Annotated in this window: 52 protein-coding genes, 1 tRNA gene and 2 pseudogenes (1 of these 55 cut by a window edge); 28 read left to right on the top strand and 27 right to left on the bottom strand. The window is 68.5% G+C overall.

Features of this window, described 5'->3' with window-relative positions; genetic code table 11:
• The 6 genes from MKL20_RS21420 to MKL20_RS21395 form a co-directional block, all read left to right on the top strand.
• Positions 1-219, top strand: partial view of a type II and III secretion system protein family protein gene (locus tag MKL20_RS21420; protein WP_244038363.1) — the 3' end only. Its footprint begins 1326 nt before the window's first position; 219 of the gene's 1545 nt are visible here — the last part of the coding sequence; its start codon lies beyond the left edge, outside the window; the stop codon is at positions 217-219.
• Positions 220-242: 23 nt separating this feature from the next.
• A complete protein-coding gene (locus MKL20_RS21415; RefSeq protein ID WP_244038362.1) occupies positions 243-986 on the top strand; it encodes a CpaD family pilus assembly protein in 744 nt (247 codons plus the stop codon).
• A gap of 68 nt (positions 987-1054) precedes the next feature.
• Positions 1055-2299, top strand: a complete 1245-nt coding sequence (locus MKL20_RS21410) for a CpaE family protein (protein WP_244038361.1) — start codon at positions 1055-1057, stop codon at positions 2297-2299.
• Between the two features lie 54 nt (positions 2300-2353).
• Positions 2354-3802: a CpaF family protein gene (locus MKL20_RS21405; protein WP_244038360.1), complete on the top strand. Its 1449-nt coding sequence runs from the start codon at positions 2354-2356 to the stop codon at positions 3800-3802.
• A 2-nt stretch (positions 3803-3804) separates the two neighbouring features.
• Positions 3805-4782, top strand: a complete 978-nt coding sequence (locus MKL20_RS21400) for a type II secretion system F family protein (RefSeq protein WP_244038359.1) — start codon at positions 3805-3807, stop codon at positions 4780-4782.
• Between the two features lie 26 nt (positions 4783-4808).
• Entirely contained in the window at positions 4809-5789 is a 981-nt protein-coding gene (locus MKL20_RS21395; RefSeq protein WP_244038358.1) for a type II secretion system F family protein, read from the top strand.
• A 27-nt stretch (positions 5790-5816) separates the two neighbouring features.
• Here MKL20_RS21395 and MKL20_RS21390 read toward each other — a convergent pair whose 3' ends face one another.
• The gene (locus tag MKL20_RS21390) at positions 5817-6050 is read right to left on the bottom strand and encodes a GcrA family cell cycle regulator (protein WP_147856381.1); all 234 of its coding nucleotides are present in this window, start codon (positions 6048-6050) and stop codon (positions 5817-5819) included.
• A 405-nt stretch (positions 6051-6455) separates the two neighbouring features.
• On the opposite strand from MKL20_RS21390, the gene sseA reads away from it, so the two are divergent.
• Positions 6456-7301: a 3-mercaptopyruvate sulfurtransferase gene (gene sseA / locus MKL20_RS21385; protein WP_244038357.1), complete on the top strand. Its 846-nt coding sequence runs from the start codon at positions 6456-6458 to the stop codon at positions 7299-7301.
• A gap of 114 nt (positions 7302-7415) precedes the next feature.
• Here the strand turns inward: sseA and MKL20_RS21380 are convergent, their stop codons facing one another.
• The 4 genes from MKL20_RS21380 to MKL20_RS21365 all read right to left on the bottom strand — a co-directional run bounded on the left by MKL20_RS21380 (position 7416) and on the right by MKL20_RS21365 (position 10625).
• Complete coding sequence (locus MKL20_RS21380) at positions 7416-8240, bottom strand: FTR1 family protein (protein WP_244038356.1); 825 nt, start codon at positions 8238-8240, stop codon at positions 7416-7418.
• 29 nt (positions 8241-8269) lie between these two features.
• Complete coding sequence (locus MKL20_RS21375; RefSeq protein WP_279594919.1) at positions 8270-9586, bottom strand: 4Fe-4S binding protein; 1317 nt, start codon at positions 9584-9586, stop codon at positions 8270-8272.
• Positions 9587-9698: 112 nt separating this feature from the next.
• Complete coding sequence (locus tag MKL20_RS21370) at positions 9699-10046, bottom strand: cupredoxin domain-containing protein (RefSeq protein WP_313902744.1); 348 nt, start codon at positions 10044-10046, stop codon at positions 9699-9701.
• A gap of 15 nt (positions 10047-10061) precedes the next feature.
• Entirely contained in the window at positions 10062-10625 is a 564-nt protein-coding gene (locus MKL20_RS21365) for an iron transporter (protein WP_409568179.1), read from the bottom strand.
• A gap of 412 nt (positions 10626-11037) precedes the next feature.
• On the opposite strand from MKL20_RS21365, the gene MKL20_RS21360 reads away from it, so the two are divergent.
• Positions 11038-13104 (top strand): carbohydrate porin, encoded by a 2067-nt coding sequence (locus MKL20_RS21360; RefSeq protein ID WP_244038352.1) that lies wholly within the window; start codon positions 11038-11040, stop codon positions 13102-13104.
• A gap of 106 nt (positions 13105-13210) precedes the next feature.
• Here the strand turns inward: MKL20_RS21360 and MKL20_RS21355 are convergent, their stop codons facing one another.
• Entirely contained in the window at positions 13211-13486 is a 276-nt protein-coding gene (locus MKL20_RS21355; protein ID WP_244038351.1) for a hypothetical protein, read from the bottom strand.
• Positions 13487-13605: 119 nt separating this feature from the next.
• Complete coding sequence (gene lipB, locus MKL20_RS21350) at positions 13606-14334, bottom strand: lipoyl(octanoyl) transferase LipB (RefSeq protein ID WP_244038350.1); 729 nt, start codon at positions 14332-14334, stop codon at positions 13606-13608.
• Between the two features lie 103 nt (positions 14335-14437).
• Here lipB and MKL20_RS21345 point away from each other — a divergent pair, with 103 nt between their 5' ends.
• Positions 14438-14743, top strand: a complete 306-nt coding sequence (locus tag MKL20_RS21345; RefSeq protein ID WP_244038349.1) for a FliM/FliN family flagellar motor switch protein — start codon at positions 14438-14440, stop codon at positions 14741-14743.
• Between the two features lie 4 nt (positions 14744-14747).
• On the opposite strand, the gene MKL20_RS21340 is transcribed toward MKL20_RS21345, so the two are convergent.
• Positions 14748-15527: a GDSL-type esterase/lipase family protein gene (locus MKL20_RS21340; protein WP_244038348.1), complete on the bottom strand. Its 780-nt coding sequence runs from the start codon at positions 15525-15527 to the stop codon at positions 14748-14750.
• Positions 15528-15609: 82 nt separating this feature from the next.
• Here MKL20_RS21340 and MKL20_RS21335 point away from each other — a divergent pair, with 82 nt between their 5' ends.
• Entirely contained in the window at positions 15610-16227 is a 618-nt protein-coding gene (locus MKL20_RS21335) for a TetR/AcrR family transcriptional regulator (protein ID WP_244038347.1), read from the top strand.
• Positions 16228-16411: 184 nt separating this feature from the next.
• Positions 16412-16496: transfer RNA gene (locus MKL20_RS21330), tRNA-Leu, on the top strand.
• A 120-nt stretch (positions 16497-16616) separates the two neighbouring features.
• Here MKL20_RS21330 and MKL20_RS21325 read toward each other — a convergent pair.
• The gene (locus MKL20_RS21325; protein ID WP_244038346.1) at positions 16617-16847 is read right to left on the bottom strand and encodes a DUF6429 family protein; all 231 of its coding nucleotides are present in this window, start codon (positions 16845-16847) and stop codon (positions 16617-16619) included.
• A 256-nt stretch (positions 16848-17103) separates the two neighbouring features.
• Here MKL20_RS21325 and MKL20_RS21320 point away from each other — a divergent pair, with 256 nt between their 5' ends.
• The 6 genes from MKL20_RS21320 (at position 17104) to MKL20_RS21295 (ending at position 22572) form a co-directional block, all read left to right on the top strand.
• Positions 17104-19050: an OPT family oligopeptide transporter gene (locus MKL20_RS21320; protein WP_244038345.1), complete on the top strand. Its 1947-nt coding sequence runs from the start codon at positions 17104-17106 to the stop codon at positions 19048-19050.
• 362 nt (positions 19051-19412) lie between these two features.
• A complete protein-coding gene (locus MKL20_RS21315) occupies positions 19413-20969 on the top strand; it encodes a DEAD/DEAH box helicase (protein ID WP_244038344.1) in 1557 nt (518 codons plus the stop codon).
• Between the two features lie 192 nt (positions 20970-21161).
• The gene (locus MKL20_RS21310; protein WP_244038343.1) at positions 21162-21347 is read left to right on the top strand and encodes a YegP family protein; all 186 of its coding nucleotides are present in this window, start codon (positions 21162-21164) and stop codon (positions 21345-21347) included.
• Between the two features lie 188 nt (positions 21348-21535).
• On the top strand, positions 21536-21805 hold the full coding sequence (locus MKL20_RS21305) for a hypothetical protein (protein ID WP_244038342.1): 270 nt from the start codon (positions 21536-21538) through the stop codon (positions 21803-21805).
• 148 nt (positions 21806-21953) lie between these two features.
• Positions 21954-22091 carry a hypothetical protein gene (locus tag MKL20_RS21300; RefSeq protein ID WP_243962110.1) on the top strand — a complete coding sequence of 46 codons (138 nt, stop codon included), beginning with the start codon at positions 21954-21956 and terminating at the stop codon, positions 22089-22091.
• 28 nt (positions 22092-22119) lie between these two features.
• Positions 22120-22572, top strand: a complete 453-nt coding sequence (locus tag MKL20_RS21295) for an acyl-CoA thioesterase (RefSeq protein ID WP_243962139.1) — start codon at positions 22120-22122, stop codon at positions 22570-22572.
• A 6-nt stretch (positions 22573-22578) separates the two neighbouring features.
• On the opposite strand, the gene MKL20_RS21290 is transcribed toward MKL20_RS21295, so the two are convergent.
• Entirely contained in the window at positions 22579-23115 is a 537-nt protein-coding gene (locus tag MKL20_RS21290) for a superoxide dismutase family protein (RefSeq protein WP_243962111.1), read from the bottom strand.
• 110 nt (positions 23116-23225) lie between these two features.
• Here MKL20_RS21290 and MKL20_RS21285 point away from each other — a divergent pair, with 110 nt between their 5' ends.
• The 5 genes from MKL20_RS21285 to MKL20_RS21265 all read left to right on the top strand — a co-directional run bounded on the left by MKL20_RS21285 (position 23226) and on the right by MKL20_RS21265 (position 28547).
• Positions 23226-24008: a TlyA family RNA methyltransferase gene (locus MKL20_RS21285; RefSeq protein ID WP_244038341.1), complete on the top strand. Its 783-nt coding sequence runs from the start codon at positions 23226-23228 to the stop codon at positions 24006-24008.
• A complete protein-coding gene (locus MKL20_RS21280; protein ID WP_244038340.1) occupies positions 24005-25243 on the top strand; it encodes a class I SAM-dependent RNA methyltransferase in 1239 nt (412 codons plus the stop codon). The genes MKL20_RS21285 and MKL20_RS21280 overlap by 4 nt, the downstream gene beginning before the upstream one ends.
• Before the next feature lie 81 nt (positions 25244-25324).
• Positions 25325-25597 carry a hypothetical protein gene (locus MKL20_RS21275; protein ID WP_244038339.1) on the top strand — a complete coding sequence of 91 codons (273 nt, stop codon included), beginning with the start codon at positions 25325-25327 and terminating at the stop codon, positions 25595-25597.
• Positions 25598-25761: 164 nt separating this feature from the next.
• Positions 25762-26766: a magnesium transporter CorA family protein gene (locus MKL20_RS21270; protein WP_243962115.1), complete on the top strand. Its 1005-nt coding sequence runs from the start codon at positions 25762-25764 to the stop codon at positions 26764-26766.
• A gap of 95 nt (positions 26767-26861) precedes the next feature.
• Positions 26862-28547 carry a methyl-accepting chemotaxis protein gene (locus MKL20_RS21265; RefSeq protein ID WP_244038338.1) on the top strand — a complete coding sequence of 562 codons (1686 nt, stop codon included), beginning with the start codon at positions 26862-26864 and terminating at the stop codon, positions 28545-28547.
• 275 nt (positions 28548-28822) lie between these two features.
• Here MKL20_RS21265 and MKL20_RS21260 read toward each other — a convergent pair whose 3' ends face one another.
• From MKL20_RS21260 to MKL20_RS21245, 4 genes are all read right to left on the bottom strand, one after another.
• The gene (locus MKL20_RS21260; RefSeq protein WP_244038337.1) at positions 28823-30511 is read right to left on the bottom strand and encodes a B12-binding domain-containing radical SAM protein; all 1689 of its coding nucleotides are present in this window, start codon (positions 30509-30511) and stop codon (positions 28823-28825) included.
• Positions 30512-30646: 135 nt separating this feature from the next.
• Positions 30647-31453, bottom strand: a complete 807-nt coding sequence (locus MKL20_RS21255; RefSeq protein WP_244038419.1) for an SDR family NAD(P)-dependent oxidoreductase — start codon at positions 31451-31453, stop codon at positions 30647-30649.
• A gap of 35 nt (positions 31454-31488) precedes the next feature.
• The gene (locus tag MKL20_RS21250; protein ID WP_244038336.1) at positions 31489-32256 is read right to left on the bottom strand and encodes an enoyl-CoA hydratase-related protein; all 768 of its coding nucleotides are present in this window, start codon (positions 32254-32256) and stop codon (positions 31489-31491) included.
• A 10-nt stretch (positions 32257-32266) separates the two neighbouring features.
• Complete coding sequence (locus MKL20_RS21245) at positions 32267-34006, bottom strand: acyl-CoA dehydrogenase (protein WP_244038335.1); 1740 nt, start codon at positions 34004-34006, stop codon at positions 32267-32269.
• A gap of 137 nt (positions 34007-34143) precedes the next feature.
• On the opposite strand from MKL20_RS21245, the gene MKL20_RS21240 reads away from it, so the two are divergent.
• The gene (locus MKL20_RS21240; protein ID WP_244038334.1) at positions 34144-35142 is read left to right on the top strand and encodes an L-threonylcarbamoyladenylate synthase; all 999 of its coding nucleotides are present in this window, start codon (positions 34144-34146) and stop codon (positions 35140-35142) included.
• Positions 35143-35283: 141 nt separating this feature from the next.
• Here MKL20_RS21240 and wrbA read toward each other — a convergent pair whose 3' ends face one another.
• Positions 35284-35880 carry an NAD(P)H:quinone oxidoreductase gene (wrbA, locus tag MKL20_RS21235; RefSeq protein ID WP_244038333.1) on the bottom strand — a complete coding sequence of 199 codons (597 nt, stop codon included), beginning with the start codon at positions 35878-35880 and terminating at the stop codon, positions 35284-35286.
• Positions 35881-35995: 115 nt separating this feature from the next.
• Here wrbA and MKL20_RS21230 point away from each other — a divergent pair, with 115 nt between their 5' ends.
• The gene (locus MKL20_RS21230; RefSeq protein WP_244038332.1) at positions 35996-36892 is read left to right on the top strand and encodes a LysR family transcriptional regulator; all 897 of its coding nucleotides are present in this window, start codon (positions 35996-35998) and stop codon (positions 36890-36892) included.
• A 7-nt stretch (positions 36893-36899) separates the two neighbouring features.
• On the opposite strand, the gene greA is transcribed toward MKL20_RS21230, so the two are convergent.
• Positions 36900-37376 (bottom strand): transcription elongation factor GreA, encoded by a 477-nt coding sequence (gene greA, locus MKL20_RS21225; RefSeq protein ID WP_244038418.1) that lies wholly within the window; start codon positions 37374-37376, stop codon positions 36900-36902.
• A 338-nt stretch (positions 37377-37714) separates the two neighbouring features.
• On the opposite strand from greA, the gene MKL20_RS21220 reads away from it, so the two are divergent.
• Both MKL20_RS21220 and MKL20_RS21215 read left to right on the top strand, forming a co-directional pair.
• Complete coding sequence (locus tag MKL20_RS21220; protein ID WP_244038331.1) at positions 37715-38377, top strand: class I SAM-dependent methyltransferase; 663 nt, start codon at positions 37715-37717, stop codon at positions 38375-38377.
• Positions 38378-38569: 192 nt separating this feature from the next.
• Positions 38570-39241, top strand: coding sequence for a hypothetical protein (locus MKL20_RS21215; RefSeq protein ID WP_244038330.1), 672 nt, complete (start codon positions 38570-38572; stop codon positions 39239-39241).
• A gap of 109 nt (positions 39242-39350) precedes the next feature.
• On the opposite strand, the pseudogene MKL20_RS21210 reads toward MKL20_RS21215, so the two are convergent.
• From MKL20_RS21210 to MKL20_RS21185, 6 genes and pseudogenes are all read right to left on the bottom strand, one after another.
• Positions 39351-39591: pseudogene (locus tag MKL20_RS21210) on the bottom strand (IS5/IS1182 family transposase); the annotation flags it as partial.
• Between the two features lie 52 nt (positions 39592-39643).
• On the bottom strand, positions 39644-40630 hold the full coding sequence (locus MKL20_RS21205; protein ID WP_244038329.1) for an MDR family oxidoreductase: 987 nt from the start codon (positions 40628-40630) through the stop codon (positions 39644-39646).
• 63 nt (positions 40631-40693) lie between these two features.
• Positions 40694-41299, bottom strand: coding sequence for a hypothetical protein (locus tag MKL20_RS21200; RefSeq protein WP_244038328.1), 606 nt, complete (start codon positions 41297-41299; stop codon positions 40694-40696).
• A gap of 731 nt (positions 41300-42030) precedes the next feature.
• Positions 42031-43131 (bottom strand): cell wall hydrolase, encoded by a 1101-nt coding sequence (locus MKL20_RS21195; RefSeq protein WP_244038417.1) that lies wholly within the window; start codon positions 43129-43131, stop codon positions 42031-42033.
• A gap of 227 nt (positions 43132-43358) precedes the next feature.
• Entirely contained in the window at positions 43359-44069 is a 711-nt protein-coding gene (locus MKL20_RS21190; protein ID WP_244038327.1) for an MOSC domain-containing protein, read from the bottom strand.
• Positions 44066-44764: a glutamine amidotransferase gene (locus MKL20_RS21185; protein WP_244038326.1), complete on the bottom strand. Its 699-nt coding sequence runs from the start codon at positions 44762-44764 to the stop codon at positions 44066-44068. The genes MKL20_RS21190 and MKL20_RS21185 overlap by 4 nt, the downstream gene beginning before the upstream one ends.
• A gap of 65 nt (positions 44765-44829) precedes the next feature.
• Here MKL20_RS21185 and MKL20_RS21180 point away from each other — a divergent pair, with 65 nt between their 5' ends.
• A complete protein-coding gene (locus MKL20_RS21180; protein ID WP_244038325.1) occupies positions 44830-45417 on the top strand; it encodes a helix-turn-helix domain-containing protein in 588 nt (195 codons plus the stop codon).
• A gap of 176 nt (positions 45418-45593) precedes the next feature.
• On the opposite strand, the gene rpoC is transcribed toward MKL20_RS21180, so the two are convergent.
• The 5 genes from rpoC to MKL20_RS21155 form a co-directional block, all read right to left on the bottom strand.
• Positions 45594-49802, bottom strand: a complete 4209-nt coding sequence (rpoC, locus tag MKL20_RS21175; protein WP_243962131.1) for a DNA-directed RNA polymerase subunit beta' — start codon at positions 49800-49802, stop codon at positions 45594-45596.
• A 172-nt stretch (positions 49803-49974) separates the two neighbouring features.
• Entirely contained in the window at positions 49975-54099 is a 4125-nt protein-coding gene (gene rpoB, locus MKL20_RS21170) for a DNA-directed RNA polymerase subunit beta (protein ID WP_243962132.1), read from the bottom strand.
• A 245-nt stretch (positions 54100-54344) separates the two neighbouring features.
• Positions 54345-54722: a 50S ribosomal protein L7/L12 gene (gene rplL, locus MKL20_RS21165; RefSeq protein ID WP_243962133.1), complete on the bottom strand. Its 378-nt coding sequence runs from the start codon at positions 54720-54722 to the stop codon at positions 54345-54347.
• 49 nt (positions 54723-54771) lie between these two features.
• Complete coding sequence (rplJ, locus tag MKL20_RS21160) at positions 54772-55290, bottom strand: 50S ribosomal protein L10 (protein ID WP_007566048.1); 519 nt, start codon at positions 55288-55290, stop codon at positions 54772-54774.
• Positions 55291-55816: 526 nt separating this feature from the next.
• Positions 55817-56128, bottom strand: coding sequence for a type II toxin-antitoxin system ParD family antitoxin (locus tag MKL20_RS21155; RefSeq protein WP_244038324.1), 312 nt, complete (start codon positions 56126-56128; stop codon positions 55817-55819).
• Between the two features lie 159 nt (positions 56129-56287).
• Here MKL20_RS21155 and MKL20_RS33295 point away from each other — a divergent pair.
• Positions 56288-56431: pseudogene (locus MKL20_RS33295) on the top strand (hypothetical protein); the annotation flags it as partial.

The raw sequence follows: 56431 nt of genomic DNA, 5'->3' as shown, positions 1-56431 counted from the left end.
GACTACCAGCGCATGGAGACCGAGCTGATGATCATGTGCACCCCCTACATCGCCCGGGCGATGGAGCCCAAGCAGGTGACCCGGCCCGACGACAACTTCGTCGACGCCACCGACGGACAGGCGGTGCTGCTCGGTCAGGTCAACCGCCTCTACGGCAAGGTCGGCGCCGCCCCGCTCGGGCGCAGCTATCGCGGCCGCGTCGGCTTCATCGTCGAGTAGCGCCCGCTTCCAGGATCGGATCCATGACCCGACTTCACCCGCCCGCCCCGTTGCGCCGCCCGTCCCGCCTCCTGGCCGCTTGCGCGCTCGGCCTGCTGGCCGCGGGCTGTAAGGGCGAGCCCGCCATCACCGGGGGGATCGACCTGTCGAATTACCGCGCGCGGCACCCGATCGTCTTGGCCGACGGCACCCGCAGCCTCGACGTGTTCGCCACCGGGCCCGGCCACCTCGACCCGCGCCAGGCCGGCGACATCGACGCCTTCATGCTGGAATACCGCCGCTACGGCCGCGGCGGCATCCTGATGGAAGTGCCCCAGGGCCTGCCGCCGGCCCAGGCCGATTCCGTCGCGCGCACGGCCTCGACCCTGCTCCGGCGCGGCACCGAGGACGGCGTCGGCGCCCGCGAGATCTTCCAGTCGCCCTATCCGGTCGCGGCACCGGGCTTGGCCGCGCCGATCCGGCTGAGCTTCCAGCGCATGCAGGCCAAGGTCGCCGACCAGTGCGGGCTGTGGCCCCAGGACCTCGGCACCTCGAACTTCGCCGCCGATTACGGCAACCGGCCGAGCTGGAATCTCGGCTGCGCCACCCAGGCGACCCTGGCCGCCCAGGTGGCCGATCCGATCGATCTGGTGCGGGGCCGGCCCGAGGGCCGGATCGACACGGTCAAGCGCGTCCGGGACATCGGCCAGTTGCGGGACGGCAAGGATCCGTCAACCACATGGCGGCAAGATGGGACGAACGCCGTCAAGTCCCAGGTCAGCAACTAGGACGGACGGTGCAACCTCCCCCGCCGTCACCGAAGCCACGCCTCGACCACGAACCCGAAAGTGCCGTCATGGCGGACCCGTCCGAGACATCCGAGCGCACGATCGCCCCGGTGCCCCGGATCACGATCCAGGCGTTCTGCGAGACCGGCGAGACCGCCGCGATGATCGAGGGCGCTTCCCTCGACCGGCGCATGCAGAAGGCGCAGATCAAGGTCCGGATGGGCGGCGGCGCCGCGGCGATCGAGGCCTACCGCCACGCGCCGACGCCGAACGTCATCGTCATCGAGACGCAGGGCGTCCGCTCGAAGCCGGTCGAATGCCTGGATGCCCTGGCCGAGGTCTGCGACGAGGGCACCCGCGTCCTGGTGATCGGCCACGTCAACGACGTGACCCTGTACCGCCAGCTGATCCAGCGCGGCGTGTCCGACTACCTGATGGCGCCGGTCGAGCCGCTGACCCTGATCGCGGCGATCTCCGACCTGTTCACGGCGCCCGGCGTCAAGCCGGTGGGCCGCACCGTGGCGGTCTACGGGGTCAAGGGCGGCATCGGCGCCTCGACGGTGGCGCACAACTTCGCCTGGTCGATCGCCCGCAACCAGGGCGTCCAGACGGTGATCGCCGACCTCGACATCGCCTTCGGCACCGCCTCGCTCAACTTCAACCAGGACCCGCCGCAGGGCATCGCCGAGGCGGTGTTCGCCCCAGAGCGCCTGGATTCGGCCCTGGTCGAGCGGCTGCTGTCGAAGTGCAGCGACAATCTCAGCCTGCTCTCGGCGCCGGCGAGCCTCGACCGGACCATCGACCTGTCGGAGCCGGCCTTCGATGCCCTGATCGAGTACCTGCGGGCGAGCGTGCCCTGCGTGGTCCTCGACATCCCGCACCAGTGGAGCGCGTGGTCGAAGCGCGTGCTGACGGCGGCCGACGAGATCCTGATCGTCGCCGGTCCCGACCTCGCCTGCCTGCGCAACGCCAAGAACCTGCTCGGGGCGCTCAAGCACGGCCGCCCGAACGACCAGCCGCCCCGGATCCTGCTCAACGGCGTCGGCATGGCCAAGCGGCCGGAGATCGGGGCAGCCGAGTTCGCCAAGGCGCTCGACGCGCCGATCGCCGCCACGATCCCGTTCGAGCCGACCCTGTTCGGCACCGCCGCCAACAACGGCCAGATGATCGCCGAGATCCAGGCCGGCTCGAAGGTGGCGGAGCTGTTCAACGACCTCGCCGCGGTCACCCTCGGGCGCCCGGAGACCCGACGCAACCGGTCGAGCCTGCTGGAGCCGCTGCTCGCCAAGCTCGCCGGCCGCAAGGCCTCGTGATGCGCAACACCTTCGCCGGGACAATGCCTGATGCAGGCACCTTGGATCTGACCCATGTTCGGTAGGCGACAATCCGGAGCCGCCCCGACGGCGCCCGTGCCGGCCCCGCAGATGCGGGCCGCGGTTCCGGCCGCGCCGGTGCTGCGCGACGCCGCCCCGGCGCCCAAGCCGGCGCCACCGCCGCCGGCCGCCCCGGTGGCGGTCGAGAACCTGCGCTCCGAGGATTACTACCGGACCAAGAGCCTGATCTTCGGCGCCCTGATCGAGGCGATCGACCTCACGCAGCTCTCGCGCCTCGACGCCGAGACCGCCCGGGAGGAGATCCGCGACATCGTCACGGAGATCATCGGGCTCAAGAACATCGTCCTGTCGATCGCCGAGCAGGAGGAGCTGCTCGACGACATCTGCAACGACGTACTCGGCTACGGCCCGCTGGAGCCGCTGCTCGCCCGCGACGACATCGCCGACATCATGGTCAACGGCGCGAACCGGACCTTCATCGAGGTCAGCGGCAAGATCCAGCTGACCAATGTCCGGTTCCGCGACAACCAGCAGCTGATGAACATCTGCCAGCGGATCGTCAGCCAGGTCGGGCGGCGCGTGGACGACGCCTCGCCGATCTGCGACGCGCGCCTGCCGGACGGCTCCCGCGTCAACGTCATCGCACCGCCGTTGTCCATCGACGGGCCGGCGCTGACGATCCGTAAGTTCAAGAAGGACAAGCTCACCCTCGAGCAGCTCGTGCGCTTCGGGGCGATCTCCCCTGAGGGCGCCGAAGTCCTGAAGATCATCGGCCAGTCGCGCTGCAACGTCGTCATCTCGGGCGGCACGGGCTCGGGCAAGACCACGCTGCTGAACTGCCTGACCGCCTTCATCGAGCACGACGAGCGGGTCATCACCTGCGAGGACGCGGCCGAGCTGCAGCTCCAGCAGCCCCATGTCGTCCGCCTGGAGACGCGGCCCCCGAACATGGAGGGCCAGGGCCAGGTCACCATGCGCGACCTCGTCAAGAACTGCCTGCGCATGCGGCCCGAGCGGATCATCGTCGGCGAGGTCCGCGGACCCGAGGCGTTCGACCTGCTCCAGGCGATGAACACCGGCCACGACGGCTCGATGGGCACGCTCCACGCCAACAGCCCGCGCGAATGCCTGTCGCGCATCGAGTCGATGATCTCGATGGGCGGCTTCACGCTGCCGTCCAAGACCCTGCGCGAGATGATCTGCGGCTCGATCGACGTGGTGATCCAGGCCATGCGCCTGCGCGACGGCTCCCGGCGCATCACCCACATCACCGAGGTGCTGGGCATGGAGGGCGACGTCATCACCACGCAGGACGTGTTCCTCTACGACATCGTCGGCGAGGACCCGAACGGCAAGCTGATCGGGCGCCACCGGTCGACCGGCATCGGCCGGCCGAAATTCTGGGAGCGCGCCCGCTACTACGGCCTGGATCGCCGGCTCGGCGAGGCGCTCGACGCCGCAGAAGTCGTCGACGGGACGTGACCATGGCGGATTCGTCCCAGCTGCCGATCGCCGCCGGCCTGATCGGCATCGCCGTGGCGGCCGTGGCCTACGTGGCGGTGCTGCCGCTGCTCGGCGGCCAGCGCCGGGCGAGCAAGCGCCTGAAATCGATCGGCGTCTCGGCTTCCGGGGCGGCGGTGCGCGGCGTCGCGGTGAACCGGCGCGAGCAGGTCGCCAAGACGCTGAGCGAGATCGAGGCGAAGGCCAAGAACGCCAACAAGGCCACGCTGGAGCTGAAGCTCGCCCGCGCCGGCTTGAGCTGGACGAAGCGGACCTACTACACGGTCTCGGCCGGCTGCGGCACCGTCCTCGCCCTGCTGCTGTTCATGATCACCGACAGTCCGGTGGCCGCGGCAGGCGCCGCCTTCGCGGGCGGCTTCGGCCTGCCCGCCTTGATGCTGCGGCGCCTGCGTCTCCGGCGCATCGCCAAGTTCAACAAGGAATTGCCCAACGCCGTCGATGTGGTGGTGCGCGGCATCCGCACCGGCATCCCGGTGGGCGACTGCTTCCGCATGGTCTCGCGCGAGGCCGAGGAGCCGGTGCGCAGCGAGTTCCGGACGGTGATCGAGACCCAGGCGATGGGCCTCTCGCTCGGCGAGGCGGTCTCGCGCCTGTTCGAGCGGGTGCCGACCGCGGAGGTCAACTTCTTCGCGATCGTGATCAACATCCAGCAGCAATCGGGCGGCAACCTGTCGGAGGCACTGAACAACCTCTCGGTGGTGCTGCGCGACCGCGCCAAGATGCGCGGCAAGGTCCAGGCGATGAGCATGGAGGCCAAGGCCTCGGCCTCGATCATCGCGTGCCTGCCCTTCGGCGTGGCGGGCATCACCACGCTGACCAGCCCGGACTACATCTCGCTGCTCTGGACGACGGATATCGGCAAGATCGCCCTCGTCGGGGCGGCGATCTGGATGTCGCTCGGCGTCTTCACGATCAAGAAGATGATCGCCTTCGACTTCTGAGCCTGATCGGATTCGGACCCGTTCCCATGATCGACGCCATCGCGGAGAAGCTGTTCGATCCCCGCTTCGTGGGGACGCTGCTGACCGCCATCGCGGTCGCCGCGACCGCCTTCGCGGTGGCGCAGCCGTTCTTCGAGACGGACAAGCTCGGCAAGCGGATGAAGCTCGTCAGCGACGAGCGCGAACAGATCCGGCGGCGGGAGCGCCAGACGGACCGGACCCGGCCGAACGACCGGGCGGCGCTGCGCGTGGCGCCCAAGGCCTACATGAAGTCGATCGTCGACCGGTACCAGCTGAACCGCTGGCTCGGGACCGACACGGCCAAGCGCAAGCTGATGATGGCGGGCTATCGCGGCCAGGGCGCGGAGACCACGTTCCTGTTCTTCCGCCTGGTCGTCCCGGTGTCTGCCGTGATCGCAGCGGTCTTCTACCTGTTCGTGCTGGAGGCGATCGACGCCTCCTACCTGATGCGGATCGGGATGGTGATCGGCGCGGCCTATGGGGGCATCAAGGCGCCCGAGCTGTTCCTGGTCAATGGCGCCAAGAAGCGGCAGGCCGAGATCCGCAGGGCCTGGCCGGACGCCCTCGACCTGACGCTGATCTGCGTCGAATCCGGCATGGCGATCGAGCATGCGTTCCGGAAGGTCAGCACCGAGATCGCGACTTCCTCGGTGGTGCTGGCCGAGGAACTCGCCCTGATGACGGCGGAGATGTCGTTCCTGCCCGACCGGCGGCAGGCCTACGAGAACCTGTCGCTGCGGACCGGGCTGGAGCCGGTGAAGTCGGTGGCGACCGCACTGATCCAGGCCGAGCGCTACGGCACACCGGTGGGTCAGGCGCTCCGGGTGCTGAGCCAGGAGAGCCGCGACCAGCGCATGAACGAGGCGGAAAAGAAGGCGGCCAGCCTGCCGCCCAAGCTGACCGTGCCGATGATCCTGTTCTTCCTGCCGGTGCTGTTCGTCGTCATCATCACGCCGGCGGTCATCCAGATCATGCGGACGCAGTGAAGGCTCGGCGTCCGATCCGGGAAACGCTCAGCGGATGCGGCCGGGACGCGTCGGCTCGAACACGATGCGGCGGTGGAACGCGCACCAGCTCTTGCCGTCGGAGACCGGCGCGCCGCAGCAGACCGCACGGTCGTTCGGCTCGCCGATGATGTACTTGCACACGAAGGCGCCGGACTGCGCGAAGGGCACGCGCAGATCCGCCGAAGGCTCCTGGACGCCCTCGGCATCGCCGATCTGAGACATGCGGACGAGTTGATTCATGGGGTGATCGGCTCAATAAGCAGGCTGCACGGTCGGCGCGGGCGCCTCGGCAGAGGGGGAGGATTGAACGCTCCTCCTTCGGGCGGCGGCCCCGTCTCGCGTGTCCGGGACTTGCGTCTCGCGGAGCGGCATCGGGGGCGACCCGCCCGAGCCGGCCTCGACGGCTGGCGCGGTGAGCGTCATCGTATCGTCGTAACTGGGGTTACAACGATTGAAAACAAGACCAGCGTGCATTCGCTGCATCGGACCACGGTGCCGGGTGCGTAGCTCGCCGCAAGGTCGTGCTGCGGCCGCGGCTTTTTCCAGGCCCTGACGAAACGGCCCGACCGCGAAGTCTCAGGGTCGCAACCGGCCGCGGCCTGTGGTTTGGTGGGCGCTCGCCCGAACAGAGCCGGATAGCGGATTATGGCCCACCCGCCCCTCGTGACCCCCGAATGGCTGCACGACCGCCTCGAGGCCCCCGACATCGTGGTGCTCGACGCCTCGTGGTACCTGCCAGCCGCCGGCCGCGACGCCGCGGCCGAATTCCAGGCCGCCCATATCCCCGGGGCTTTGCGCTTCGATCTCGACGCCATGAGCGACACCGAGTCGAGCCTTCCGCACATGCTGCCGCGCTCCGACGTGTTCGCCTCGCGGATGCGGGCGCTGGGCATCGGCGACGGCACGCAGATCGTCGTCTATGACGGCCAGGGCCTGTTCTCGGCCCCGCGGGTCTGGTGGATGCTCAAGACCTTCGGGGTCCGCGACGCGCTGGTGCTGGATGGCGGCCTGCCCGCCTGGATCGCGGCGGGCTATCCCACCGAGGACGGCGACCCCGCCCCCCGAGAGCGGCGCCACTTCACCGCCCGGCTCGATCACGGCGCCGTGGCGGACGCCAACGACGTCGCCCGGGCCCTGGAGACCGGCTCGGCCCAAGTGGTCGACGCCCGCTCGGCCACCCGCTTCCGCGGCGAGGAGCCGGAGCCTCGGCCGGGCGTGCGGCCGGGGCACATGCCCGGGGCGCACAACCTGCACTACGCGTCCCTCCAGCGCGACGGCCGCCTGAAGAGCCCGGAGGAGTTGGAGAAGGTGTTCGCAGAGGCCAGTATCGATCCCGACCGGCCGATCGTGACCACCTGCGGTTCCGGCGTGACCGCGGCGATCATCGCCCTGGCACTGGAGACCATGGGCCAACCGGCCCGCGGCCTCTACGATGGCTCCTGGTCTGAATGGGGCGCCGATACGGCACGCCCGGTCGCGACGGGCGCCTAATCGCCGTTTCAAAAGGTCGAGACCTTTTGCGGGCCCAGGGCAGAGCCCTGGTCCATCATCAGGGCTCTGCCCTGACAACCCGCCAAAGGGCTGAGCCCTTTGGAAACCTCTGATTCAGGCGGTGCGCACCGTCCGGCGCTTGTCGGCGGAACTCCACTGCATCAGTCCGACCATCACCGCGATGGTGCCGAGATAGACCAGCCCTTGCAGGGCGGTGGGCCGGTCGGTGTAGCCGACGAGGGCGTGCAGCACCCGGCCCGGCCAGGAATTCTCCGCGATCACCCCGGAGCTGTTCCACAGGGTCTGGCCGAGGACATCCACCACACCGGCATTGGCCAGGAACTGCGCGGCCTGCGAGGCGAGCCCCGCGGCGAGGAAGATGATCAGCACGCTGGTGATCGAGAACACGTAGCGGCTCGGAATCGCAGCCAGGCCGAAATAGGTCACCGCCGACAGGAGGATGCCCGCCCCGATGCCCGCGAAGGCGCCGAACTGGATGTCCGCGCCCGAGGTGCCCGAGGCGACGAGCCCGTAGAGGAACAGCACCAGCTCGGCGCCCTCGCGCAGGATCGCGGCGCCGACGACGATCGAGAGCGCGGCGGCCTCGCGCTCGCCCGAGCGCACCGCCTCGCCGGCCGCGCGCAATTCACCGGCGAGCTCCTTGCCGTGCTTGCTCATCCAGGTGTTGTGCCAGATCAGCAGCAGCACCGCGACGATCAGCACCGCGGCGTTCAGGATGTCCTGGCCGCTGCCCTCGAAGGCGTCGGAGATTTTTTCGGCGAACAGCGCCACGAGGCCGGCCCCGACGAGACCGCCGGCCACGCCGAGCAGCACCCAGCGCATGCGGCCCGGGATGCCGCGTGTGGCCGCGAGCACGATCGAGATGATCAGGCCCGCCTCGATGACTTCGCGGAAGGCGATGATGAAGGCGCCAATCATGGCGTTTCCTCAGTTGAACGCGGACCGCGCTACCAGACCCAGAACAGAAGCACCCAGTTGGCGACCGAAAGGGTCACCGCGGAGGCGATGCAGGCGGTCGCCCCGGCCCGCCGGAGACCACCCGCCGCGAGGCCGGCGACGCGCCAGGCGAGCCACACGCTCCACAGGCCGGAGCCGATCAGCATGGCCGCGCGGAGCTCCGACACGTACGGGATGACGATGCCGTCGCCGCGCAGGAACGTGACGGTCAACGCCGAGAGACCCAGAAAGACGCCGCAGCCCGCCACCGGGATCAGCGTCTGCGTCAGGTGGTGGAAGCGCTCGCGCGACCAGCCGCCGAGCGCCAGGGTCGCGAGCGCGACGATCCCCGACAGGGCCAGCCCGAGGATCACGGTCGCGGCGCCGATGTAGGCCAGCAGCAACCCGCCGTCGAGCAGGGTCATCACGTCGCTGCGGTCGGGATAGTTCGTCAGGATGAACCAGGGCGCCGACATCTCCAGCGGCCAGGTGGTCCCGCGCTCGATCAGCCAGGTGGCGATCCCTTGCTTCGCCTCGACGAACCAGGGGCTCGACGACCACTGGAACGCGCCCACCGCCAGGGCCAGCATGCCGAACAGGATCAGCACGGTCTGTTCCAGGCTCGGCTCCTCGCCGGCGACGTGGACGATCTCGTGGTTGGGCGAGCGCAGGGCGAGGCGCACCGCGCCGCGATGGCCGCTGCAGCGCCCGCACATGTGGCAGGAACCGGCCCCGCGCATCGCCTTGACCGGCACCAGGGGCGCGCAGTTGAAATACTCGGTGCCCTGCACGGGCTTGGGCGAGGCGGCCCAGGCGGCGCGGTCGACCTGGAAACTGATCGGCGCGAGCTTCGAGAGCACCGCGAACACGCCGTTGACCGGGCAGAGATAGCGGCACCAGACCCGCTTGTTGCGCCCATAGAGCAGGCCAACGATGATCGCCGCGACGGTCGAGCCGCCGAGCACGGCGAGCACCGGCTTCGGGTAACCGTAGACGCTGGTCATCTGGCCGTAGACGGTGGTGCCGGCGAACGCCAGGAACGGCCAGCCCTGCCAGGTGATCCAGCGCGGCACGGCGTAGCCGCGGCTCCAGCGGCTGGCGAACTCGCTGAGCGCCCCCTCGGGACACAGCACCCCGCACCAGGCCCGGCCGACCAGCACCATGCTCAGGAGCACGAACGGCCACCAGATGCCCCAGAACGCGAATTGCGCGGCGAGCGTCAGGTTGGTCCAGATATGGGCGGTGTTGTCGGGCAGCGGCAGCAGCGCCGGCACGATCACCAGCACGCCGTAGACCCCGACGATCACCCACTGGACGGCGCGGATCATCCAGCCGTGCAGCCGCAGCCAGTCGCCGAAGCGGGCGAGCCGCTCGTCGATCAGGTCCCGGCGCGAAGGTGCGTCGGCGAGGAGGGCTGGGGCCGCCACCGTCAGGATGCGCTCATTTGGCCACCAGGGTAGCCTTCGCCTCGGGATGGAAATCGTCGAACACTTGGTAAGTCCCGGGATCGAGGGTCCGGAACACGATCGCCGAGGTCGAGCCCGCGGCCAGCGCCTTCTCGCGCTTGAGTTCCGTGCTCTCGAACTCGACCGGCGACTGGCCGGTATTCGAGATTTCCAGCTTGAAGCGCGTGTTGGCCGGCACCTCGATGGTCGCCGGCAGGATCACGCCGTCGCGCATCTCGACCTTGATCACCGGCATGTCGTCCGCGCGCGCGGACATCGCGCCCCAAGAGGCGACAACGAGAACGGCGGCAGCGAGACGGAAAGGGCGCGACGAGCGTGGCACGAAAATCCCTGCGGTTCAGTAGGCGCCCTTCTTGCCGACTCCGGCGAAGGTGAAGTCCTGGGTCACGTCGAAGGGCTCGAACCAGGGGCCGACCCCCGTCTCCTTGTCGACGTGGCGGCCGAAATGGCTGTCCTTGCCGGGGGGCGCCACCGTGACCTTCAGGCGGTAGCGGCCGGGACCGAACAGCTTGACGTTGTCGCCGTAATGCGGACCGTCATTGGCGACCATCGGCATCAGCGCGCCCGACACCTTCTGGTCCGTGGGCTTGTCGCCGTCGAGCTTCACCGCCTCGAAGCGGATCTCGAGGGCCGGGACCCAATCTCCCTCGGCAAAGCCGTTCCGGTTGTCCTTGGCGGCCCGGATATCCGTCTCGAGATGCAGGTCCGACTGCGCGGCGTCGCGCATCATGCCGGGCGGGTCCATCTCGATCGGCTGGAGGTACACGGCGGCGACTTCGAGGCCGTTCTTGGTCACGTGCGGACCGATCGGCACCTCCTTGGCCGAGACGGTCCCCGCCGTCACGAGGAGGGCACACGCAGCCAGGCCGCGGAGAATCGGGGTAAAAGTCGAAGCGCGCATGGTTCGGCACATAACGCCCCTGCCAGAAGTTTCAAAGAGGCAAACCGCCGCAAATCAAATCATAATAATTCTAATCTACTACCATTACAGAGCCCGCGAATGGTAGTTCTTGGCTTTTACCTGAGGGTGTGGCGGGTTCTGGTGCCAGCGCAGAAGTTATTCCGATCGCTGTGGCCGCGCGTATCTTGACCGCCGAAAGGATGTGGGGATCGTCATGCCGTTGCCATGCGCGGCCCCCAACGATGCCGTGCGGGACGGAAAAACGGTGCGGTCTGTGTTCGAGACGGTCCGAGACGGCTTGCGCGCCCGCAAAGCGCATCATAGCAAGTGCTATATCTTGTCTGCGAGTCCCATGCCGTCCCGTTCCGTGCCCCTCTTCCGTGTTGCCGCCGCCATCCTGGCAGGGCCCCTGATGGCGTCCCTTCCCGCATCGGCGGCCGATCCGGCCGCGCGTCGTCCTGCCGGGGACGTCCCCGCCTATACCGACTGGTCGGGCGGCTACATCGGTCTCCAGGGCAGCGCGGGCGGATCCTACGGCGCCTATAATTTCGGGCCGACGACGATCGGTGGCCGCGCGGTCCCGGCGTTCAAGAGCGGCGATTCCACGGGCCGCAGCGACCAGGGCCGCAACGCCACCACGGCGGTCGGAGGCGTGTTCGGCGGCTGGAACTGGCAGACCGGCCCCTGGGTCTACGGGGTCGAGGGCAGCTTCGACGTGGCGAACCTGAAGCGGCCGGTGCCCTCGACCATCGCGGGCTTCGGCTACGAGGATGCCGACCAGACCTTCAACATCGTGCGCGCCAAGACCGACCTGTACGGCACCCTCCGGGCCCGGATCGGCTACAGCTTCGACCGCTATCTGGTCTACGGGAGCTTCGGGCTCGCGGGCGCCAACGCGCGCTTCCTGGCAGACTATCCGGATTTCGACGCGGGCGGCCAGAACATGGCACGGCGCGAGCTCGGCTATCTCGGATTCACCCTGGGCGCGGGCATCCAATACGCCATCAGCGACTCGCTCGCCCTCGGGATCGACTACCGCTACATCGATCTCGGCGGCAGCCGGCGCTTCTCCCTGGGGAGCGTGCCGGGCGACGATGGCGGCCCGGTCACGTCCCGGGCGAGCTTCACCTCGAACCAGCTGTTCGCGCGGCTGATGTGGTTCCCGGGCGGCCTGAAGGTCCCGGCCGATCCGGACGAGACCGCCCCGCACGATCCCGACAACGGCGACACCGGGCGGTTCTCGCTGCACGGCCAGACCACGCTGATCGCCCAGGGCGTGCCGGGCTTTCGCTCACCCTACGAGGGCGCCCAGAGCCTGATCCCGCACCAGGCCCGCCAGACCACCACGGCGACGATCTTCCTCGGGCTCAAGCTCACCGACAGCACCGAGCTGTATTACAATCCCGAGTTCAGCCAGGGCTTCGGCCTGTCGCGGACCTTGGGCGTCGCGGGCTTCGTCAACGGCGAGGCGCAGAAGGCCGGCGCGCCGTTCCCGAAGCTGCGCTCGAACCGCTACTACGTGAAGCAGACGATCGGGCTCGGCGGCGAGACCGTGGAGGTGCCGGACGGCCCGAACCAGGTCGCGACGCGGTACGACGCGGAGCGGATCACCCTGATCGCCGGGAAGTTCGCGCTGGGCGACTTCTTCGACGGCAACGTCTACGCGCACGATCCGCGGGTCGACTTCTTCAACTGGTCGCTCTGGGGTGCCTCGGCCTGGGACTTCCCGGCCAACCTCCCTGGCTTCACCCAGGGTGTCTACGCCGAGTACAACCGGCCGGACTTCGCGATCCGCGCCGCCTACACGCAGGTGCCCAAGGAGCCGTCGAGCGACGTGCTCGACCCGCGGGTGTTCCGCCGCGCCGGGCTGAACGCCGAGTTCGAGGAGCGCCACGTGCTCCCGTGGCTGGAGCAGCCCGGCAAGGTCCGCATCGGGCTGTTCTCGAATGTCGGGGTCTCGGCCAACAACCGGGAGGTCGTCACCCTCACGCAGCTCGGCCTGTTCGACAACGGCAGCGATGCCGCCCTCGCCACCCGCAAGCCGCGTCGCAAGACCGGCGGCTACATCAACCTCGAGCAGGCGCTGACGCCCGAGCTCGGCCTGTTCGCCCGGGCCAGCCTGAACGACGGGCGCACGGAGAACATCTCCTTCACCGACATCGACCAGAGCTTCTCCGGCGGCCTGTCGCTGAAGGGCAAGGCCTGGGACCGGCCGGACGACACGATCGGCATCGGCACGGCGATGAACCGGCTCTCGCCCTCGCACCGCGCCGCCTTCGCGGCCGGCTTCTACGGGCTGCTGATCGGCGACGGGCGGCTCAACTACGGCAGCGAGCGGGCGCTGGAGACCTACTACGCCCTGAACCTGACGAAGTTCGTGACCCTGACCTTCGACTACCAATTCGTGAACAACCCCGGCTACAACCGCGATCGTGGGCCAGCGCACTTCTTCGCGTCGCGGCTGCACGCGGATTTCTGATCGTCGGTTGTCAGGGGACCGGCGGCGATCCTTCCACCGCCTGCCGCAGCTCGGCTTCGGCTTCGTCCACGCACGCGGCCATGAACCCGACTTCGGTGATCGCGTCCTAAACGCGGTTCTCCATAGTCAGCAGATCGCCGCGCATCTCACCGACGTCACGCCGGATATAGGCCATGTCGTCGCGGATACGGGTGAAGCCTTCATCCATCCGCACGGCGATGCGGTTCACTAGCTCGATCGTGCGGGCCTCGCGCTCCATCAACTCACGCATGTCACGACGCAGGCCATCCGTCTGCCTGAGCAACAGGTTGTTGCTCAGGCAGACGGCGCAGCCTCTGACGACCGTGGTTCCTTGGGAGGAGCGAGCGACATGCACCATCATGTGCGCGCGGTTTGTGTGGACGCAAGTGTTCAATCTAGCGGCGCATGGGCGAAGCGCTCCCCTCATCGCCGAGGCCGGCTCCGCTGACCGAATGCCGATGCCCTCTCGGATGACGAATTCTACATCGCCTCGATCACCGTCGCCCCGAAAATCTCTTCGAACGCCGCCCGCAGCCGCATATCGACCTCCACCAGGCTCACCGGCAGGCCGAGATCGACCAGGCTCGTCACGCCGTGCTCGCGCACGCCGCAGGGCACGATGCCGGCGAAGTGCGACAGGTCCGGCTCGACGTTCAGGCTGATCCCGTGGAAGCTGACCCAGCGGCGTACCCGGATGCCGATGGCCGCGATCTTGTCCTCCACCCCGGGCCCCTTCTCCGGGCGGCGAACCCAGACGCCGACCCGGTCCTCCCGGCGCTCGGCCCGGATGTTGAAGGCTGCCAGCGTCTCGATCAGCCAGCCCTCCAGGCTCGCCACATAGGCGCGCAGGTCCCGGCTGCGCCGGTCGAGGTCGAGCATCACGTAGGCGACCCGCTGGCCCGGGCCATGGTAGGTGTACTGGCCGCCCCGCCCCGTGGCATGGACCGGGAATCGATCGGGCGCCACGAGGTCCTCGGGCTTGGCCGAGGTGCCGGCGGTGTAGAGCGGCGGGTGCTCGAGCAGCCAGACGCATTCGGCCGCCGTGCACCGCGCGATCTGCTCCACCCGCGCCTCCATCCAGGCGACCGCGTCCGCGTAGCCTACGGGCGCGTCGCTCACGCGCCAGGACACCGGCCCCGCGACCGGATCCGAGCCGGGCCGCTTCGGAAAGGCGTGGGGCGAGACCGTGAGGCGGGCTGCGTTTACCAAGGGTTCACTATCCTGCGTCGATGGTCGAAGCCTTCAACATCCGCGGCCGGCGGTGGCAAGTTTTTGATGCTCCGGGTCGGCTGCGAGACGGGATGGGCAGGCGGTGGCGGTCTTCGAGACCCTGAAGGTCGATCTGACGGTGGTGCTCGGCCGGGCGCGGATGCCGCTGCACATGCTGCTGCGCATGGGCCGCGGCGCCGTGATCGAGCTGGAAGCCAGCGACAGCGACATGGTCGAGATCCTGGCCAACGACCACCCGATCGCCCGCGGCCAGATCGTCGTGACCGGCGACCGGATCTCGGTCGAGGTCACGGAGCTGATCCGCAAGGCGGCGGCGATCATCGAGCCCGGCACCACCATCGGCGACAGCGCGACGCCGTTCCTGGACGATAGCTACGCGTCCGGTTGATCAGTCACGGCTCTTTGGCGCCCAGCGTCTCGCGGATCACGGGGGCGATCGCGGCCGCCAACTGACGGTGATCGGCCGGAGACAGGTGCAAGCCATCGGCACCATGTGCGCCGCCGCCGATCGCGGATGCGGCGTCGAAGCTCGGGATCCGGGCCTTCACCGCCGCCTGCGCAAAAGCTTCGGCGAAGTGCTGGGATTTCTCCCGACCGCCGTCATAGCGCTCGCTCCAGCCCTGGATCGGAATCTTCGCCATTTGGACCGGCGATACCAGCAGCACGCGCGGCGCCGGATAGGCGTTGCCGATGCCTCCCGAGGAGGCCTGCACCTGCTGTGCGAGCCCCACCGCGGCGTCGGCGACCTGCTGCGGCGAGCGTCGATAGCGGGCCTGGAGATCGTTCGTGCCGAGCATGATCACGACCAGATCGAGGGGCATGTTGGCCGCGATCGACACCGGCAGATGTTTTGAGCCGTTAACCGTGTCGGGCCTCATAATGCTGTCCGGCCAGGACTCGCCGTCGAGGTCGGTCGTGCGCAGGTTGAGTCCGTCCTCCACCACCTCGTAATCGGCACCGAGCGCCTGCTGGAGCAGGCCCGTCCAGCGCTGGTCGCGCCTGTAGCGGCGGGCAGGCTGGCCGTCGGGGCTCGCCACATAGCCCCAGGTGTTGCTGTCCCCGTAGATCAGGACCCGCCGCGGGTCGGCCTGCGCCCCTACGCCGAGCCCGGCCCCGAGAGCGAGAGCACCCAGAGCGAGAGCACCCAGAGCGACGATCGCATGCCGCATCATCCGAAAGCCTTTTTGCAGGAATCGCTACAGAATTGAGGACGGCTTGCGGCGCGCCTGTCAAGGCATTATCGCAGCGGTCGCTATGGAAATCGAAAACCCGTCGGGTCGGAGAGGGCGCGGCCGGCCACGCCAGTTCGATCGCCAGGAAGCTCTCGAGACCGCCCTGGTCCTGTTTCAGGCCCGCGGCTACGAGGGCACGTCGATCGCCGATCTCACAGATGCCATGGGCGTCACGGCGACCAGCCTGTACGGCGCGTTCCAAAGCAAGGAAGCCCTCTTCGAGGAAGCGGTCGCCCTCTATCAGCAGCGCGACGGCGCGTTCGCCGCGGAAGCCCTCGAACGGTCGGGAACCGTGCAGACGGCGATCCGCACTCTGCTGACACAGGCGGCGAAGCACTACGCCGCCAGCGGCCGTGCTGGCGGCTGCTTCATTTCGCTGGGCCTGCTGAGCTGCGGGCCGGACCATCACGCGATCGCGCAGCGCATGACCGCTCGGCGGATCGCGGCGCGCGAGGCCATCAAGGCCCGGCTCGATCGCGGCAAGAGCGAGGGCGAATTGCCCGAGACGAGCGATACCCAGGCGCTGGCCGCGTTCTACGCTGCCACCCTGCAGGGTCTGTCGGTGCAGGCGCGGGATGGCGCCTCCGAACGGGACTTGCGAGCCATCGTGGACTTGGCCCTCATCCCGCTTTGCACCTGACTCAAGGACGGTCGTTTTCACCGAGGATCGCGTAATTTCCGCTCTGAGAGACGGTGGGGCGAGCGGAGCGCTTGTCGGCGGCGGATCGATCTGTTATCCGCTGCGCCGCCCGACATGACGGCGACCCGAGGGATTCCCCGGAGGTCGCAGCGTTCGGGCGAACGGGCGGATCTTCGCGTCCGATGCGGCCATGGCGGAATTGGTAGACGCGCTAGCTTGAGGTGCTAGTCCCGCGAGGGGTGGAGGTTCGAGTCCTCTTGGCCGCACCACACGTTTGTTGTGGTGCTTTCCCTCTGGAATCTGATCGTTCGGCACCAGGCCGAGATCACGGCTTCGGGTCCTGATTTTTCCCTGACACACGTGTTTGCAGCGTCGCTGAGCCGCGGCGCTCAAGCCTTGCGCGTGAACAGCGCTTCGAACAGCGCCTCGGATTGGCGCAGGCCCTCCTCGGTCAGCACCACGGACTTGGCCCGGCCGACCGGATCGTCGATCAGCCCCTTCGCGTGCAGGCGGCCGAGGGTTGCCCAGTCGAACCCTTTCCAGGCCCGACATTCGTTGTGGAGCGTCAGCCACAGAAGGGCGAGCACCGCCCCGTCAATGCGCTCTTCGTCGATCTGCATGCCCTGAGATTAGCACACCGTGCCCGCGCAGCCCAAGGTCCGGCTGGATCGCGACGGCCTGGGAAATCCACATTCTTAGAAACGGCACCTTCAGCACAGTATAGATTTTAAATTTTGCCAGCATAGCTCTTCTGAATTGACTTAATTCTTCCCAAATCAACATATAACGATCCAAAAAATCCGCTTTTCTGGCAGGTTGTCTTCCGCAGTCGACGACCGATAAACTCGAAGGATTCGATCTCGGAGCCTGATTCGCATGCCCAGCGGTGCCAATCCAGCCGAACTGACTTGGCGCGGCATCCTGCTCGGCGGCGTGCTGACCCTGCTGTTCACCGCCGCCAACGTCTATCTCGGCCTCAAGGTCGGGCTCACCTTCGCGACATCGATCCCGGCGGCGGTCATCTCCATGGCTGTGCTGCGCCACCTCCCCGGCGCCACGGTGCTGGAGAACAACATCGTCCAGACCGTCGCCTCGGCGGCGGGCACGCTCTCGTGCATCATCTTCGTGCTGCCGGGGCTGGTCATGATCGGCTGGTGGCACGGTTTTCCCTGGCTCACCACCGCGGGGATCACCGTGACCGGCGGGATCCTGGGCGTGATGTTCTCGGTGCCCCTGCGCCGCGCCCTCGTGGTCGATTCGGACCTGCCCTACCCGGAGGGACGCGCCGCCGCCGAGGTGCTGGCGCTCGGCACCCAGGGCGCCACCGGGGCGGCGGACAGCGCGCTCGGCCTGTGCATCCTCGTCTGGAACAGCCTGGCCTCGGCCGGCTTCGCGGCCCTGGCGCAGACCCGGCTGGTGCTCGACAGCGCGGCGATCTGGTTCCGGGTCGGCGCCGGCGCGACCGGGATCGGGGGCAACCTGTCCTTCGCGCTGCTCGGCGTCGGCCATCTCGTCGGCCTGTCGGTGGGGGCCGCGATGGCCCTGGGGCTGGTGATCGGATGGGCCGTGCTGGTCCCGGTCCTGACCGCGCAGCATCCGATGCCGGACGTGTCCGTCGAGGCCTGGGTCGGCGCGGCGTTCCGCCAGGAGGTGCGGTTCTTCGGCGCCGGCGTGATGGGTGTCGCGGCGATCTGGACCCTGATCCGGATCGCCGGCCCGGTGCTGGGCGGCATCCGCTCGGCCTTCGCGGCCGGCCGGGCGCGTCAGGCCGGCGCGACGCTGGCCCTCGAAGAGCGCGACCTGCCGATCGCGGTCGTCGGCCTCGTCTCGCTGAGCCTGCTCCTGCCGATCGGCTGGCTGCTGTGGGACGTCCTCGCCGGCACCAGCCTGGAGCGTCACGGCGCGCTGCTGGTCGCGGGCGCCCTGCTGTTCGTCCTCGTGATCGGGCTCGTGGCGGCGGCGGTGACCGGCTACATGGCCGGGCTGATCGGCTCGTCCAACTCGCCTCTGTCGGGGATCGGCATCCTGGCCGCGCTGGCGAGTTCGGTGATGCTGCTGGGGCTGCTCGGCCGCGGGGCGGACGCGGAGAGCAGCGGCGCGCTCGTCGCCTACGTGCTGACCGTCACCGGCATCGTGTTCAGCATCTGCGCCATCGCGAACGACAACCTGCAGGACCTCAAGACCGGCCAGCTCGTCGGCGCCACCCCGTGGAAGCAGCAGGCGGCCCTCGTGGTCGGCGTGGTGTTCGGCTCGGTGATCATACCGCCGGTGCTGAACGTGCTCGCGACGAGCTTCGGCTTCGTCGGGGCGCCCGGGGCCGGGCCGAATGCCCTGGCAGCGCCGCAGGCCGGCCTGATCTCGACCCTGGCGAAGGGCGTGCTGTCCGGCGAAGGCAACTGGCGGATGCTGGGCTGGGGCGCGGTTGCGGGCGTGGGGCTGATCGCCCTGGACGAAACCCTCGGCCGGCTGAAGCGCCTGCGCCTCCCGCCGCTGGCGGCCGCCTTCGGGATCTACCTGTCCATGAAGCTGATCCTGCCCCTGGTGGCGGGCGCGGTGATCGGCACGGTCTACGAGCGCTGGGCGCGCCGCCAGGCCGATCCGGAACGGGCGGTCCGGCTCGGCACCCTCACGGCCACGGGCCTGATCGTCGGCGAGAGCCTCTGGGGCGTCGCCTTCGCGATCATCGTCTACGTGTCGGGCAACGATGGCGCCCTGGCGCTGGTGGGCGACGGTTTTAGCGGCCCGGCGCTGATCGGCGGCCTGGTGCTGTTCGCGGGTCTGACGGCAGGCCTCTACCGCCAGACGCGGCGGCTGGCGGCCTGAGGCGGGCCGATAGAACGAGTCGGTGAATGATAGAGCGCGCGCGTATCGACGCGTGATACTGAGCCGAGACACGCGCCCACGCGATCGGTGCCATGTCGTGCGGGGCATAGCTTTGCATTGACTTCGCAGCCGCACACCTGCATATCGGCAGTGCAGCGTCAGCGGCCGTCATGGCCCGCTTGAGGGGGCTGCGTGACGGATCGGGCGCCTCCCGGCGTGATCCGGCCCCCCTCTTCATAACGTGCATGCACCCGGGCCGCTCCATCACGCGGGCTGCCCCCTGCCAACGGACCGACCTGAACATGGCGCTGCTCGCACAGGATGCGAGGCGCCCGGCCGGCCCTGCTGCATCGGATATCTCTTTGACCCAATTCACCGATTTCGGCCTTGCCCAGCCCGTGCTCCGGGCACTCGGCGAGGCTGGCTACGTCACGCCGACCCCGATCCAGGCCCAGGCGATCCCGCCGGCCATGGAGGGCCGCGACCTCTGCGGCATCGCCCAGACCGGCACCGGCAAGACCGCGGCCTTCGCGCTGCCGATCCTGCACCGTCTCTCGCTCTCGGATCGCCGGGCCCCGCGCCGCGGCTGCCGGGTGCTGGTGCTCTCGCCCACCCGCGAGCTCGCCAACCAGATCGCCGAATCCTTCGCGGATTACGGCCGTTACCTGTCCTACACCACCACGGTGGTGTTCGGCGGCGTCACCATCAGCCGCCAGGAGCGGGCGCTGGCGCCGGGCGTCGACGTTTTGGTCGCCACCCCGGGCCGGTTGATCGACCTGATCGAGCGCCGCTCGTTGACCCTCGAGGGCGTCGAGATCCTGGTCCTTGACGAGGCCGACCAGATGCTCGACCTCGGCTTCATCCACGCCCTCAAGCGCATCGTGAAGATGCTGCCGGCCCAGCGCCAGAGCCTGTTCTTCTCGGCGACGATGCCGAAGAACATTGCCGGCCTCGCCAGCCAGTATCTGAAGGATCCGGTCCAGGTCGCCGTCACCCCGGTGGCGACCACGGCCGAGCGCGTCGAGCAGAAGGTCATCTTCGCCCATACCGGCGCGAAGCAGGCGCTGCTGGCCCACATCCTGCGCGATCCGGCCATCGAACGGGTCCTGGTCTTCACCCGCACCAAGCACGGGGCGGACCGGGTCGTGCGCGGCCTCGACAAGGCCGGCATCGCCGGCGCGGCGATCCACGGCAACAAGAGCCAGCCCCAGCGCGAGCGGGCGCTCCAGGCCTTCCGCGACGGCGATTGCCGGGTGCTGGTGGCCACCGACATCGCCGCCCGCGGCATCGATGTCGACGGCGTCAGCCACGTGATCAATTTCGACCTGCCGAACGTGCCCGAGAGCTACGTCCACCGCATCGGCCGCACCGCGCGCGCCGGGGCGACCGGTCTGGCGATCTCGTTCTGCAACGACGAGGAGCGGGCCTACCTGCGCGACATCGAGCGGCTGACCCGCCAGAGCGTGCCGGTGGCGGGCTTCCCCGAGGGCTTCACGCCCCCGTCGCGCCAGGAAGCGGCCGACATCGCCCGCGAGGAAGAGCGTCGGCCCGAGCGCCAGCAGCAGCGTCCGGCCGGTGGTCGTCCGGGCCAGCGGTCCCGGCCGCAGCAGGGCCGTCCCCAGCAGGGACGCCCGGAAGGCGGCCGCGGCTTCGGCGGCGGCGGTGGCCAAGGTCAGGGTGCGCCGCGCCAGGGCCGTCCGGAAGGCGGTCGCGGCGACGGTCGCGGTCCCGCCCCGCAGGGACGCGAGGCCCGTTCGGACCGGCCCGCCCGTCCGCAGGGCGAGCGGCCGGCCCAACAACAGGCGCGCCCGGCACGGGACAGCCGGCCCCAGCGGGCCGATGCCCGCCCGCGCAGCGCTGGCGGCGGCAACGGCGAAGGCCGCACCATCGGCTGGCTGGAGCGGTCGCCCCGCTCTTGAAGAGAGGGTTCGGGGGCGCAGCCCCCGACAGATCCGCAGGGCTCCGCCCTGCACCCGCAAAAGGTCTCGACCTTTTGAAACCGGGATTTTGCTGGACTGGTACGGACGCCGCCTCGGGGGAACCTCCCGGGGCGGCTTCTTTTTTGCGCGGGATGTCCCATCTGACCGGCACGTCGGACGAGAGGCTGCACCATGCGGTTCGAACTGTATCGGGATGCCAAGGGTGAGTGGCGCTGGCGCCTGCGGGCGCGCAACGGCGAGGTGATCGCGGATTCCGCGGAGGGTTACCTCCGCCGCGAGGATTGCGAGCACGGCATCGCCCTCGTCCGCCAGAGCACCGAGGCCCGCATCGAGGATATGACCACCAAGATCGCCTGAGCGTCGGCTGCGTCTCCACGACCGTCCGCGGCGGCGAGGTCAAAAATAAACCCTGTCCGGATCTCCGTAGAGTTACGCTGCAACGCTTCCCATCGCCCGTGCGTTGCAGCGTCTCGGATCGCCGACAGGGTTCTCGTCCCCCGTGCGGTCCGTCGTCGAAGACGCAATCATGCGAAGGGAGTCGAGACGTGCTGAGGAAATTCCTGCTCGCGGCCCTGCTGGTGCTGGGCTCCGCGGCTGCTGCGCCGCAGGGCGCGTCGGCTGCGCCGGTCGGCCCGGGCATCGCCCTGCCGGCCGACGCCGCGCCGGCCGTGGCCCAGAAGGCCCAGTACTACTACCGCCGTCGGTTCTACGGCCCGCGCCCGTTCTACCGCCGTCCCTACTACCGCCGCCGGTTCTATTACGGCCCGCGCCCGTTCTACCGTCGTCCGTATTACCGTCGCCGGTTCTACTACTAAGCGGATCGCCCACCGGACCGGCCCGGCGGCTCACACGAGCCGCCGGGCTTTTTCGTGCCGCGATTCGGGATGCACGCCCGGGTCTCATGCCGTATAGTGCACGAAATGGGTGGACCGGCGACAGATCGGCCGCCCGGGAGGAAACCCGATGAACGATATCGCGCAGCGCGCCGAGCCCGCGGCGGCGACGCCGGATCTCTGGCAATCGATCCCGTTCGAATGCATCCTGGGCGCGGCCGCGATTCTGCTTGCGGCCGGGCTGAAGCTCGCCGGCATCCTTCTCTGACGGCGGGCGGGACAGGCGGATGGACGGCATGCAGCACGTCGGACGCGTAGCGGGCGAGAGCGTGGCGACGCCGGCCCCCGAGACGGACCTGCCGCGCGGCGACCTGACGGTCCGGACCATCGCGATGCCGGCCGACACCAACGCCAACGGCGACATCTTCGGCGGCTGGGTTCTGACGCAGATGGATCAGGCCGGCGGCATCGCGGGGGTCGATCGCGCCCAGGGCCGGGTCGTCACCGTGGCGCTCGACGCGATGACCTTCATCCGCCCGGTCCGGGTCGGGGACGTGCTGTGCGTCTACACCCGGGTCTCGCATGTCGGCCGGACCTCGATGAAGATCGAGGTCGAGGCCTGGGCCCGCCGGTTCTGCACACAGGTCCGCGAGCGGGTGACGCAGGCCACCCTCACCTTCGTGGCGATCGACGAAGCCGGGCGCCCACGCCCGATCCCGCCCCTGGTGCCCTCGCCCAATCCGGGCTGACGGGTTCTACTTGATCACCGCGCAGGCGACCCGGTCGCCGGCGCCGCCGATCGGCTGAGTGGTGTGGTCGTCCTCGTTGGCGTGGATGATCAGCGCCGAGCCGTCGCCGTCCTTGAGGCCGCCTTCGCCGGTGAGCGGCGTCTCGCTGGTCACCTCGGCGTTCGCCGAGCCGTCCTGGACCACGTAAAGGTTCGGCAGGTCGCCCTCATCGGGCCCGTCCGGGTTGAGCAGGCCATGCTTGCTCTGGTCGTGGTTCACGTGGGCCTTGGAATTCAGGAATTTCGGATCCGAGCAATCGCCCACGGCGTGGAAATGCATGCCGTGCCAGCCGGGCGGGAGGCCGCCGGGCTGGATGGCGACGCGCAGCACCAGGCTGTTGGCGCCGTCGCGGATCGCGATCGTGCCGATCGTGTCGCCCTTGGCGTTCTTCACGGGCGCCTGGAACGTCTCGGCGGGCTTGGCGGCTGCCGGCGGCTCCTGGGCCAGAGCGCCGCTCGCCGCGAAGGGGCCCAGCAGCGCGAGCAGCGGCAGGATGCGTGTCATACGGTGGCTCTCCTCTCAAGCCCGGTCTAGGTAGGATGCGTGCCGCCCGTTCGACAGGGCCGGACCCTGAAACCTTCGCCGTATCCCTGGCGCCAGCCCGTAAAGCCTTGATGACCGGAGACCGGCCCATACCGGATCGCACGGCGCCCGCGCGCCCCGATCCCTCGCCGAAACGGGCCGACCTGTTCCTGGTGGAGCACGGCCATTTCGAGAGCCGGGCGCGGGCGCAGGCCGCGATCCGGGCCGGGCTGGTGCGGGTCGACGGCCGGCCCCTGGCGCGGGCCTCGGAGGCGATCCACCCGGGCGCGCAGGTCGAGGCCGCGCCCGAACACCCTTATGCCTCGCGGGGCGGCCTCAAGCTGGCGGCGGCGCTCGACGCGTTCCGGCTGGACCCGGCGGGCCTCGCCTGCCTCGATGTCGGCGCCTCGACCGGCGGCTTCACCGACGTGCTGCTCGCCCGGGGCGCGGCCCATGTCCACGCGGTCGATGTCGGCCGGGGGCAGCTCCATCCGCGGCTGGCCGCGGATCCGCGGGTCGCCAGCCTGGAGGGCACCGACATCCGCACGCTCGACCCGGTGCGGCTCGTCCCGCGGCCCGCACTGGCCAGCGTCGATGTCAGCTTCATCGGCCTGGGGCTGGTGCTGCCGGCCCTGCCGGCGCTGCTCGCACCCGGCGCCGCGATCGTGGCGCTGATCAAGCCGCAATTCGAGGCCGGACGCGAGCGCGTCGGGCGCGGCGGCTTGGTCCGCGACCCGGCCGTCCACGCGGAGGTCTGCGCGACCGTGCGCGGCGTGCTGGAGGGGCTCGGCGCGACGATCCTGGGCCTGATCGATTCGCCCGTGCCGGGTGGCGACGGCAATTCCGAATTCTTGATCGGCGCAACCTTACCATGAGCGAAACGGTCACGATCCGGGACCTGGGCGCCCGCGGCGACGGCATCGCCGAGGACGGCCTCCTCGTCCCCTACACGCTGCCCGGGGAGCGGGTGACGATCCGCCGGGAGGGAAAGCGTGCGGAGCTGCTCGGCATCGAGCAGGCCTCGCCCGACCGGGTCGAGCCGTTCTGCCCCTATTACATGCGCTGCGGCGGCTGCCGGACGCAGCACCTCGCGCCGGCCGCGGAGCTGTCCTGGAAGCGCGGCCTCGTCGCCCAGGCCCTGTCGCAGGCCCGGCTCGATATCGAGCCCGAAGCCGCCATCGACGCGCACGGCGCCGGGCGCCGTCGCATCACCCTGCATGTCCGGGAGATCGACGGACAGGGCGAGGCCGGGCTGATGGCGGCGCGCAGCCACGCGCTGGTGCCGATCGACCAGTGTCCGATCACCGTGCCGGCTTTGCACCCGGCCCCCGCGGTGGCGCGCCGTCTCGCGGCACCGCTCGGCCACGGCCGCAAGCCCCTCGACGTGGCCGTGACCGCCACCGACCAGGGCCTTGATATCGACCTGCGCGGGCACGGGCCGGTGAGCGGCGGTGTCGCCTCCGCGCTGGTGCGGATCGCGGGCGAACTCGGCCTCGCCCGTCTGTCGCTCCACGGCGAGCGCCTGATGGAGGCCGAGCCCGTCTCGGTGACATCCAGCGAGAGCCGCCTCTACCCGGCTCCCGGCGGCTTCCTGCAAGCGACCGCGGCCGGGCAAGCGGTCCTCACCGACCTCACCGTCGCGGCCCTGGGACGCCGTCCGCGGCGCGTCGCGGACCTGTTCTCGGGCTGCGGTCCCCTCGCCCTGGCGATGGCCCGGAATGCCGCGGTCCACGCCGTCGAGGCGGATACGGCCGCGCTCAGCGGGCTCGACCGGTCGGCCCGGGCCGCCACAGGCCTGCGCCAGATCACCACCGAGCGCCGGGACCTGTTCCGCCGGCCGCTGCTGCCCACGGAGCTCGACGGGTTCGACGCGGTGGTGTTCGATCCGCCCCGGGCCGGCGCCGAGGCGCAGGCGCGCCAGCTCGCCGCCGCGCGGGTGCCGCTGGCGATCGGCGTGGCCTGCGATACCGGCACCTTCGCCCGGGACGCGGCGACGCTGACGGCGGGCGGCTACCGGCTTGAATCGGTGACGCCGGTCGACCAGTTCCGGCATTCGGACCATGTCGAGATGGTCGGCGTGTTCCGGCGCGAGGCCCCGCGCCGTCGCTGAGGCTTGCACCGTGGAGGCTTGCACCGTGGAGGCTTGCAACTTGCTGGGGAATCTGACCTTCTTCAGATGACTGGAGGTGTCATGACCACAGCATCGACCCGCTTGCTCGCCCTCGCCGTGCTGAGCGTCGCCCTGCCCACGTCCCTGGCGGCGCAGCCCCGCGCGCCCGATCAGACCGGCACCGGCGGTGGCCCGACCTCGACGATCACGGCGCCGAACACCAACAGCCTCGGCGTGACCAAGCCGCCGGGCACGTCGCTGGGCCCCGGCGAGGTACCCTCGCGCCAGGAGCAGCGGCGCGAACGTGAACTGACCGACAAGATCGACAACAGCGTCTGCGAAGGCTGCAACTGAACGCCGAAGCGGGCTGGGCGGAACCGTCGAAGCGGGCCGCGATGTCACGGAAGCGTCAGAAAACAACGCCACACCCACGGCGCAGCTTGCGCTTGGGGCCGCCGTGCCGGATGCGGACCGGACCTAGCGCCGACTTGTGACCGCTTCGCACCCGAGACCGCTTCGTGATTTTCATCCACCAGCCCGCAACCGGCGCCGGATCCTCGCTGCTTGAGCGCCGAATCGTCGACCTTCAGGACACGATCCCCGAGGACACTGTCTGGCTCGACCTGATCCGCCCGAGCCGCGAGGAGGAACTCAAGGTCGAGGCCTTCGCCGGCATCGAGGTTCCGACCCGCGAGGAGATGAAGGACATCGAGCCTTCGGAGCTGCTCTATGTCGAGGAGGGCGCCCGCTACATGACCGGGCGCGTGCTCTCGAAGGTGAGCGATGCCGAGGAGCCGGGGCTCGCCGGCATCACCTTCATCCTGCGCGGCAGCCGCCTCGTGACTGTGCGCTACGAGGAGCCGCAGGCCTTCCGGATGTATACGCAGCGCGCCGGCCGCACGATGGGCAACGGCAACACCTCCGCGCTCTCCGGCGAGACCATCCTGGCCGGGCTGATCGAGGCGGTGATCGACCGGGCGGCGGACGTGCTCCAGCTCCAGGGCGAGCGCATCGACCGCCTGTCGGGCAAGATTTTTGAAGTGCAGGCCGACCCGTCGGCGCGCAACACCGCCCTCCAGGACACGTTGCGGGCGCTCGGACGGCTCGGCGACCTGATCTCGAAGCAGCGCGAGAGCTTGGTCTCGATGGAGCGGATCCTGTTGTCGCTGTCGGCGACCTATCGGACCAACAAGGCGCCCCGCGACCTGCGAGAGGATGTCCGCTCGACCCTGCGCGATCTTCAATCGCTGGAAGAGCACGCGACCTTCCTCTCCACGAAAATTCAATTCCTGCTCGACGCGACACTCGGCTTGGTCAACCTGGAACAGAACAACATCATCAAGCTGTTCTCGGTCATGGCCGTCGTCTTCATGCCGCCAACGCTGATTGCGTCGATCTACGGCATGAATTTTAAGTCCATGCCGGAACTAGAACTCTCGTTTGGCTACCCGATGGCCGTAGTCATGATGGTCGTCGCCGCGGTCCTTCCCTACGTTTTCTTCCGCTGGAAGAAGTGGCTGTAGTCACGAATAGCTGTCGACACGCAGCAGACCGTTAAGAAATATCATAGAGATCATCGAGGTTGAAGCGCCGCCCGGCCAAGACGACGGAAGCCCCGATGCGATTCTCCCTGAAGATGGTCCTGTGCGGCGCCATCGGCCTGCTCGCCCTCGCCGCCACCGGCCAGGGCGTCGTCAGTGTCGTCCGGCTGTCCGAGATCGAGCAGGACGCCAAGGAGGTCTCGCAGGTCTGGCTGCCGGCCCAGAACCAGGCCGAGGCCATCGGCATGGCGGTGCGCGACGTGCGGCTGAAGCTCTACAAGCTGGTCGTGGGATCGCCGGATTTCGCGACCCTCGACAAGAACCAGACGGCGCTGACCGACGGCCTCGGCGCGCTCTCCGAGCTGCGCCAGGCCTATCAGGACCGCCTGTCGACGCCCCGGGAGCGCGAGACCTACGAGCGCTTCACCGCCGCCTGGAACGCCTACCAGAACGTCCAGCTTCAGGTGGTCGAACTGATGATCGCCGGCGACACGAACGGTGCCCTCAAGCTGGTGCTCGATCCGGAGACCGGCGCCCAGAGCGAGGCCGCGGTCGCCAGCCTGACCGAGGCGATCGACCTGGCGCGGTCGCAGACCGACGCGAACATCGTCGCCACCGCCGACACCGCGGCCTCGGCCAAGCTCACCGCCCTGATCGCCACCGCGGTGGGGCTGGCGGTCGCCGTCGCGGCGATGCTGTTCGCCCTGTTCGGCATCGCCCGCCCGATCCAGCGCATGACCGGCGCCATGGGGCGCCTGGCCGAGGGCGACGCGAGCGTGGCGATCCCCGGCACCGGACGCCGGGACGAGATCGGCGCCATGGCGGCGGCCGTGCAGGTGTTCAAGGACAACCTCATCCGCACCCGCGCGCTGGAGCAGGAGACGGCGCTCGCCCGGGCGGGCGCCGAGGCGCAGAGGCGGCGCGCCGTCGAGGAGATGGCCGACGGCTTTGAGGCCGCGATCGGCGGTGTGCTCGCGGCGGTGACGGAGGCGGCCCTCGACCTCCGGGCCAATGCCGAGACGATGACCAGCACGGCGACCCGCACGGCCGAGCGCTCGGCCGCGGTGGCGAGCGCCGCGCAGGAAGCCGCCGCCCATGTCGGCACGGTGGCGGTGGCGGCCGAGGAACTCGGCGCTTCGGTCCAGGAGATCGGCCGGCAGGTCGACGGCTCGGCCGACCTCGCCCGGGGCGCCGTGGCCCAGGCCGGGCAGACCGCGGGGCTGGTCCAGGAGCTGAGCGAGGCCGCGGGCCGGATCGGCGACGTGGTGCGGCTGATCTCCGACATCGCCGGCCAGACGAACCTCCTGGCGCTCAACGCCACGATCGAGGCCGCCCGGGCCGGCGAGGCCGGCCGCGGCTTCGCCGTGGTGGCCTCCGAGGTGAAGGCGCTCGCCGCGCAGACCGCCAAGGCCACCGACGAGATCACGGGTCAGGTCGGCCGCATCCAGGGCGCGACCGGCCAGACCGTGGGCGCCATCGACGGCATCACCGGCCGGATCCGCGAGATCGACGGGGTGGCAACCTCGATCGCGGCCGCCGTCGAGCAACAGGGCGCCGCGACCCAGGAAATCGCCCGCAACATCGCCGACGCGGCGGCTGGGACCGGCTCGGTCACCGGCACGATCGACGACGTGGCCCGGGCCGCCGACGAGACCGGCACCGCCGCCACACGGATGCTCGCCTCGGCGGAAAGCCTCTCGACGCAATCCGAGGCCTTGCGCCGGGAGATCGGCGATTTCCTGCAGACGGTGCGCGCGGCTTAAGGCTTGATCGGCGCCCGTCCAACCCAACCCCCCTCATCCTGAGGTGGCGACGCGCAGCGGCGCCCTCGAAGGAGCCCTCCAGGGATCGCGCGCAGACTGGAGGGCTCCTTCGAGGCTCGCTTCGCTCACGCCTCAGGATGAGGGGATTGGGTTGGAGGAGTGCCGATCAGGACCGGACCGATGGTTGTGTCCGCTCAGCCGACCGCCCTGCCAAGGCAGCGTCGTGTCCCAGGGGCGCTGATATCCAAGACGCTGCGCTGAACCCGGCGGGCCGCTCAGGCCACCGCGGCGAGGTGCTTGACCTCCGCCCGGGCGACCACCTTGCCGACCGGCGCGGCCTTGGCGCCGTTGTCTTTCTCAGGGGCCAGGATCGGGGGCGACACCCAGCGGTCGGCCTCGAGCTCGGCGATCCGGCCGTTGATCTCGCGGATCACGTAGCGCGAGAACGGGTAGACGTGCAGGTAGATCACCATGTTGGTGACCACCGCCTCCAGGGCCGCCGGGTTGTGGCGGGCGGTCTGCAGGAACACGCTCCAGAAATGCTTGGCCAGCTCCGGCCGCCGCACGGTCATCCGCCAGCAGATCCGCAGCAGCGACCCCAGATCGCGCGCGACGTGCCGCCAGTTGACCTTGTGGGCGGCGAATTTGGGCCGCTTCACCCGCCGGGAGATCTCGCGGACGCGCTCGAAGAAGTTCGGCGGGTCATAGATCTCTTGCAGCACATCCCGGTAATCGGCCAGCACGTCCTGCTGCGGGCGCAGGGTCACGAAGTTGAGCCCTTGCGTGCAGTGGTCGCCCTGCTCGGCGGTGGTATAGGCGAAGTTCTCGAACAGGCGGCCCTCCTTGCGCAGGCGGCGCGAGAGCTGGGTGTTCGGCATCGCGTAGAGCAGGCCGACCATCGAAATCGGGATGCCGGTCTGGCTGATGCACAGGGACATCGCCTTGCTGATGCTGTCCTTCTCGGTGTCGAAGCCGACGATGAAGCCCGCGGTGACGAACATGCCGTGCTCGTAGAGCTTGTGCACGCTGTCGGCGATCGAGCGCTTGGTGTTCTGCTTCTTCTGGGTCTGGATCAGCGTCGCCTCGTCGGGCGTCTCGATCCCGGTGAACAGGGCGAAGAAGTTCGCGTCCCGCATCATCCCGAGCAATTCGTCGTCGTCCGCGAGGTTCAGCGACGCCTCGGTGGAGAACTTGAACGGGTAGCCGTGCGCCTCCTGCCACTTGATGAGATGCGGCAGGAACAGCTTGATCGCCTTCTTGTTGCCGATCAGGTTGTCGTCGACGAAGTCGACATGGCCGCGATGGCCGAGGCTGTAGAGCCGGTCGAGTTCGGCCAGCATCTGCGGCGTGGTCTTGGTCCGCGGCGAGCGACCGTACAATTCGATGATGTCGCAAAATTCGCAGGTGAACGGGCAACCGCGCGAGAACTGGACGCCGATATACAGGTAATGGCTGAAGGTCAGGAGGTCGAAGCGCGGGATCGGGCTGGTCGTGACGTCCGCCTTGAATTTTTCCGCCGTGAACCGACCGCGGCGCGCCCCGGATTCCCAGGCCTCCACGAAGGTGGCGAGGATGCCCTCGGCCTCGCCCAGCACGAGGAAGTCGGCCTTGTCGTAGATCTCCGGGGTGGAGGTTGGCGCCGGGCCGCCGACGCAGACCGGGACGCCCAGCGCCAGGCATTTGTCGATGACGACGAGGCAATCCGGCTCCTGGGGCAGCATGCCGCCGGTCATCACTAGGTCGGCCGCCAGGATCTGCGCGTCGGTGAGGTCCTCGCAATTGCGGTTGACCAGGGTCACCTGCCAGGCCGGCGGCAGCATCGCGGCGAGGGTGATCAGGCCGAGGGGCGGCGCGGGGGCGCGGGCGCCCTGCAGCTCCATGGCTTCCTTGAAGTTCCACATCGAGTTTTCGTAGAACTTCGGGAACACCATCAGCACGCGCGGGGCCGTATTCGCATCCGACATGCTTGCAATCCTTGTCGCACCGAAGTGAGCCGGCTTAAAAATCGCAGAGCCGAACGCACGATTACGGTCCAGCGTGCAGGAGAATTAAGGCCGTTTTTCGCTCCTCCGGCGCGCCGAATCGGTTTCGGCGCGCGGTCACGGCCCGACGCGGAAACGCTCCGGCTGGGTGCCGTCGGCATCGGTGAAGCCGTAGATCCGGGCGAGATCGCCCGCATGCAGCACCGCGCCGGCCCGGGCGGCGATGTCCGGATCGGCCGCCAGCGCCGCGAGCGCCCGGCCCGCGTAGAGCGGCCCCTCGGTGGCGCGCGAGTCCTGCCCGAGATCGCGCGCCCGCTCGGTGGCGACGAAGCCCGGCGACAGGCCGAGCGCGGTCACGCCGTAGGGCGCGAGGTCCTGCCCGAAGGCCAGCGCCAGCCGGTTGGTGGCCGCCTTGGCGGAATCGTAGAACACGTCGCCGAGGTAATCCTCGGTCCCGAACGAGACCAGCGCGATCAGGCCGGCCCGCGCCGCCACCATGGACGGGGCGACCGCGCGGGCGAGCAGCAGCGCCGGCAGCGGCCCGGCCTGGAGGAAGCCGAGATAGGGCTCGGCCGAGCGGCGCCAGAACGGCGTGCCCCAGCCGGCCCCGTCCGGGTAGCGCTCGCCGTCGTAGCCCTCGTTGCCGCCCCAGACGCTACAGGCCGCGACATCGATCCGCCCGAACCGGCGCAGCACCCAATGGACCAGCGAATCCGTGGCCCGCTCCGAGCGGTGGTCGCAGAGGTAATGGTGGCCGCGCCCGCCGGCCGCATCGACCAAGCGGGCGGTGTCCTCGATCGATTCAGGCCGCATCTCAGTGCGCGGGCCGGTCTCGCTGGAGCGGGCGGTGACGATCACCGTCGCCCCGGCCTCGCCGAGCGCCCGGGCCAGGCCCCGCCCGACGCCCCGCGAGGCGCCGGCCACCAGGCAGATCTTCTGGGACAGGTCGGGGGGCGTGCTCACGCCGACGAGGCGGGCTTGGCGCGCGACAGGAAGGCGGCGAGCCGTTCCTGGGACTCGGGCGAGCGCAGCTGCGCGTCGAACGCCCGCGCCTCCGCCTCCAGGGCCGCCTCGACCTGGGTCTGGTCGCCGCGGATCAGGGCGCGGGACGCCGCCAGTGCCCCTTGCGGCAGGGCCGCGAGCTTAGCCGCCTGGGCGATGGCCTGATCCAGCAGCATGTCGGCCGGCAGCACGGCGTTGACGAGGCCGAGCGCCAACGCCTCGTCGGCGTTGAGCGGCTGAGAGAGCAGCAGCAGCTCTGTCGCCTTGAGCCGCCCGACCCGCAGGGGCAGCAGGTAGCTCGACGCCGCCTCCGGCACGAGGCCGAGCTCCACGAACGGCATGCGCAGCCGCGCCGCCGGGCTGGCATAGACGAGGTCGCAATGCAGGCTCAGCGTCGCTCCGATGCCGACCGCGATCCCGTCGATCGCCGCCACCATCGGGGTGCGGGTGCGGGCGAGCTGGCGGATGAAGGCCAGGGCCGGCGAGGCACTGAAGCCGCCCGCGGCGCCCCCCATGAAGTCGGCGAGGTCGTTGCCGGCGCTGAACATCCCGGGCTGCCCGGCGAACACCACCGCGCCGATTTTTTTGGATGCATCGGCCCCCGCAAGGGCCTCGCGCATCGCGTCGTACATCGCCCCGGTGAGCGCGTTCTTCTTCTCGGGGCGGTTCAAGGTGATCAGGCGGACGCCGCCCTCGACATCGGTGATCGCGATGGTGTCGGCCATGTCCGTCCCCTCAAACCGCCAGCGCCAGCGCGGCATCGTCCGTGAAGGCGCCGCCCTCGACCACCACCTGCTCCAACCCGCCCACGGCCGGTAGGAGGTTCTCGGCGTAGAACCGGGCCAGCGCGATCCGGCCGGCATGGGCCGGGTCGGTCTCGCCGGCCTTCAGGGCCGCTGCGGCCGCGAGCGCAGAGCGCGCCAGGCAGGCGCCGCCGAGCGCGAGACCGAACAGGCGCAGATACGGGGCCGCGCCGGCCAGGGCCGCGTTCGGGCGGTTCGAGGTCAGCGCCGCGAGCTGGTGGCTGGTCGCCCGGTCGAGGCTCCCGATCCCGTCGCGCAGCCGCGCCGCCATGTGGCCGAAGGCGGGATCGCCCGCCTTGAGCAGGCTCTCCGCGGCCCGGCGCATCCAGGTGATCTGCGACCGGGCGGTGGCGCCGCCGTTCAGGGGCAGCTTGCGGGCGGTGAGGTCGATGGCCTGGATGCCGTTGGTGCCCTCGTAGATGCCGAGGATGCGGGCATCGCGCATCAGCTGGGCGGCACCGGTCTCCTCGACGAAGCCCATGCCGCCATGGACCTGCACGCCGAGCGAGGTCACCTCGTTGGCGAGATCCGTGGAGAAGGCCTTGGCCACCGGGGTCAGCAGGGAGGCGCGGTCGAGGGCGGCCTGCCCTTCCGGACCCCGGGAGGCGTCGAGGGCGGCGGCCGTGAGGTAGCAGATGCCGCGCGCCGCCGCCGTGTAGGCCTTCATGGTCAGCAGCATCCGCTGCACGTCCGGATGCGCGACAATCGTGCTCGTCGGCTCGGCAGCGCCCACTGCCCGGCCCTGCCGGCGCTCCTGCGCGTAAGTGAGCGCCCGCTGGGTCGCGGCTTCGGCGACGCCGACGCCCTGCAGGCCGACATTGAGCCGGGCCGCGTTCATCATCGTGAACATGCAGGCCAGCCCCTTGTTCTCCTGCCCGATCAGCCAGCCGATTGCGCCACCGTGATCGCCGAAAGCCATCGAGCAGGTCGGCGAGGCGTGGATGCCGAGCTTGTGCTCGATCCCTGAGCAGCGCAGGTCGTTGGCGGTCCCGTCCGGCAGCACCTTCGGCACCAGGAACAGCGAGATGCCGCGGGTGCCGGCTGGCGCGTCGGGCAGGCGCGCGAGCACGAGGTGGACGATGTTGTCCGCCAGATCATGCTCGCCGTAGGTGATGTAGATCTTCGATCCGGTGATCCGATAGCTGCCGTCGCCGGCCCGCTCGGCGCGCGTGCGCAGCAGGGCGAGGTCCGAACCCGCCTGCGGCTCGGTCAGGTTCATGGTCGCGGGCCATTCGCCGGTGACCAGCTTCTCGAGATAGCGCGCCTTCAGCTCGTCGGAGCCGTGGGCCGCGAGCGCCTCGATGCCGCCCTGGGTCAGCAGCGGGCAGAGGCCGAAGGCGAGGTTGGCGCCGTTCCACATCTCGGTGCAGGCGGCCTCGACCAGCTTCGGCAGGCCCTGGCCGCCATGGTCGGCCTCGGCCGAGAGGCCATTCCAGCCGCCCTCCGTGAAGGTGCGGTAGGCCTCGCGCCAGCCGGGGGGCGTGGTGACGCGGCCGTCCGCGAACGGGGTGCCGTGCCGGTCGCCAATCCAGTTCAGCGGCGCGATCACCCCGCCGGCGATTCGCCCGGCCTCGGTCAGGATCGCCTCGGCATCCTCCGGGTCGACCCCGTCGAGCCCGGCCACGTGCCGGAGGGTGAACAGCATCTCGGGAACGGGGGCGCGGTAGCTCATCGGGTCGTCGCTCCTCTCGGCCCGCCCGCTTGATGGACCGGGGCGGGTTTGACCGCGCCCGGGCACCGGGGCTACGGCGGCCCCAGGATAGGCGCGCGACGGGCGCGCCGCCATCACTTCGCAAGACGGCTTCCCGCATGAATGATCCCGGGTCAACGGTCCCGGCCGCGACCCGGCGGCTCGACCCCGACGCGGACGGCCTCGCGCAGGCCGCCGCGCTCCTGCGGGCGGGCGAGCTCGTGGCCTTCCCCACCGAGACGGTCTACGGGCTCGGGGCGGACGCCACCGACGCCGCCGCGGTGGCGCGGATCTTCGCCGCCAAGGAGCGGCCGCGCTTCAACCCGCTGATCGCCCACCTGGCCGACGTCGATGCGGCCCTGGCTGAGGGCCGCTTCGATGGATCCGCGCGGCGCCTCGCCGCGGCGTTCTGGCCGGGTCCCCTGACCCTCGTGGTGCCGGCCGGACCGGGCACACGGGTCTGCGACCTCGCCCGGGCCGGCCTGCCGAGCGTCGCCCTGCGGGTCCCGGGGCATCCGATCGCCCACGCCCTGCTGGAGGCGGTCGGCCGTCCGGTGGCGGCACCCTCGGCCAACCGGTCGGGTCGCGTCAGCCCGACCCGGGCCGACCATGTCCTCGACGACCTCGCCGGGCGGATCGCCGCCCTGCTCGATGGTGGCGACACGCCGGTGGGGGTCGAATCGACGGTGGTCGCCTGCCTTGGCGGCGTCCCGAGGCTGCTGCGGCCGGGGGGCATCACCCGGGCGGCGCTCCGCGACGTCCTGGGCTTCGAGCCGGCAAACCCCGAGGCGGCGGATGCCGACCGGCCGGCCGGTCCCGGGATGCTGGCGTCGCATTATGCACCGCGGGCCCGGGTGCGCCTCGACGTGGAGTGGGTGGAGCCCGGCGAGGCTTTGCTGCTGTTCGGCGCCGGACGGCCTGAGGGCCATGAACGGGCACGCGCCGTTCTCAACCTGAGCCCGGCCGCCGACCCGGCCGAGGCGGCCGCCCGGCTGTTCGGGGCTTTGCGCGATCTCGACGCCTCGGGGGCCGACACCATCGCGGTTGCACCGATCCCAGCGGACGGCCTGGGCGAGGCGATCCGGGATCGTCTAGCCCGGGCCGCCGCGCCGCGCTGACGGCAGAAGTATTTTTATCGACCGTGTGGAACAGACCGGACTGTCGCCCGTTCATTGATCACGAAGGCCTTCTCAGCCCCCAAATGGCCTTTTTCCTTCAAGGCTCGGAGCAATCCGAGCCTTTTTTCTTGTCTTGTCGATTCAGGCCAGCTTGGCCGCGATCGCGGCGACGTGGCGGCCCTGGAACCGGGCGCCGTCCAGCTCGACCCCGCTTGGCTGGCGCGAACCATCGTTATCCGCGATGGTGCTGGCGCCGTAGGGCGTGTTGCCCTTCACCGCCTCGACGCCCGCCTGACCCGGGAACGAATAGGGCAGGCCGACCACCACCATGCCGTGGTGGAACAGCACCGTGTGGAAGCTCGTCAGCGTCGTCTCCTGACCGCCATGCTGAGAGGCCGTGGAGGTGAAGACCGAGCCGACCTTGCCGACCAGAGCGCCCTTCATCCACAGGCCGCCGGTCTGGTCGATGAACTGCTTCATCTGCGAGGCCATGTTGCCGTAGCGGGTGGGCGTGCCGAAGATGATCGCGTCGTACTGGGGCAGCTCGTCGACGGTGGCGATCGGCGCGGCCTGATCGAGCTTGAAATGGCTCTGCCGGGCGACCTCCTCGGGCACCAGCTCCGGCACGCGCTTGACCACCGCCTCGGCCCCGGCCTCCCGGGCGCCCTCGGCGACGGCGTAGGCCATCTGCTCCACATGTCCGTAGGTCGAGTAGTACAGCACCAGAACCTTGGCCATCGCGCGATCTCCCGTGTCGGGTTGCGGAATGCCGCCGGACTCATCCGACGGCACGATGACGTCTCCATCGCGCATTTCGCGGCTTGCAAAAACGCCTTCTCACGCAAGAATAGGCTTGCAGCCATGCAAGAAAGCCGGCGTTTTGCTCGACTGGGACGAGTTCCGTTTCGTGAAGACGGTGGCCGAACGGGGCGGCCTGACCGCGGCTGCGGCGCAGCTCGGGATCAACCATTCCACGGCATTCCGGCGTCTCGAGGCGATCGAGGCGCAGCTCGAAATGCGCCTGTTCGAGCGTCTGCGCACCGGCTACGTGCCGACCCCGGCCGGCCTCGCGATGATCGAGGCCGCCGCCCGGATCGAAACCGACGTGACCGGATTCGCCCGGACGGTCGCCGGCCAAGGGCAAACGCTCGCGGGCGAATTGCGCGTGACTGCCCCGGTGAATGTCGCGACCGGGCTTCTCATGCCGATCCTGGCGACGTTCTGCACGCGCTATCCGCAGATCCGCCTTGACCTGATCCTGGCCGAGCAGGCCCTGAACCTGTCACGCCGGGACGCCGACGTGGCGATCCGCGCGAGCCGAAATCCAAGCGAGACGTTGGTCGGGCGACGCCTGACCGGACTGGCCTGGGCGGTCTACGGGCGGGCCGACCGGGCCTATGGCGATCTCGCAACTGAGGATTGGGTCGTCCCGGGTTCGGCCGTGGCGGCCGGCCTGTTCGCGCCCTTCATCGCGGCGCGGGCTCCGGCCGAGCGGATCAAGCTTCGGATCAACACGGTGACGGGGCTGACCGCCGCGGTGGCGGCGGGGATCGGAATCGGCCCGCTGCCGTGCTTCGAGGGCGATGCCGATCCGGCCCTGCGCCGGCTCTCCGGCCCGCATCCGGAAATCGGCGCCGACCTCTGGATGCTCACTCATCCCGACCTGCGCCACGCCGGGCGAGTCCGGGCCTTCATGGACCATCTCGCCGAGGCGATCCTGCCTCTGCGGCCGCGTTTCGAAGGTCGGTGACCTCAGCTCAGGCGCGAATCTCAACCACCTCGACCTCGTGGCCGTTGACCTCGACCACGTCGCCAACGGTCTTGCCGGTGATCGCCTGGGCCAGCGGCGCCACGTAGGAGATCGAGCCTTTGTGCGGGTCCGCCTCGTCCTCGCCGACGATGCGGAAGGTCTGCCGGGTCTCCTTGCCGGATTCGTCCTCGCGCAGGATCGTGACGGTGGCACCGAAATGCACCGTCTGGCCGTCGATCGGCTCGACCAGCTGCGCGGTGTTCTTGCGGGCGAGCCAGTAGCGTAGATCCCGTCCGATCCGGGAATCCTCCGCCTTGTCGGCGTGGTCCAGGGTGGTCAGTTCCCGCTCCAGGCGTGCGACCTCTCCCTCGATCTGCGCCAGCCCCTCGGGGGTAACGAAGTTCGTATGGGGCGAGATGGGGCGGTCGGGCAGGTTCTCGAAGGCTTCTCCGCCTTCGGGCTCTTTGACGAATGCGACACTCATAAGGGAAGCAATGCAGCCGGAACGGCAACGGTTCCAGCCGTCCGCCGACATGCCTGCTCTGAGTTCGCTCGCCGGTGTCCCGATCAAGCCGCCCCGCGCAGCCCCGCAAGCAAGATCGAAGCTTCTCCATTCCGTGTTGAGCGATGATCGTGCAAAGATCACGATCTCGGAAGTATCTTGCGGAACAGCCGATGTCATCTCCGTCCTTTGCCGACGCCATCGCGGCCAACCGGAAAGCCTGAGATGCCTCGGCTCCGCTTCACCGCGACGACCCATCCTGGGATCGACTTGCGCACAACTTCGCGCACTACCCGGACTTCTCTTGGTTCCGTCCGCCGATGGAAGACGCTTTGCGCGCGATCGGGCTCGAACACAGCAATGTCGCGCAGCTCTGCTGCAACAACGGCCGGGAGACCGTATCCCTGATGAATCTCGGCGCCCGGGCGGCAACCGGGTTCGACCAATCGGAAGCCTTCCTGGATCAGGCCCGGGAGCTCGCCCGGACCGCCGGGCGCGCCTGCCGGTTCGTCGCCGGCGACGTGCACGCGATCGATGCGCAATACGACGGCAGCTTCGACCTCGTAGTGGTCACGATCGGCGTGTTCGGCTGGATGCCCGACCTCGCCCGGTTCATGGCGGTCCCCGCGCGCCTGCTGCGCCCCGGCGGCCGAATCCTCATTCACGAAGAGCACCCGGTCGCGAATCTATTCGAGCCGAAGCAGGAGCCACCGCTCCTCGTCCGGCACTCCTATTTTCGCGATACGCCCTTCGTCGGCGAGAACGCCATCGTGTACGGGGATGGTCCGGCGCCGCGGGTCGGACCGCATTACTGGTTCGTGCATCCCATGAGCCAGGTGATCGAGAGCCTGATCGGCGCCGGTCTCGCGATCGAGCGGTTCCAGGAGTTGCCGGACAACATCAGCACGACCGCCCACGACGCCCTCGCCGCCGGCCGGCTGCTGCCGTTGAGCTACCTGCTCCAGGCCCGGAAGAGTCTTTAGAGCCTCCGACAAAACGCCGTCACTGGGCGCCCCTGCACACGACAGTGCAGAGGGCGTTTTGTGAGAGGCTCTAAGTCATCTTTCTCGTCCTAGCGCAACTCGTACATGTTGCGGCCGCCGTAGAACCCGGTCATTGACTCTGATCTCTCTAGGTGCATGTATTAAAAATCGAAGCAGCGGGCGAATACTGGGATGCTTGAGTTTTTTCCGTCGATACCGAAGAATGCGAACTTATTATATGATTTAATCCGTGGCGTTGGTACTATTTTAGCTGGCGCGATTGGAGCATATTCCGCAATCCGATTTCGAAATTTAGCAACAAGATCGGACGCAAAATTTCTCAAAGAGCAATTAGAAGCAAATACACTGCTTACTAGAGAGATAGAGCAAAGAGTATCACGCTCAGAGTATTTGATGAAACGTGAGCTGGAATTTAGGGAAAGGCAGCTATCTATTTTATATGGGCCCGTTTACGGGTATTTGAAGAGCCAGAAGCAAATATTTGATCTTTGGATGGCTGGAAAACTGCAAGACAAAAATATGAATGTCAAAAAATTGTTCAGAGACCAAGATGAAATAATAAGAAATATTATTATAGAGAACAGTCACCTCATAGAAGGTACATCCATGCCTGACTACATCGTAGAATTTTTTACTTCTTCAATAATTTTTGATTGGTACGCCGCTTCATCGGAGCAAGGAGCCGTGCCGGATCAACTATCTAAAGAGAATGGCGTAGCTTATCCGAAAAAATTTGACGATCATTTTGTTCAAACGACTGAGCGTCTAAGAGCTAGAATTCATGCCTTGAATGCCAAGTTCGCGCTGTCGCTCGATTTACCGAACGACCAGCTTCCACGATAGGCTCGGCCTTCCACGGCTTAATAAAATCGAGCGACACCACTTATATTGCGCGCCACTTGATCAACATCAAAAAATTTAAGCGATCTACGACATTACCTGCTTAGAGCGTCTAATAGAACCACCTAATTTGGTTGAGGGTAGCGAGGCCAGTGAAGGCCTCGTAGATATCGACGCGTCGCTCGTAACGGACAGGCCCGCGGCAGAAGCGGTTGAACTGGGGTCTTGTACGCGTCACGCCGAGCGATGCGCGCCTGGCACTCGCATCGGCACGGTCGAGCGTCGCGGGCTTTGTCGGCGTGCAGATTATCCGGACGGTATCGTAGTCGCTCTCGCCGATTATTGTGCATGGGTACGTCGTTGCACAGGAATTCGCTCGGGCACCGGCCGCTTTGTGAAGAGCCTTTAGCCCACCTCCACCACGGTCCGGCCGCGGATCCGGCCGGCCAAAATCTCCGCGCCGAGCCGGCCGACCTCCTCCAGGCGGACCCGGCTCGTCATGCTGGCGAGCTTGTCGAGATCGAGTTCCCGGGCGAGGCGCGCCCAGGCCTCGCGGCGCTTCTTTTGCGGGGTGGTGACGCTGTTGATCCCGAGCAGGGAGACGCCGCGCAGAATGAACGGCGCCACGGAGGTCGGCAGATCCATGCCCTGGGCGAGACCGCAGGCGGCGACCGCCCCGTCGGCCTTGGTCTGGGCCAGCACGTTGGCCAGGGTGGTCGAGCCGACGGCATCGACGCCCGCCGCCCAGCGCTCCTTGCCGAGCGGCTTGCCGGGCTTGGACAGCTCCGCCCGGTCCAGGATTTCGGCGGCGCCGAGGCCCTTGAGGTAATCGGCCTCGCCGTCGCGGCCCGTGGAGGCGATCACGTGCCAGCCCGCCCGGGCCAGCAAAGCCACCGCCACCGAGCCGACGCCGCCCGAGGCGCCGGTGACGATCACGGGGCCCTGCTCCGGCGTCAGCCCGTGGGCGTCGAGGGCGATCCGGCACAGCATCGCGGTGTAGCCCGCGGTGCCGATCGCCATGGCCTGCTCGGGCGTGAGACCCTGGGGCAGCGGCACCAGCCAGTCGCCCTTGACCCGGGCGCGCTCGGCATAGGCGCCGAGATGCGTCTCGCCAACGCCCCAGCCGGTGAGGACGACAGAATCGCCCAGCTTGTATTCGGGGTGGTCCGAGGTCTCGACGATCCCGGCGAAATCGATGCCGGGGATCATCGGGAAGCGGCGCACCACCGGCGACGTGCCGGTGAGCGCGAGCCCGTCCTTGTAGTTCAGGGTCGAGTGCGTCACCCGGACGGTGACGTCGCCGTCCATCAGGTCGGCCTCGTCGAAATCCCGGAAGGCCAGGCTCTGCCCGGCCTCGCCCTTGTCGACCACCCAGGCCTTAAACGTCCCCATCGCCGCCTCCCTTATCTTTGTGAAGAGGTGTCGCCGGGACGTCCGGAATCAAGCCGGCCGGGATCAGTAGCCGTCGTAGAGGCTGCCCGTCGAGAAGCCGAGGCCGACACCGACATCCGCCGAGCTGGCGCCGGTGATGCCCACGGCATCCGGGATCGAGCCGACCAGCGGGCCGCCATAGGACGCGGCGCGATAACCGCCCCCGTAGCCGCCGCCATACCCACCGCCACCTGCCGGCACCCAGCCGGAGCGGGCCGGCGCCACCAGGACGCGCCGGGAGACGGTGGCGTATTCCGGCGGGATCGTCTCGGGGATCGACTGGGCGGGCCGCACCAGCACGGTCCGGGTGCGCAGAGCGAAGCGCGGCGGCGTCGTGACCCAGCAGCCGATCAGCTCGCCGCCGGGACCGCGGCTGGTCTGCCAGAAGCGGCCGCCGGGCGAGACCATCACGCGCTCGGATACCGTGTCGTAGACGGGCGGCGTGGTGCGATAGACCGTGCGCGGCGGCCGCACCAGCACGTTCTCCTGCACGGTGTCGTAGACCGGCGGCGTCGTGACGTGGCGGTAGCATTCGGAGCCGTAGCAGCCGCCGGCCTGCGCGGGGGCGGCGAACAGCAGGCCGCCGAAGACGGCGGCGAGAAGGGTTGAGCGTGCGACCGGCGCGGTCATGGAAGTCCTCTGGTACGCGGTACGGGCGAGATGCTGCGCAAAGGCGGCGCTCGTCTCGACGCACTACAGACCAGAGTCGTTGCCCGGTTCGCAAGCAGAGTTCGAAATGAAGGTAAAATTAACCCTCGATCCCGACTGCGTAGTTACTGAATACTTAGAGCAACGACCCAGGAACGCGACCACCGATTCTCGGAAAAGATGATGTGAAGCCAAAGACCGACAGCATCGACCCAAATCCGGTTTCCGGGCCGATGCCGCGGATAACATTCCACACTTGATCGGATCGGCCAGCGCACGATGACCGAGCGGCCGTCCGCCGCGGCGGCATGACACCATGGGTTCGACAGGGGATGCCGGCCCTGGACAAGTGACAGGCGCAAACGCCCTCGCTACCGTGGCCCCGTTGGGCGCAACCCTCCCGTCACGAAGGCACCGGGCCACCGGCGCTTACGGCGGAATAGCCGACCGCTGTCGTTCGAGTAGGCAGACGGGAAGGGGTTGAGCGATGTGCTGATGATTCCGCTCTTGCGGATCACCATTACGAGGAACCCGAGCGGTGAGTGGTCTGTGACCATCACGCTCGGGCTCGCGTAACACTTAGCTGGCTGGCTACCCAATAAGAGGGTCCGCGGGTGGCCCCCCGCGGGCTCTCGCTTACAGTATGTGGGCCTCAGCCCACGAATGCAAACCCCTACGAGAAAACAGCAAAAGCCCTTGTTGATGCCGGCCGCTCAGGTCTGCCCGGGCTTGAGCTGGTAGAAAATGTGCCGCCCGATGACATCCATCTTGCGCAGGCGGCGCGCCCAGCCCGGCCGCACGTAGTCGGCGTGGTAGTGGGTCGCGGCGCCGACCTCGGCCAGATAGGTCCGGCCCTCGATCACCGAGCGGGCGATCCGGGTCGCCGATTCCCAGGCGCCGGCATCGGTGATGCGCAGGGATTTGCCCTCGCAGGCGAAGGAGAACTGGCAGCCCATGTAATGGTGCCGGTTCTGGTAGACGACGCCGCAGACGCTGCTCGGATAGAGGCCGCTCTTCACGCGGTTGAGCACGACCTGGGCCACGGCGGCCCGGCCGGCCTCGGATTCGCTGCGGGCCTCGAAATACACGGCTTCCGACAGGCAGCGCTGCTCCTTGTCGAGGGAGTCCGGATCGATCAAGTCGGCGTAGCGCCGGCGGGCATCCTCCGGGACCGATTGCAGAATCTCCGGGCGATCGGGACGGATCGCGAAATCGGGCAGCGCCAGGCTCGCGGCCGCCACCTCGATCGGGATCGCGTCGGCCGGCGCCGGCGTGGTCGAGGACAGGGCCACGGCCCGAGGCACGGGCGGGGTCGAGCCGTCGTAGCGGCGCTCGGTTTCGCCATCCTCGGTGAGGTCGGCGCTGCCCTCGCCCGTGGAGGCGGCGCTGCCGGAGCCGGTGGTCAGGCCGAGATCGGGCACCGGCACGAAGCCGGCCTCCGGCTCGGCCTCAGGATCCCAGACCGCCGAGCCCGCGCTCAGCACGCCGCTGACGCTGCCGGTGACGTCGCCGAACACCAGGGCGGCCCCGGTCTCGCGCAAGGCGGCAGCGCGGCGGGCGAAGCTCGCGGCCGGCGGCTGGGACGGATCGCCCTTGGCCTGGCGCTGGACCACCGGGAAGACGTGCGCGCCGGTCTTGAGCACCGCCTGGAGCGGCTCATCGGCGCTGCGCCGCAGGGCGGATCCGATCAGCGCGGTGCCGGGCGGCAGGGCCGGCACCGTGAAGGCATCGATCGCCCCGAGCCGGCTCGATCCGATCGCGTTCTCGGTCCCGGCATCGGCCGTGAACGAGACTAGCAGGCCGAGCCCCGCCAGCCAGGGCGTGAAGGCGGCCGAGAGCCAGCGCAGGCTCGATTCCCGTCGTCCTCGTCTCGCACGCACGGCTACAGACCCGTTCCGATCAGCCCCATCCGCGATCCTGGGCGCCGATCACGGCGGTTCCGGTGCGGTCCGGGATTTATCGGCCGGTATGGTTGAGGTCGGGTTAAGCGCGACGGCCGGCGCTCGTCCGAAAGGGGACGGAGCGGCCGCCCGCGCCGGTCTCAGCCGCCGGGGGACTCGAGTCGCGCCGCCCAATCCTCGACCACGCCGCGCTCGAGGCGCCGCCGGGCCAGCGCCCGCCAGGACGGCGACAGCGCGTCGAGTTCCGCGATGCCTGCGAGGGCGTCCCGATCCAGCCGGTCCACGTAGAAGGCGCGCAGGAGCCGCGCGAGGGGCCAGGCCGGATGCGGCCGTTCGATCATGCGGAGACGGTCGCCCGCCGCGATGACGCCCGGCTCCACGACGCGGTAGTACCAGCCGGTCCGCCCGCTCGCCTGAACCCTGCGGGCCATGTCGGCGGCTCCGAAACGGTGATTGAGCTTCCAGCAGGGCTGCCGGGCCTGGCTGACCTGGAGCAGGACCGACCCGGCGCGCCACAGATCGCCGACGCAGATGTCCGTCTCGGTCAGGCCGGCGGTCGACAGGTTCTCGCCGAAGGCTCCGGGCCGCGCGAGGAGCGCCGGCTCGGCGTCTGGCAAGTCCTGCCGCCACCCGGTGTAATGATCGAACGCGTAGTGGTGCACGGCCTTCTCGGGGCCGCCGTGATGGCGCCGGTCCGCCTGCTCGTCGCCCTCCAGCCCGTTGGGGCCGACCGCGATCGGGCCGTCGAGGGGCGCCTTGACGATAGCGCTGAAAGAGCCCGTCGTGCCCAGCGGCGCGCTCGGCCCGGCCAGCACCGCGTCGATGGTGACATCCGTCGCGCCGCCGGTCATGCGAGTCCGCCCAGCCATTCGCCGAGGCAGCGCCGTCCCGCCTCGGCGGCGCCTGGACCGAGCCGGCGCGCATCGTCGCGCAGGGCCGGCACCGACACGCCCGGCGTCGCCGCGATCTCGACCGCGTGGCCGATCAGCCAACGCTCGAAACCCTGCCCGTCCGCTTCCGGGTGAAACTGGAAGCCCAGCCCATGCCGACCGAGCGCGAAGGCCTGATGGGGGCAGAGCCGCGTCGCGGCCAGGCGATCGGCGCCGGGCGGAAGATCGAACGCGTCGCCGTGCCAGTGCAGCACCGGCACGTGTTCGAGATGCCGCAACGGGCCGGCACGGCCGCGATCGGTCAGCTCCACCGGGGCCCAGCCGATCTCCTTGCCAGGACCGGGAGCGACCCGGGCTCCGAGGGCGGCGGCCATGAGCTGGGCGCCGAGACAGATCCCGAGGGTCGTCGCGCCGGCCGCGAGCCGAGCGCGCAGGGCTTCGCGCTCGCCGTGCAGGAACGGATAGAGGTCGTCTTGGTCGGCACCGATCGGGCCTCCGAGGACGACGAGCAGGTCGGCGTCCTGGGCGTCCTCCGGCGTCAGCTCATCGAGCCCCGCCTCCCGATACTGGATGGTGTAGCCCGCCGTCGCGATCGGCGCGGCGAAGGCGCCGAGATCCTCGAAAGCCACATGGCGGATAACGAGAGCGATAGGCATGGACCGGATCCGGTTCGAAGCCGACCAGCTCCGAGGGCCTCAAGCCCTCCGCTCTGGACAACCTGTTGTCCGAAGGCATAAAGGTTGCCCGCCCGCTGGGCAAGCGGCATGGTCCCGTCATGTCGATCCTCGCCGGCCGTATCCGTGCCTTTCGCCACCGCCGCGGCCTGACCCTCGAAGCGCTGGCCGCCGCCGCCGGTATCCACAAGGGACATCTGTCCCGGATCGAGCGCGGCGAGAAGGCGCCCTCCGTCGGGACTCTAGAGGCGATCGCCCGCGCGCTGGGCGCTCAGATGGCGGAGCTGTTCGGCGAATCGGCCGGGGCTGCCGACCTGGTGGTGGTGCGGCGGGAGGACCGCGCCGTGGTCCAGGACCCGAGCTACGGGGTGCAGGCCCTCGTGCCCGGTGCCGCCGGCCGGGCCGGGGCGCTTTACATCGTCGAGCCGGGCGACGCGTTCCTCACCCAGGATCGGCCAAGCCATGGCGGCCAGGAGATCGCCTACGTGTTGGAGGGTGAGGTCGAGCTGGCGGTGGCGGACCGCCTCATCGCGCTGAGAACGGGCGATTGCGCTACTTACGATGCGGGCCTGCCGCACCGGCTGCGCCGGCTCGCCGGGCGCAAGGCCGCCGTGCTGGTCTTCGTAGCCGGCTGAGATCCCATCCAAAAAGAAACCGGGTTTCCAAAGGGCTCGCAGCCCTTTGGCGGGGTTCTGGGGCAGAGCCCCAGAGCTTGGAGAACCATCGCAAGCAAGCGGCATCAAACGTCTGCCGGCAAAAGAAAAGGGCGGCCCGGAGGCCGCCCTTTCCTGCATTCACGCTCCCGATCCGATCACTCGGCGGCGGGCGGCAATCCTTCCATCGGATCCACGGCGCTGCCGGCCTGCTTCTGCTGCAGGATCATCGCGTCGCGACGCCGCGCCACGGCGCGGATGTCGGCCACCATCGAGCCGGTGCCCGCCGGGATGAGCGAGCCGACGATGACGTTCTCCTTGAGGCCTTCCAGATGGTCGACCTTGCCGTTGACCGCGGCTTCGGTGAGCACCCGGGTGGTCTCCTGGAACGAGGCCGCCGAGATGAACGACTTCGTCTGCAGCGACGCCTTGGTGATGCCGAGCAGAACCGGCACGCCCTGGATCGGCTTCTTGCCCTCGGCAAGCAGCTTCTCGTTGAACTCGGTCAGCTCCGTACGGTCGATCTGGTCACCCGCGAGGATGTCCGAATCACCACCGTCGGTGACTTCGACCTTCTGCAGCATCTGCCGGACGATCACCTCGATGTGCTTGTCGTTGATCGACACGCCCTGCAGCCGGTAGACCTCCTGGATCTCGTTGACGAGGTAGGCCGCGAGTTCCTCCACGCCCTTGATCGCCAGGATGTCGTGCGGCGCCGGGTTTCCGTCGACGATGTAATCGCCGAGTTCCACCACGTCGCCGTCCTGCAGGTGGATGTGCTTGCCCTTCGGGATCAAGTACTCCACCGCCTCGGAGCCGTCATGCGGCGTCAGCGTGAGCCGACGCTTGTTCTTGTAGTCGCGGCCGAACGCGATGGTGCCCGACTTCTCGGCGATGATCGCCGCGTCCTTCGGGCGCCGTGCCTCGAACAGCTCCGCCACCCGCGGCAGACCGCCGGTGATGTCGCGGGTCTTGGCCGAGTCGGTCGAGACGCGGGCCAGGATGTCGCCGGCATTGACCTTGGCGCCGGGATCGAAGCCGATGATGGCATCGACCGGCAGGAAGTAGCGGGCGTCCGAGCCGCGCGGCAGCTTGAGCGCCTTGCCTTCCTTGTCGACCACGACCATCGCGGGCTTCAGGTCCGAGGTCCGGGCCGAACCGCGCCAATCGACGACGACGCGCTTGGCGATGCCGGTCGACTCGTCGGTGGTCTCGGTCATCGACTGGCCGTCGACCAAGTCCTCGTAGGCCACGATGCCGTCGACCTCGGTGAGGATCGGACGGGTGTAGGGGTCCCACTCGGCGATCCGCTGGCCGCGCTTGATCTTGTCGCCCTCGTCGACCCGGAGCTTGGCGCCGTATTGCAGGCGGTGGACCGCCCGCTCGACCCCGTCGGAGCCGACGATGACCACGGCCACGTTCCGACCGGTGGCGATCAGGTCCCCGTCCGAGTTCTTGGCGATCGCCCGGTTGCGGACCTTGATCGTGCCCTCGAAGCTCGACTCGATGAACGACGAGTCGGCGATCTGCGCGGCACCACCGATGTGGAAGGTGCGCATCGTGAGCTGGGTGCCCGGCTCGCCGATCGACTGCGCCGCGATGACGCCGACCGCCTCGCCCATGTTGACGGGCGTGCCACGGGCGAGATCGCGCCCGTAGCAGGTGGCGCAGACGCCGCTCCGGGTGGCGCAGACCAGCACGGAGCGGATCTTCACCTCCTGGATCCCGGCCGCCTGGATGGCGGGCAGGTGCTTCTCCTCGATGGTCTCGCCGGTCTTCACGATCACCGTGCCGTCGGCCGACACCAGATCCTCGGCGGTGGCACGGCCGAGGATACGGGTCGCCAGCGTCGCCACGACCTGGCCGGCATCCACGATGGCGCGCATCTTGATGCCGTTGGTCGTGCCGCAATCCACCTCGCGGATCACGGCGTCCTGGGCCACGTCAACGAGGCGGCGGGTCAGGTAGCCGGAGTTGGCGGTCTTCAGGGCGGTGTCGGCGAGGCCCTTACGGGCGCCGTGCGTGGAGTTGAAGTACTCCAGCACGTCCAGACCTTCCTTGAAGTTCGAGATGATCGGCGTCTCGATGATCTCGCCCGAGGGCTTGGCCATCAGGCCGCGCATGGCGGCGAGCTGCTTCATCTGGGCGGGCGAGCCACGGGCACCCGAGTGGCTCATCATGTAGATCGAGTTGACCTGCTTGTCGGCGCCGTTCTCATCCTTCTGGACGCTCGAGATGCGGTTCATCATCTCGGCGGCCAGCTTGTCCGAGCACTTGGCCCAGGCGTCGACGACCTTGTTGTACTTCTCGCCCTGGGTGATCAGGCCGTCGTTGTACTGCTGCTCGTAGTCCTTCACGAGCGTGCGTGTGGTGTCGACAATCGACCACTTGTTGTCCGGCACGACCATGTCGTCTTTGCCGAACGAGATGCCGGCTTTGAACGCGTGGTTGAAGCCGAGCGCCATGATCCGATCACAGAAGATCACCGACTCCTTCTGACCGCAGTGGCGGTAGACGGTGTCGATCATCGCCGAGATTTCCTTCTTGGTCATCAGCTTGTTGACGACGTCGAAGGGAACCTTGGCGTGCTTCGGCAGTGCGCCGGACAGGATCACCCGGCCGGGGGTGGTGTCGTAGGTCTTGGTCAGCGGCTCGCCATCCGGGCCGATGCCGTTCCAGCGCCACCGGATCTTGGTGTGCAGCGACACGGTCTTGGCCGCCAACGCGTGCTCCAGCTCGCCCATGTCGCCGAAGACGCCCTGCATCGGGTTCTTCGGGTTGTCCGGATTGAACGCGCCCTTGGAGCCGTCGGCCACGATCGACAGGTAGTAGAGGCCGAGCACGATATCCTGCGACGGCACGATGATCGGCTGACCATTGGCCGGGTGCAGGATGTTGTTGGTCGACATCATCAGGACGCGCGCTTCCAGCTGCGCCTCGAGCGACAGCGGGACGTGCACGGCCATCTGGTCGCCGTCGAAGTCGGCGTTGAACGCGGCGCAGACCAGCGGGTGCAGCTGGATCGCCTTGCCCTCGATCAGCTTCGGCTCGAAGGCCTGGATGCCGAGGCGGTGGAGCGTCGGCGCGCGGTTCAGCATCACCGGGTGCTCGCGGATCACCTCATCGAGGATGTCCCAGACCTCCGGCTTTTCTTTTTCAACGAGCTTCTTTGCCTGCTTCACCGTCGCGGAGAAGCCCTTGGCGTCCAGCCGCGCGTAGATGAACGGCTTGAACAGCTCCAGCGCCATCTTCTTCGGCAGGCCGCACTGGTGCAGCTTCAGCTCGGGGCCGACCACGATGACCGAACGGCCGGAATAGTCGACGCGCTTGCCGAGCAGGTTCTGGCGGAACCGGCCCTGCTTGCCCTTGAGCATGTCGGCGAGCGACTTCAGCGGACGCTTGTTGGCACCCGTGATGACGCGGCCGCGGCGGCCGTTGTCGAACAGCGCGTCGACGGCCTCCTGCAACATCCGCTTCTCGTTGCGGATGATGATGTCGGGGGCGCGCAGCTCGATCAGCCGCTTCAGGCGGTTGTTGCGGTTGATGACGCGGCGATACAGGTCGTTCAGGTCGGAGGTCGCGAAGCGGCCGCCATCCAGCGGGACCAGCGGACGCAGGTCCGGCGGGATCACCGGGACGACGGTGAGGATCATCCACTCCGGCTTGTTGCCGGACATCTGGAACGCCTCGATGATCTTGAGGCGCTTCAGGAGCTTCTTCGGCTTCAGCTCCGAGGTGGTGACCGCGATCTCCTCGCGCAGATCGTTGGCGATCTTGTCGAGGTCGAGTTCCTGCAGAATGCGCCGGATGGCCTCGGCGCCGATCATGGCGGTGAACGAGTCCTCGCCGTACTCCTCCTGGGCGCGCAGGTACTCCTCCTCCGAGAGGAGCTGGCGCTCCTTCAGGGGGGTGAGGCCCGGCTCGATGACGCAGTAGGACTCGAAGTACAGGATCCGCTCAAGGTCCTTGAGCGCCATGTCGAGCAGCAGGCCGATGCGCGAGGGCAGCGACTTCAGGAACCAGATATGCGCGACCGGGGCGGCCAGCTCGATATGGCCCATGCGGTCACGCCGGACGCGCGCCAGCGTCACCTCGACGCCGCACTTCTCACAGATGACGCCCTTGTACTTCATGCGCTTGTACTTGCCGCACAAGCACTCGTAATCCTTGATCGGCCCGAAGATGCGCGCGCAGAACAGGCCGTCGCGCTCGGGCTTGAAGGTCCGGTAGTTGATGGTCTCCGGCTTCTTGATCTCGCCGTACGACCAGGAGAGGATCTTCTCCGGCGACGAGATCGAAATCTTGATCTGATCGAAGCTGACCGGCGTGGCCTGCTGGTTGAAAAGGTTCATGACCTCTTGGTTCATGATCCGCTCCTTGTTGACGCCGGTGGCCCCGCGCCGGGCCATCGTGTCCTGTAAAAGATCCGGCGCCGCGCCCTGCTCAGGCGCCGCTGGCCGTCGTCACCCGGAGGCCCCGCCCCTCCCCGCTCGACCGTGGCGGCTCGATGCCGCCACGGGAGGTGTTGTTGCGACTCCGCTACTCGGCGGCGTCGGCCGGCGGCTCCAGCTGGTCGTTCGCGGCCTTCTTGGAGGACGTGAGCTCGACGTTGAGGCCGAGCGAGCGCATCTCCTTGACGAGCACGTTGAACGATTCGGGGATGCCGGCCTCGAAGGTGTCGTCGCCGCGGACGATCGCCTCGTAGACCTTGGTGCGGCCGGCCACGTCGTCCGACTTCACCGTGAGCATCTCCTGCAGTGTGTAGGCCGCGCCGTAAGCCTCCAGCGCCCAGACCTCCATCTCGCCGAAGCGCTGACCGCCAAACTGCGCCTTTCCGCCCAGCGGCTGCTGGGTGACGAGCGAGTACGGGCCGATCGACCGGGCGTGGATCTTGTCGTCCACCAGGTGGTGCAGCTTCAGCATGTAGATGTAGCCCATCGTCACCTTGCGGTCGAAGGGCTCGCCGGAGCGGCCATCGTAGAGCGTCGACTGCGCCGAGCGGTCGAGACCGGCCATTTCGAGCATCTGCTCGATGTCGGCCTCCTTGGCGCCGTTGAACACCGGGGTGGCCATCGGCACGCCGCGACGGACGTTGTTGCCGGCCTCGGCCAGCTCCTCGTCGGTCAGGCCGTCGAGTTCGCCCGGGGAGTAGATCGCCTCCATCTCCTGACGCAGAGGCGCGATGTCGTGCGACTTCAGATAGGCATCCACCGCCTTCGAGACCTTGCGACCCAGGCCCGCAGCCGCCCAGCCCAGATGGGTCTCCAGGATCTGGCCGACGTTCATGCGCGAGGGCACGCCCAGCGGGTTGAGCACGATGTCGGCATGGGTCCCGTCTTCCAGGAACGGCATGTCCTCGATCGGCACGATCCGCGACACGACACCCTTGTTGCCGTGACGGCCGGCCATCTTGTCGCCCGGCTGGATCTTGCGCTTCACCGCCACGAAGACCTTGACCATCTTCATGACGCCGGGGGGCAGCTCGTCGCCGCGCTGCAGTTTCTCGACCTTGTCGAGGAAGCGCTGCTCGAGGCGCTTCTTCGACTCGTCGTACTGCTTCTGCATCGCCTCCATCTCGGTCATGAGACGGTCTTCGATGACGGCGAACTGCCACCATTGCGAGCGCGGGTAGTCGTTGATCAGCTCACGGGTGAGCGTGGTGTCCTTCTTGAAGCCCTTCGGGCCGGCCACCGGCGCCTGACCGATCAGCACATCCGCCAGGCGGGCGTAGGTGTTGCGGTCGAGGATCGCCTGCTCGTCGTCGCGGTCCTTGGCGAGCCGCTCGATCTCCTCGCGCTCGATCGCCTGGGCGCGCTCGTCCTTGTCGACGCCGTGCCGGTTGAACACGCGGACCTCGACGATCGTGCCGGTGACGCCCGGCGGCACCCGCAGGGAGGTGTCGCGCACGTCCGAGGCCTTCTCGCCGAAGATGGCGCGCAGGAGCTTCTCCTCCGGCGTCATCGGGCTCTCGCCCTTCGGGGTGATCTTGCCGACCAGGATGTCGCCGGCATTCACCTCGGCACCGATATAGACGATGCCGGCCTCGTCGAGGTTCTTGAGCGCTTCCTCCGAAACGTTCGGGATGTCGCGGGTGATTTCCTCCGGCCCGAGCTTGGTGTCGCGGGCCATCACCTCGAACTCCTCGATGTGGATCGAGGTGAACACGTCATCCTTCACGATCCGCTCGGAGAGCAGGATCGAGTCTTCGAAGTTGTAGCCGTTCCACGGCATGAACGCGACGAGCACGTTCCGGCCGAGCGCCAGCTCGCCGAATTCCGTCGACGGACCGTCGGCGATGATCTCGCCCTTCTTCACCGGCTCGCCGACGCGGACCAGCGGCTTCTGCGTGATGCAGGTCGACTGGTTGGAGCGCTGGAACTTCTGCAGGCGGTAGATGTCGACGCCCGGCTTGGTGGCGTCGGCCTCTTCGGTGGCTCGGATGACGATACGGGTGGCGTCCACCTGATCGACGATGCCGGAGCGGCGCGCCGCGATGGCCGCGCCGGAATCGCGGGCGACCACGGCCTCCATGCCGGTGCCGACGAACGGCGCGTCGGCGCGGACCAGCGGCACGGCCTGCCGCTGCATGTTCGAGCCCATGAGGGCGCGGTTGGCGTCGTCGTTCTCTAGGAACGGGATCAGCGCCGCGGCTACCGAGACGAGCTGCTTGGGCGAGACGTCCATAAGGTCGACGCGCTCAGGCCCCACGACGATCACGTCGCCGGCCCGGCGGCAGACCACGAGGTCTTCCGTCAGCTTCTTGTTCTCGTCCATCTGGGCGTTGGCCTGGGCGACGTAGTACTTCGCCTCCTCCATGGCCGAGAGGTAGGCGACCTCATTGGTGACCACGCCGTCGCGCACGCGGCGGAAAGGGGTCTCGATGAAGCCGTACTTGTTCACCCGGGCGAAGGTCGCCAGCGAGTTGATCAGGCCGATATTCGGGCCTTCCGGCGTCTCGATCGGGCAGATGCGGCCGTAATGGGTCGGGTGCACGTCGCGCACCTCGAACCCGGCGCGCTCGCGGGTCAGACCGCCCGGGCCAAGCGCCGAGAGGCGGCGCTTGTGCGTCACCTCGGAGAGCGGGTTGGTCTGGTCCATGAACTGCGAGAGCTGCGACGAGCCGAAGAACTCGCGCACCGCCGCCGCCGCCGGCTTGGCGTTGATCAGGTCCTGCGGCATCACCGTGTCGATATCGACCTGGCTCATGCGCTCGCGGATCGCGCGCTCCATGCGGAGCAGCCCGAGGCGGTACTGGTTCTCCATCAGCTCGCCGACCGAGCGCACCCGGCGGTTGCCGAGGTGATCGATGTCGTCGATCTCGCCCTTGCCGTCACGCAGCTCGACCAGCGCCTTGACCACCGCCAGCATGTCCTCCTTGCGGAGGGTGCGGACCGTGTCGGCGGCGTCGAGGTCGAGGCGCATGTTCATCTTCACGCGGCCGACCGCGGAGAGGTCGTAGCGCTCGGAATCGAAGAACAGCGAGTGGAACATCGCCTCGGCGGTGTCGAGCGTCGGCGGCTCACCGGGACGCATGACCCGGTAGATGTCGAACAGCGCGCCCTCGCGGTTGGAATTCTTGTCCACCGCCAGCGTGTTGCGGATGTAGGGGCCGACATTGACGTGGTCGATGTCGAGCACCGGAAGCTCGGTGATGCCGACCTCTTCCAGGCTCTTCAGGAGCTTCTCGGAGATCTCCTCACCGGCCTCGGCCCAGATCTCGCCGGTCTCGGCGTTGACCAGATCCTCGGCGATGTACTGGCCGACCAGATCCTCGTCGGTGGCCTTGAGGAACTTGGTGCCCTTGTCGGTGATCTGGCGGGCGTTGCGGGCGTTGAGCTTCTTGCCGGCCTCTAGCACGACCTCGCCGGAATCTGCGTCGATCAGGTCGACGGTGGCCTTCATGCCCTTCATCCGCTCGGGATCGAACGGCACGCGCCACTCGGCGCCGTCGCGGTCGTAGACCACGCGGTTGTAGAAGGTCGCCAGGATCTCCTCGCCGTCGAGGCCGAGCGCGTAGAGCAGCGACGTCGCCGGCAGCTTGCGCTTGCGGTCGATGCGGACGTGCACGATGTCCTTGGCGTCGAACTCGACGTCGAGCCAGGAGCCGCGATACGGGATGATGCGGGCGGCGAACAGGAGCTTGCCCGAGGAGTGGGTCTTGCCCTTGTCGTGGTCGAAGAACACGCCCGGCGAGCGGTGCATCTGCGAGACGATGACGCGCTCGGTGCCGTTGACGATGAAGGTGCCGTTCTCCGTCATCAGGGGCATGTCGCCCATGTAGACGTCCTGCTCCTTGATGTCCTTGACCGACTTGGCCTGGGTGTCCGGATCGACATCGAACACGATCAGCCGCAGCGTCACCTTCAGCGGCGCCGCGAAGGTGATGCCGCGCTGGCGACACTCGTCGACATCGTATTTCGGCTGCTCGAACGTGTAGCGCACGAATTCGAGCAGGGCCGTCGAGGCGAAGTCCGAGATCGGGAACACCGACTTGAACACGCTCTGGAGGCCTTCATCGCCGCGGCCGCCCTCCGGCTCGTCGACCATGAGGAACTGATCGTAGGATGCCTTCTGAACCTCGATGAGGTTCGGCATCTCGGCGACTTCCTTGATCTTGCCGAAGAACTTCCGAATGCGCTTGCGACCGACCAGCGTGTTGGCCATGTGAACTCGCTCCATCCCGCGTGCCTCGCGCCCGGGGAAGCGTTCCCGAAAGGGACCTCCCGCGCCGGGCCGTAACGCGCGCCCCGCCGGACCGCGCCACCGAACCGAATCTCTCTAGGCTCCCGTCCGGAGCCGTCCGCCGAAGCGGCCTAAAGCCCGCGGGTGCTGCACCCGCGGGCTCCAGTCACGACAGGCCCGAAGCGGACCTCCGTGGGGTGATGGGCCGGAACCGGCCCATCGTCGACTTACTTGAGCTCGACCTTGGCGCCGGCCTTCTCGAGCTGGGCCTTGAGCTTCTCGGCCTCGTCCTTGGTGACGCTCTCCTTGACCGGCTTCGGAGCGCCCTCGACCAGATCCTTGGCCTCCTTGAGGCCGAGGCCGGTGATCGCGCGGACCTCCTTGATCACCTCGATCTTCTTGTCGCCAGCGGCGGCAAGCACGACGGTGAACTCGGTCTGCTCCTCGACGGCGGCGGCAGCGCCACCGGCGGCCGGGCCGGCAGCGACGGCGACGGCGGCAGCAGCCGAGACGCCCCACTTCTCTTCGAGCAGCTTGGCCAGGTCGGCGGCCTCGAGAACGGTCAGCGAGGACAGGTCGTCGACGAGCTTGGCAAGATCAGCCATTTTCTATTCCTCTCAGATATCGGTTCGAACGAATGGTTTTTGAAGGGCCTCAGGCGGCCTCGTCCTTGGTGGCATAGGCCCCGAACACGCGGGCGAGCTTGGCCGCCGGCGCATTGACGACCTGGGCGATCTTGGTCGCGGGCGCCTGTACGAGGCCCACGATCTTGGCGCGCAGTTCGTCGAGGGACGGGAGCGAGGCGAGAGCCTTCACGCCGTCCGGGTTCAGGGTTGTCTTCCCCATCGCGCCGCCGAGAATCACGAGCTTGTCGTTCGTCTTGGCGAAATCCACCGCGACCTTGGCGGCGGCGACCGGATCGCCCGAATAGGCGAGCAGGGTCGGGCCCTTCAGGAGCGGCTTGATGGAGGCGACGTCCGTACCATCGAGTGCGATGCCGGCGAGGCTGTTCTTGGCGACCTTCACGGTGGCGCCGGCCTGCTTCATCTGCGAGCGCAGCTTCTGCATGTCGGCGACCGTGAGGCCCTTGTAGTGGGCCACGACGACGACGGCGCTCTGATTGAACACGCCGTTGAGCGTCGAGACGAGGTCAGCTTTTGCTGTCCGGTCCACTGGGCTCTCTCCGGTTGGCGGAACCCGATCTCGGGCCCGCCGGTTGCACATGCCGCCCGGACGTGGTCTCGGCCTTCAAGAGACCGGGAACGTCCGAACGACGCTTCGCGGCCCTGTCCCCGCACGGGCCCCGGAGGGTCGTTTCGGGTGAGTTGGTTCAAACCGACACCCCTCCTCGGCGTTTGCCGAAGCGAGGCTTTTCCTAAGTTCGGTCTTCCCCGTCTGTGCAGGCTGGGCGTGGATTAAGCCGGCGAGCCGGCACCTGCAGTCTCGGACAGGACATGGCCGGACAAGGCTCCGCGGGGCTCATCACCCCCTGGATCCTGCCGGCCACTGCCACCCGGTTGCCCGGGCGACATTTCATGCGGAAACCGGCCGATTGGCCGTCTCCTTCCGTGAGGATGAAATGCGTAAGGCGCGGTGTATAGAGGCTTGCAAGCCGCCTGCCAAGAGCCGAAGCGCGACTTTTCCGCCGCAGGCAAGGGCTGGCGTGGGAGAACGGCTTGGGACGCATGGCCTAGCTTTTTCAGAGCGGATCGCCCGACTTCGCCGAATTGCCCTGATCCATCCAAGAAGTACCGCCGGACACGACACGGCTTAGCTCAAGCTCGACCCGACGGGCGTGCCGCTCGTCCAAACGGTCAAAGACGACCTTCGCAGGAACGCCTGGACGCGATCCGTCGAAGGCGGCGAGAAGCGAATCCAGGAGGGCATCCCGATACTCGGACTCGACAGCCAGACGGTCCTCTAGGAGACGCAATCCCGCCGCCACGACCTCGGTCGCATCGCGAAACCGGCCGGTGGCGACCTCAGAGCCTGTTTGACCGGTCTTTCCCATTCTCGCCCTCATCCTGAGGTGGCGTAGCGGAGCGGAGCCCTCGAAGGAGCCCTCCAGCCAGCCGCGCGATCCCTGGAGGGCTCCTTCGAGGCTGCTGCGCAGCACCTCAGGATGAGGGGACGATTGGGATAGACCGGTCAAACAGGCTCTGAGGTCGCCACCGGCCCGTTTCGCGATGCGACCGAGGTCGTGGCGGCGGGATTGCGTCTCCTAGAGGACCGTCTGGCTGTCGAGTCCGAGTATCGGGATGCCCTCCTGGATTCGCTTCTCGCCGCCTTCGACGGATCGCGTCCAGGCGTTCCT

It is taken from the genome of Methylobacterium sp. E-066 (assembly GCF_022829635.1).
Taxonomy (GTDB): domain Bacteria; phylum Pseudomonadota; class Alphaproteobacteria; order Rhizobiales; family Beijerinckiaceae; genus Methylobacterium.
The sequence above is the reverse complement of the archived record's forward strand: the minus strand, read 5'-3'. Positions and strand labels throughout refer to the sequence as shown.

What these genes read in the sequence shown, in the direction of transcription:
- MKL20_RS21245 (WP_244038335.1), bottom strand. Translation starts at nt 34,006, where the DNA reads ATGAGCTACCGCGCCCCCGTTCCCGAGATGCTGTTCACCCTCCGGCAC.
- MKL20_RS21220 (WP_244038331.1), top strand. Translation starts at nt 37,715, where the DNA reads ATGGAAGACGCTTTGCGCGCGATCGGGCTCGAACACAGCAATGTCGCG.
- MKL20_RS21155 (WP_244038324.1), bottom strand. Translation starts at nt 56,128, where the DNA reads ATGGGAAAGACCGGTCAAACAGGCTCTGAGGTCGCCACCGGCCGGTTT.
- greA (WP_244038418.1), bottom strand. Translation starts at nt 37,376, where the DNA reads ATGAGTGTCGCATTCGTCAAAGAGCCCGAAGGCGGAGAAGCCTTCGAG.
- MKL20_RS21395 (WP_244038358.1), top strand. Translation starts at nt 4,809, where the DNA reads ATGATCGACGCCATCGCGGAGAAGCTGTTCGATCCCCGCTTCGTGGGG.
- MKL20_RS21320 (WP_244038345.1), top strand. Translation starts at nt 17,104, where the DNA reads ATGCCCAGCGGTGCCAATCCAGCCGAACTGACTTGGCGCGGCATCCTG.
- MKL20_RS21250 (WP_244038336.1), bottom strand. Translation starts at nt 32,256, where the DNA reads ATGGCCGACACCATCGCGATCACCGATGTCGAGGGCGGCGTCCGCCTG.
- MKL20_RS21380 (WP_244038356.1), bottom strand. Translation starts at nt 8,240, where the DNA reads ATGATTGGCGCCTTCATCATCGCCTTCCGCGAAGTCATCGAGGCGGGC.
- MKL20_RS21405 (WP_244038360.1), top strand. Translation starts at nt 2,354, where the DNA reads ATGTTCGGTAGGCGACAATCCGGAGCCGCCCCGACGGCGCCCGTGCCG.
- MKL20_RS21410 (WP_244038361.1), top strand. Translation starts at nt 1,055, where the DNA reads ATGGCGGACCCGTCCGAGACATCCGAGCGCACGATCGCCCCGGTGCCC.
- MKL20_RS21390 (WP_147856381.1), bottom strand. Translation starts at nt 6,050, where the DNA reads ATGAATCAACTCGTCCGCATGTCTCAGATCGGCGATGCCGAGGGCGTC.
- MKL20_RS21285 (WP_244038341.1), top strand. Translation starts at nt 23,226, where the DNA reads ATGACCGGAGACCGGCCCATACCGGATCGCACGGCGCCCGCGCGCCCC.
- MKL20_RS21205 (WP_244038329.1), bottom strand. Translation starts at nt 40,630, where the DNA reads ATGGGGACGTTTAAGGCCTGGGTGGTCGACAAGGGCGAGGCCGGGCAG.
- MKL20_RS21185 (WP_244038326.1), bottom strand. Translation starts at nt 44,764, where the DNA reads ATGCCTATCGCTCTCGTTATCCGCCATGTGGCTTTCGAGGATCTCGGC.
- sseA (WP_244038357.1), top strand. Translation starts at nt 6,456, where the DNA reads ATGGCCCACCCGCCCCTCGTGACCCCCGAATGGCTGCACGACCGCCTC.
- MKL20_RS21190 (WP_244038327.1), bottom strand. Translation starts at nt 44,069, where the DNA reads ATGACCGGCGGCGCGACGGATGTCACCATCGACGCGGTGCTGGCCGGG.
- MKL20_RS21275 (WP_244038339.1), top strand. Translation starts at nt 25,325, where the DNA reads ATGACCACAGCATCGACCCGCTTGCTCGCCCTCGCCGTGCTGAGCGTC.
- rpoC (WP_243962131.1), bottom strand. Translation starts at nt 49,802, where the DNA reads ATGAACCAAGAGGTCATGAACCTTTTCAACCAGCAGGCCACGCCGGTC.
- MKL20_RS21355 (WP_244038351.1), bottom strand. Translation starts at nt 13,486, where the DNA reads ATGATGGTGCATGTCGCTCGCTCCTCCCAAGGAACCACGGTCGTCAGA.
- MKL20_RS21325 (WP_244038346.1), bottom strand. Translation starts at nt 16,847, where the DNA reads ATGCAGATCGACGAAGAGCGCATTGACGGGGCGGTGCTCGCCCTTCTG.
- MKL20_RS21215 (WP_244038330.1), top strand. Translation starts at nt 38,570, where the DNA reads ATGCTTGAGTTTTTTCCGTCGATACCGAAGAATGCGAACTTATTATAT.
- MKL20_RS21200 (WP_244038328.1), bottom strand. Translation starts at nt 41,299, where the DNA reads ATGACCGCGCCGGTCGCACGCTCAACCCTTCTCGCCGCCGTCTTCGGC.
- MKL20_RS21265 (WP_244038338.1), top strand. Translation starts at nt 26,862, where the DNA reads ATGCGATTCTCCCTGAAGATGGTCCTGTGCGGCGCCATCGGCCTGCTC.
- MKL20_RS21310 (WP_244038343.1), top strand. Translation starts at nt 21,162, where the DNA reads ATGCGGTTCGAACTGTATCGGGATGCCAAGGGTGAGTGGCGCTGGCGC.
- MKL20_RS21295 (WP_243962139.1), top strand. Translation starts at nt 22,120, where the DNA reads ATGCAGCACGTCGGACGCGTAGCGGGCGAGAGCGTGGCGACGCCGGCC.
- MKL20_RS21360 (WP_244038352.1), top strand. Translation starts at nt 11,038, where the DNA reads ATGGCGTCCCTTCCCGCATCGGCGGCCGATCCGGCCGCGCGTCGTCCT.
- MKL20_RS21340 (WP_244038348.1), bottom strand. Translation starts at nt 15,527, where the DNA reads ATGATGCGGCATGCGATCGTCGCTCTGGGTGCTCTCGCTCTGGGTGCT.
- MKL20_RS21400 (WP_244038359.1), top strand. Translation starts at nt 3,805, where the DNA reads ATGGCGGATTCGTCCCAGCTGCCGATCGCCGCCGGCCTGATCGGCATC.
- MKL20_RS21290 (WP_243962111.1), bottom strand. Translation starts at nt 23,115, where the DNA reads ATGACACGCATCCTGCCGCTGCTCGCGCTGCTGGGCCCCTTCGCGGCG.
- MKL20_RS21415 (WP_244038362.1), top strand. Translation starts at nt 243, where the DNA reads ATGACCCGACTTCACCCGCCCGCCCCGTTGCGCCGCCCGTCCCGCCTC.
- MKL20_RS21260 (WP_244038337.1), bottom strand. Translation starts at nt 30,511, where the DNA reads ATGTCGGATGCGAATACGGCCCCGCGCGTGCTGATGGTGTTCCCGAAG.
- rpoB (WP_243962132.1), bottom strand. Translation starts at nt 54,099, where the DNA reads ATGGCCAACACGCTGGTCGGTCGCAAGCGCATTCGGAAGTTCTTCGGC.
- MKL20_RS21365 (WP_409568179.1), bottom strand. Translation starts at nt 10,625, where the DNA reads ATGCGCGCTTCGACTTTTACCCCGATTCTCCGCGGCCTGGCTGCGTGT.
- MKL20_RS21375 (WP_279594919.1), bottom strand. Translation starts at nt 9,586, where the DNA reads ATGATCCGCGCCGTCCAGTGGGTGATCGTCGGGGTCTACGGCGTGCTG.
- MKL20_RS21335 (WP_244038347.1), top strand. Translation starts at nt 15,610, where the DNA reads ATGGAAATCGAAAACCCGTCGGGTCGGAGAGGGCGCGGCCGGCCACGC.
- MKL20_RS21280 (WP_244038340.1), top strand. Translation starts at nt 24,005, where the DNA reads ATGAGCGAAACGGTCACGATCCGGGACCTGGGCGCCCGCGGCGACGGC.
- MKL20_RS21300 (WP_243962110.1), top strand. Translation starts at nt 21,954, where the DNA reads ATGAACGATATCGCGCAGCGCGCCGAGCCCGCGGCGGCGACGCCGGAT.
- wrbA (WP_244038333.1), bottom strand. Translation starts at nt 35,880, where the DNA reads ATGGCCAAGGTTCTGGTGCTGTACTACTCGACCTACGGACATGTGGAG.
- MKL20_RS21240 (WP_244038334.1), top strand. Translation starts at nt 34,144, where the DNA reads ATGAATGATCCCGGGTCAACGGTCCCGGCCGCGACCCGGCGGCTCGAC.
- rplL (WP_243962133.1), bottom strand. Translation starts at nt 54,722, where the DNA reads ATGGCTGATCTTGCCAAGCTCGTCGACGACCTGTCCTCGCTGACCGTT.